At 40.4% G+C, this 57671-nt stretch carries 63 protein-coding genes (2 of these 63 running past the window's edge); 41 read left to right on the top strand and 22 right to left on the bottom strand.

The window, feature by feature from the left end:
• The 7 genes from B5354_RS20700 to B5354_RS08695 form a co-directional block, all read left to right on the top strand.
• Positions 1-100, top strand: the final stretch of a protein-coding gene (locus tag B5354_RS20700) for a hypothetical protein (RefSeq protein WP_245804743.1). It extends 179 nt beyond the left edge of the window; 100 of the gene's 279 nt are visible here — the last part of the coding sequence; its start codon lies beyond the left edge, outside the window; it ends in the stop codon at positions 98-100.
• A 184-nt stretch (positions 101-284) separates the two neighbouring features.
• Positions 285-1064 carry a hypothetical protein gene (locus B5354_RS08720; protein WP_079527886.1) on the top strand — a complete coding sequence of 260 codons (780 nt, stop codon included), beginning with the start codon at positions 285-287 and terminating at the stop codon, positions 1062-1064.
• A gap of 74 nt (positions 1065-1138) precedes the next feature.
• Positions 1139-1513 carry a DoxX family protein gene (locus B5354_RS08715; RefSeq protein WP_079527884.1) on the top strand — a complete coding sequence of 125 codons (375 nt, stop codon included), beginning with the start codon at positions 1139-1141 and terminating at the stop codon, positions 1511-1513.
• 148 nt (positions 1514-1661) lie between these two features.
• Positions 1662-2255: a YdeI/OmpD-associated family protein gene (locus tag B5354_RS08710; protein WP_079527882.1), complete on the top strand. Its 594-nt coding sequence runs from the start codon at positions 1662-1664 to the stop codon at positions 2253-2255.
• Between the two features lie 503 nt (positions 2256-2758).
• Entirely contained in the window at positions 2759-2944 is a 186-nt protein-coding gene (locus B5354_RS08705; protein ID WP_079527880.1) for an SDR family NAD(P)-dependent oxidoreductase, read from the top strand.
• Between the two features lie 458 nt (positions 2945-3402).
• Complete coding sequence (gene ddlA / locus B5354_RS08700; protein WP_079527879.1) at positions 3403-4500, top strand: D-alanine--D-alanine ligase; 1098 nt, start codon at positions 3403-3405, stop codon at positions 4498-4500.
• 72 nt (positions 4501-4572) lie between these two features.
• On the top strand, positions 4573-5046 hold the full coding sequence (locus B5354_RS08695) for a GNAT family N-acetyltransferase (RefSeq protein ID WP_079527877.1): 474 nt from the start codon (positions 4573-4575) through the stop codon (positions 5044-5046).
• A gap of 109 nt (positions 5047-5155) precedes the next feature.
• Here B5354_RS08695 and B5354_RS08690 read toward each other — a convergent pair whose 3' ends face one another.
• Positions 5156-5809: a pyridoxine/pyridoxamine 5'-phosphate oxidase gene (locus B5354_RS08690; protein ID WP_079527875.1), complete on the bottom strand. Its 654-nt coding sequence runs from the start codon at positions 5807-5809 to the stop codon at positions 5156-5158.
• A gap of 290 nt (positions 5810-6099) precedes the next feature.
• Between B5354_RS08690 and B5354_RS08685 the strand changes: the two genes are divergently transcribed.
• The 7 genes from B5354_RS08685 (at position 6100) to B5354_RS08660 (ending at position 10268) form a co-directional block, all read left to right on the top strand.
• Complete coding sequence (locus tag B5354_RS08685) at positions 6100-6642, top strand: hypothetical protein (RefSeq protein ID WP_079527873.1); 543 nt, start codon at positions 6100-6102, stop codon at positions 6640-6642.
• Positions 6643-6678: 36 nt separating this feature from the next.
• A complete protein-coding gene (locus tag B5354_RS08680; protein WP_079527871.1) occupies positions 6679-7092 on the top strand; it encodes a GNAT family N-acetyltransferase in 414 nt (137 codons plus the stop codon).
• 198 nt (positions 7093-7290) lie between these two features.
• Positions 7291-7461 carry a hypothetical protein gene (locus tag B5354_RS20470; RefSeq protein WP_176142443.1) on the top strand — a complete coding sequence of 57 codons (171 nt, stop codon included), beginning with the start codon at positions 7291-7293 and terminating at the stop codon, positions 7459-7461.
• A gap of 139 nt (positions 7462-7600) precedes the next feature.
• A complete protein-coding gene (locus tag B5354_RS08675) occupies positions 7601-7996 on the top strand; it encodes a VOC family protein (protein WP_079527869.1) in 396 nt (131 codons plus the stop codon).
• A gap of 20 nt (positions 7997-8016) precedes the next feature.
• On the top strand, positions 8017-8385 hold the full coding sequence (locus B5354_RS08670) for a DUF1801 domain-containing protein (protein WP_079527867.1): 369 nt from the start codon (positions 8017-8019) through the stop codon (positions 8383-8385).
• A gap of 68 nt (positions 8386-8453) precedes the next feature.
• On the top strand, positions 8454-9512 hold the full coding sequence (gene cobT / locus B5354_RS08665) for a nicotinate-nucleotide--dimethylbenzimidazole phosphoribosyltransferase (protein ID WP_079527865.1): 1059 nt from the start codon (positions 8454-8456) through the stop codon (positions 9510-9512).
• A gap of 186 nt (positions 9513-9698) precedes the next feature.
• Positions 9699-10268, top strand: coding sequence for a hypothetical protein (locus tag B5354_RS08660; protein WP_079527864.1), 570 nt, complete (start codon positions 9699-9701; stop codon positions 10266-10268).
• Positions 10269-10347: 79 nt separating this feature from the next.
• On the opposite strand, the gene B5354_RS08655 is transcribed toward B5354_RS08660, so the two are convergent.
• Positions 10348-10731 (bottom strand): hypothetical protein, encoded by a 384-nt coding sequence (locus tag B5354_RS08655; RefSeq protein WP_079527862.1) that lies wholly within the window; start codon positions 10729-10731, stop codon positions 10348-10350.
• Between the two features lie 660 nt (positions 10732-11391).
• Here B5354_RS08655 and B5354_RS08645 point away from each other — a divergent pair.
• Together B5354_RS08645 and B5354_RS08640 are read left to right on the top strand one after the other, a co-directional pair.
• The gene (locus B5354_RS08645) at positions 11392-11658 is read left to right on the top strand and encodes a biotin/lipoyl-containing protein (protein ID WP_079527858.1); all 267 of its coding nucleotides are present in this window, start codon (positions 11392-11394) and stop codon (positions 11656-11658) included.
• A 178-nt stretch (positions 11659-11836) separates the two neighbouring features.
• On the top strand, positions 11837-12679 hold the full coding sequence (locus B5354_RS08640) for an aldo/keto reductase (protein WP_079527856.1): 843 nt from the start codon (positions 11837-11839) through the stop codon (positions 12677-12679).
• A gap of 72 nt (positions 12680-12751) precedes the next feature.
• Here B5354_RS08640 and B5354_RS08635 read toward each other — a convergent pair whose 3' ends face one another.
• The 4 genes from B5354_RS08635 to B5354_RS08620 form a co-directional block, all read right to left on the bottom strand.
• Complete coding sequence (locus B5354_RS08635) at positions 12752-13975, bottom strand: NAD(P)/FAD-dependent oxidoreductase (protein WP_079527854.1); 1224 nt, start codon at positions 13973-13975, stop codon at positions 12752-12754.
• Positions 13968-14306, bottom strand: coding sequence for a (2Fe-2S)-binding protein (locus B5354_RS08630; protein WP_079527852.1), 339 nt, complete (start codon positions 14304-14306; stop codon positions 13968-13970). Before B5354_RS08630 ends, B5354_RS08635 begins: the two co-directional genes overlap by 8 nt.
• Entirely contained in the window at positions 14303-14557 is a 255-nt protein-coding gene (locus B5354_RS08625) for a (2Fe-2S)-binding protein (RefSeq protein ID WP_079529123.1), read from the bottom strand. The genes B5354_RS08630 and B5354_RS08625 overlap by 4 nt, the downstream gene beginning before the upstream one ends.
• Before the next feature lie 79 nt (positions 14558-14636).
• The gene (locus B5354_RS08620) at positions 14637-16358 is read right to left on the bottom strand and encodes a sigma-54 interaction domain-containing protein (RefSeq protein WP_079527850.1); all 1722 of its coding nucleotides are present in this window, start codon (positions 16356-16358) and stop codon (positions 14637-14639) included.
• Between the two features lie 161 nt (positions 16359-16519).
• Here B5354_RS08620 and B5354_RS08615 point away from each other — a divergent pair, with 161 nt between their 5' ends.
• From B5354_RS08615 to B5354_RS08590, 6 genes are all read left to right on the top strand, one after another.
• Entirely contained in the window at positions 16520-17701 is a 1182-nt protein-coding gene (locus B5354_RS08615) for an NAD(P)/FAD-dependent oxidoreductase (RefSeq protein ID WP_079527848.1), read from the top strand.
• Positions 17702-18724, top strand: coding sequence for a proline racemase family protein (locus tag B5354_RS08610; RefSeq protein WP_079527846.1), 1023 nt, complete (start codon positions 17702-17704; stop codon positions 18722-18724).
• Positions 18725-18742: 18 nt separating this feature from the next.
• On the top strand, positions 18743-19654 hold the full coding sequence (locus B5354_RS08605) for a proline racemase family protein (RefSeq protein WP_176142442.1): 912 nt from the start codon (positions 18743-18745) through the stop codon (positions 19652-19654).
• 70 nt (positions 19655-19724) lie between these two features.
• On the top strand, positions 19725-21152 hold the full coding sequence (nhaC, locus tag B5354_RS08600) for a Na+/H+ antiporter NhaC (protein ID WP_079527842.1): 1428 nt from the start codon (positions 19725-19727) through the stop codon (positions 21150-21152).
• A gap of 22 nt (positions 21153-21174) precedes the next feature.
• Positions 21175-22068: a 4-hydroxy-tetrahydrodipicolinate synthase gene (gene dapA / locus B5354_RS08595; RefSeq protein WP_079527840.1), complete on the top strand. Its 894-nt coding sequence runs from the start codon at positions 21175-21177 to the stop codon at positions 22066-22068.
• Positions 22069-22091: 23 nt separating this feature from the next.
• A complete protein-coding gene (locus B5354_RS08590) occupies positions 22092-23576 on the top strand; it encodes an aldehyde dehydrogenase family protein (protein ID WP_079527838.1) in 1485 nt (494 codons plus the stop codon).
• A gap of 221 nt (positions 23577-23797) precedes the next feature.
• On the opposite strand, the gene B5354_RS08585 is transcribed toward B5354_RS08590, so the two are convergent.
• Positions 23798-24052: a hypothetical protein gene (locus tag B5354_RS08585; protein ID WP_079527836.1), complete on the bottom strand. Its 255-nt coding sequence runs from the start codon at positions 24050-24052 to the stop codon at positions 23798-23800.
• A gap of 106 nt (positions 24053-24158) precedes the next feature.
• Here B5354_RS08585 and B5354_RS08580 point away from each other — a divergent pair, with 106 nt between their 5' ends.
• The 5 genes from B5354_RS08580 to B5354_RS08560 all read left to right on the top strand — a co-directional run bounded on the left by B5354_RS08580 (position 24159) and on the right by B5354_RS08560 (position 28375).
• Positions 24159-25463: a hypothetical protein gene (locus B5354_RS08580; RefSeq protein ID WP_079527834.1), complete on the top strand. Its 1305-nt coding sequence runs from the start codon at positions 24159-24161 to the stop codon at positions 25461-25463.
• A 148-nt stretch (positions 25464-25611) separates the two neighbouring features.
• Complete coding sequence (locus tag B5354_RS08575; protein ID WP_245804742.1) at positions 25612-26247, top strand: GNAT family N-acetyltransferase; 636 nt, start codon at positions 25612-25614, stop codon at positions 26245-26247.
• Positions 26247-27206 (top strand): alpha/beta hydrolase, encoded by a 960-nt coding sequence (locus B5354_RS08570; protein WP_079527832.1) that lies wholly within the window; start codon positions 26247-26249, stop codon positions 27204-27206. Before B5354_RS08575 ends, B5354_RS08570 begins: the two co-directional genes overlap by 1 nt.
• Positions 27207-27432: 226 nt before the next feature.
• Positions 27433-27810: a hotdog family protein gene (locus B5354_RS08565; RefSeq protein WP_079527830.1), complete on the top strand. Its 378-nt coding sequence runs from the start codon at positions 27433-27435 to the stop codon at positions 27808-27810.
• A gap of 112 nt (positions 27811-27922) precedes the next feature.
• The gene (locus tag B5354_RS08560; protein ID WP_079527828.1) at positions 27923-28375 is read left to right on the top strand and encodes a nucleoside deaminase; all 453 of its coding nucleotides are present in this window, start codon (positions 27923-27925) and stop codon (positions 28373-28375) included.
• 21 nt (positions 28376-28396) lie between these two features.
• Here the strand turns inward: B5354_RS08560 and B5354_RS08555 are convergent, their stop codons facing one another.
• Both B5354_RS08555 and gdhA read right to left on the bottom strand, forming a co-directional pair.
• The gene (locus B5354_RS08555) at positions 28397-29608 is read right to left on the bottom strand and encodes a cystathionine gamma-synthase family protein (protein WP_079527826.1); all 1212 of its coding nucleotides are present in this window, start codon (positions 29606-29608) and stop codon (positions 28397-28399) included.
• A 259-nt stretch (positions 29609-29867) separates the two neighbouring features.
• Positions 29868-31247 (bottom strand): NADP-specific glutamate dehydrogenase, encoded by a 1380-nt coding sequence (gene gdhA, locus B5354_RS08550; RefSeq protein WP_079527825.1) that lies wholly within the window; start codon positions 31245-31247, stop codon positions 29868-29870.
• Between the two features lie 166 nt (positions 31248-31413).
• Here gdhA and gltC point away from each other — a divergent pair, with 166 nt between their 5' ends.
• Positions 31414-32319: a glutamate biosynthesis transcriptional regulator GltC gene (gltC, locus tag B5354_RS08545; RefSeq protein WP_079527823.1), complete on the top strand. Its 906-nt coding sequence runs from the start codon at positions 31414-31416 to the stop codon at positions 32317-32319.
• Positions 32320-32432: 113 nt separating this feature from the next.
• Here gltC and B5354_RS08540 read toward each other — a convergent pair whose 3' ends face one another.
• From B5354_RS08540 to hmpA, 6 genes are all read right to left on the bottom strand, one after another.
• On the bottom strand, positions 32433-33386 hold the full coding sequence (locus B5354_RS08540; RefSeq protein WP_079527821.1) for a D-2-hydroxyacid dehydrogenase: 954 nt from the start codon (positions 33384-33386) through the stop codon (positions 32433-32435).
• Between the two features lie 318 nt (positions 33387-33704).
• Entirely contained in the window at positions 33705-33899 is a 195-nt protein-coding gene (locus tag B5354_RS08535) for a hypothetical protein (RefSeq protein ID WP_079527819.1), read from the bottom strand.
• A 379-nt stretch (positions 33900-34278) separates the two neighbouring features.
• Complete coding sequence (gene ppdK / locus B5354_RS08530; protein ID WP_079527817.1) at positions 34279-36945, bottom strand: pyruvate, phosphate dikinase; 2667 nt, start codon at positions 36943-36945, stop codon at positions 34279-34281.
• Positions 36938-37762 (bottom strand): pyruvate, water dikinase regulatory protein, encoded by an 825-nt coding sequence (locus B5354_RS08525; RefSeq protein WP_079527815.1) that lies wholly within the window; start codon positions 37760-37762, stop codon positions 36938-36940. The genes ppdK and B5354_RS08525 overlap by 8 nt, the downstream gene beginning before the upstream one ends.
• Positions 37763-38328: 566 nt before the next feature.
• A complete protein-coding gene (locus tag B5354_RS20465) occupies positions 38329-38484 on the bottom strand; it encodes a hypothetical protein (protein WP_176142441.1) in 156 nt (51 codons plus the stop codon).
• Positions 38485-38530: 46 nt separating this feature from the next.
• Positions 38531-39751: an NO-inducible flavohemoprotein gene (gene hmpA, locus B5354_RS08520; RefSeq protein WP_079527813.1), complete on the bottom strand. Its 1221-nt coding sequence runs from the start codon at positions 39749-39751 to the stop codon at positions 38531-38533.
• Between the two features lie 319 nt (positions 39752-40070).
• On the opposite strand from hmpA, the gene B5354_RS08515 reads away from it, so the two are divergent.
• The gene (locus B5354_RS08515; protein WP_079527811.1) at positions 40071-40727 is read left to right on the top strand and encodes a carboxymuconolactone decarboxylase family protein; all 657 of its coding nucleotides are present in this window, start codon (positions 40071-40073) and stop codon (positions 40725-40727) included.
• A gap of 110 nt (positions 40728-40837) precedes the next feature.
• Here the strand turns inward: B5354_RS08515 and B5354_RS08510 are convergent, their stop codons facing one another.
• Positions 40838-41602, bottom strand: coding sequence for a TerC family protein (locus tag B5354_RS08510; RefSeq protein ID WP_079527810.1), 765 nt, complete (start codon positions 41600-41602; stop codon positions 40838-40840).
• A 244-nt stretch (positions 41603-41846) separates the two neighbouring features.
• Between B5354_RS08510 and B5354_RS21060 the strand changes: the two genes are divergently transcribed.
• The gene (locus B5354_RS21060; RefSeq protein ID WP_079527808.1) at positions 41847-42119 is read left to right on the top strand and encodes a DUF4181 domain-containing protein; all 273 of its coding nucleotides are present in this window, start codon (positions 41847-41849) and stop codon (positions 42117-42119) included.
• 182 nt (positions 42120-42301) lie between these two features.
• Here B5354_RS21060 and B5354_RS08500 read toward each other — a convergent pair whose 3' ends face one another.
• From B5354_RS08500 to B5354_RS08485, 4 genes are all read right to left on the bottom strand, one after another.
• Entirely contained in the window at positions 42302-42889 is a 588-nt protein-coding gene (locus B5354_RS08500) for a TasA family protein (protein ID WP_079527806.1), read from the bottom strand.
• Between the two features lie 76 nt (positions 42890-42965).
• Entirely contained in the window at positions 42966-43544 is a 579-nt protein-coding gene (gene sipW, locus B5354_RS08495; protein WP_079527805.1) for a signal peptidase I SipW, read from the bottom strand.
• The gene (locus B5354_RS08490) at positions 43541-44011 is read right to left on the bottom strand and encodes a SipW-dependent-type signal peptide-containing protein (protein WP_139377090.1); all 471 of its coding nucleotides are present in this window, start codon (positions 44009-44011) and stop codon (positions 43541-43543) included. Before B5354_RS08490 ends, sipW begins: the two co-directional genes overlap by 4 nt.
• A gap of 518 nt (positions 44012-44529) precedes the next feature.
• Entirely contained in the window at positions 44530-45735 is a 1206-nt protein-coding gene (locus tag B5354_RS08485) for a macrolide family glycosyltransferase (RefSeq protein ID WP_176142479.1), read from the bottom strand.
• A 162-nt stretch (positions 45736-45897) separates the two neighbouring features.
• Between B5354_RS08485 and B5354_RS08480 the strand changes: the two genes are divergently transcribed.
• The 10 genes from B5354_RS08480 to B5354_RS08435 all read left to right on the top strand — a co-directional run bounded on the left by B5354_RS08480 (position 45898) and on the right by B5354_RS08435 (position 55270).
• Positions 45898-46296 (top strand): VOC family protein, encoded by a 399-nt coding sequence (locus B5354_RS08480; protein WP_079527799.1) that lies wholly within the window; start codon positions 45898-45900, stop codon positions 46294-46296.
• Positions 46297-46435: 139 nt separating this feature from the next.
• A complete protein-coding gene (gene cidR, locus B5354_RS08475) occupies positions 46436-47332 on the top strand; it encodes a cidABC operon transcriptional activator CidR (protein ID WP_079527798.1) in 897 nt (298 codons plus the stop codon).
• Positions 47333-47560: 228 nt separating this feature from the next.
• Entirely contained in the window at positions 47561-48094 is a 534-nt protein-coding gene (locus B5354_RS08470; protein ID WP_079527796.1) for an acyl-CoA thioesterase, read from the top strand.
• A complete protein-coding gene (locus B5354_RS08465; protein WP_079527794.1) occupies positions 48094-48462 on the top strand; it encodes a hypothetical protein in 369 nt (122 codons plus the stop codon). The genes B5354_RS08470 and B5354_RS08465 overlap by 1 nt, the downstream gene beginning before the upstream one ends.
• 262 nt (positions 48463-48724) lie before the next feature.
• Positions 48725-50782: a BglG family transcription antiterminator gene (locus tag B5354_RS08460; RefSeq protein WP_079527793.1), complete on the top strand. Its 2058-nt coding sequence runs from the start codon at positions 48725-48727 to the stop codon at positions 50780-50782.
• Positions 50783-50821: 39 nt separating this feature from the next.
• Positions 50822-51307, top strand: a complete 486-nt coding sequence (locus B5354_RS08455; RefSeq protein WP_079527791.1) for a PTS sugar transporter subunit IIA — start codon at positions 50822-50824, stop codon at positions 51305-51307.
• Positions 51308-51309: 2 nt separating this feature from the next.
• Positions 51310-51594: a PTS sugar transporter subunit IIB gene (locus B5354_RS08450; protein ID WP_079527789.1), complete on the top strand. Its 285-nt coding sequence runs from the start codon at positions 51310-51312 to the stop codon at positions 51592-51594.
• Between the two features lie 73 nt (positions 51595-51667).
• The gene (locus tag B5354_RS08445) at positions 51668-52927 is read left to right on the top strand and encodes a galactitol-specific PTS transporter subunit IIC (protein ID WP_079527788.1); all 1260 of its coding nucleotides are present in this window, start codon (positions 51668-51670) and stop codon (positions 52925-52927) included.
• A 43-nt stretch (positions 52928-52970) separates the two neighbouring features.
• Complete coding sequence (locus B5354_RS08440) at positions 52971-54002, top strand: zinc-binding dehydrogenase (RefSeq protein WP_079527786.1); 1032 nt, start codon at positions 52971-52973, stop codon at positions 54000-54002.
• 215 nt (positions 54003-54217) lie between these two features.
• Positions 54218-55270 carry a galactitol-1-phosphate 5-dehydrogenase gene (locus B5354_RS08435; protein WP_079527784.1) on the top strand — a complete coding sequence of 351 codons (1053 nt, stop codon included), beginning with the start codon at positions 54218-54220 and terminating at the stop codon, positions 55268-55270.
• A gap of 560 nt (positions 55271-55830) precedes the next feature.
• Here the strand turns inward: B5354_RS08435 and B5354_RS08425 are convergent.
• Positions 55831-56094, bottom strand: coding sequence for a hypothetical protein (locus tag B5354_RS08425; RefSeq protein WP_079527780.1), 264 nt, complete (start codon positions 56092-56094; stop codon positions 55831-55833).
• Between the two features lie 46 nt (positions 56095-56140).
• Entirely contained in the window at positions 56141-56995 is an 855-nt protein-coding gene (locus tag B5354_RS08420; RefSeq protein ID WP_079527778.1) for an STAS domain-containing protein, read from the bottom strand.
• Positions 56996-57269: 274 nt separating this feature from the next.
• Here B5354_RS08420 and B5354_RS08415 point away from each other — a divergent pair, with 274 nt between their 5' ends.
• Positions 57270-57671, top strand: the start of a protein-coding gene (locus B5354_RS08415; RefSeq protein WP_079527776.1) for an aldo/keto reductase. It continues 516 nt past the right edge of the window; only the first 402 of its 918 coding nucleotides appear in the window; it begins with the start codon at positions 57270-57272; its stop codon lies off the right edge, out of view.

Genomic DNA, 57671 nt, shown 5'->3' with positions numbered 1-57671 from the left:
GGGAGCCTACGTGATTCTGGCTTTCTTCCTGATTTGTTTTGCCATCGTGTCTTTTATTATGGCAACTAAAAAGAAGCTAGTTTCAAGACTGGAGCGATGATCTGAGAATATGAAATTAAATCCAGTCTTCTGTTAAAAAGCAATATAATTGAAGAAGTTAATCTTATTTTCACCTCTGAATTGATACATTACAAAAAAGACTACACTTTCCAGTCGCTCACAGAAAGGTGTAGTCTTTTAAAAAATGGTACATAAATTACTGCCGCAAGAAGAAGGGACGAGGTATGGATAGAGAGAGAAAAAAGTTTTTTCAAAGAAAATTTATAGCAACAATTGTATCAACAACCATTATTTCGTTCTTCTTTGCATTGTTTTACATATTGAAAGAGCCTAATCCTACATATAATCAAGGTAATAAATTGATAGCTTGGTTTTTTGTCTATTTTGTTTATATCGGGGCTATTATTCTGGTCTATGGAAACCTGGTTTCTGCTGGAATAGAGTACCTGCAAAGGAAGTGGTTTAGGAATCTGGATTGGCTGTATGTATTAATCCTCGGAGTGTTTGGCTTAGTGAATGGCGTCTTTTTTCAGGAGATGCTCCTTGCGTATTGTGGTATGGCAGCTGCTATTCTTTATGGGATCATTGACAAGTGGGCTCACCAGAGACTTCGGGGGAACAAGAGAGTGAGATTGATCCTTCTCATCCCTATTGGTTCCTTACTAATATCCTGGGGAGTTTTGCAAATAAGCTCTCCCTCATTGCCCCCTTTCACAAAGGAAGATGCGGTCGATTTTGCTACGAAGGGTGAAGGTACAGTAATTGATGATTTTCCTAAAGAAATTGGACAGAGGGTAAGCAATGTTGGAGGATATCAAGTCAAAAAAGAAACGAGCATCAAAGAAATTAAAGAGGAAGTGTATATCGTTAAGTTCACTGAACAGTGGAGCAATGGTCAAGAGAAAGGTTCTAGGACTCTTTCTTACAAAGTTAGCCGGGGAAGTTTAACATTAAAAGGAAGTACAGGAGGATCGCCGCCGTACTATGGAAATCCGCAGTACTGAAGTTTACTAGATTCTTTTGAAATATTTGGACCATTGAAGAGTAAAAAATTAGTAAATGGAGAGGACGTATATATATGAAATTATTTTTACGATCCCTATATTCGATCCTCTTATTTGGGGCGGGGGTCTTGCATTTCACCCATGAAAAAGGCTTCCGTAGAATTGTCCCGAAAACACTTCCCTTCAGACGAACTATCGTGCTAGTCTCAGGTGTTTCTGAAATGATTTTTTCCGTCTTGCTCTGGGTGAAAAAAGGACAAGAGATCACCGGAAAACTCTTAGCACTTTTTATGACAGCTGTTTTTCCAGCAAATGTTTTTATGGCTGTGAAAAGGATATCATTCCGGCCCGGAGAAGAAGCGAATCCTTGGATCCTATGGCTGCGTTTACCTCTGCAACTTCCACTGATTGTTGGAGCGTTATCGCTGGGGAGAAAAGGTAACGGATAACTATGCCAAAATTGAGTGCTTTTCTAGAACTAAGATGAGTGCTCATTTTTCATCTGAAGGTGGGCAGGATATTTGTAAGAAGAAGCCGAAATAATTAGAGAATGATCACTGTCGGATAATCGAAAAAAATAGAAAGGGGTGTTCCTTTATGACACATAGTAAAATGAATCCTAAGGTAGATGACTATTTAAAAAAGGCTGCCAAATGGCAGGAAGAATTTGAGAAGATGCGAAATATCGCTCTTGATTGTGATGATCTGACCGAAGAATTTAAGTGGGGTCATCCTTGTTACACCCTTGATGGAAAAAACATAGTTCTAATTCATGGATTTAAGGAATATTGTGCGTTTCTGTTTCACAAAGGTGCTTTGTTACGGGATTCCCAAGGGATTTTAATTCAACAAACGGAGAATGTACAGTCGGCGCGCCAGATTCGGTTCACCAATGTGCAAGAAGTCGTGGATAAGAAAACCATCCTGAAGGAATATATTAAGGAAGCGATTGAAGTTGAAAAGGCCGGGCTGGAAGTTCCTAAAAAGGATAATGAATTCACAATTCCTGAAGAACTTCAAGCTAAATTCGATGAGGTTCCTAACTTGAAAACGGCTTTCGAAGAATTGACGCCTGGCCGGCAAAGAGCGTACATTCTTTATTTTTCGAAAGCCAAAAAACCACAAACTCGAGAATCAAGAGTTGAAAAATATATGCCGCACATTCTCGATGGAAAAGGATTAAATGATTAGTACACAAGATGATTGAGAAAAAGATGGCAGGCTGTCCTCGTTCATTAAAAGGAGAATCCATAATCTATTGGGTTCTCCTTTATTTTTGATACAATCGCAAGTTCCCACCTTAGAGGAGAAATAATATTTCAGTTTTCACTTGGATCACTATGCTGTTCTTGAGATGATAGTCTATATACTTATAGATAAGCTGTTGTGAATACATACAATGCAAAAGAAGCCGTGGTATTTGAAAATAGGATGGGTTTGTATTTTATGTTTTGTTACGCCGCCCATTGGTTATATACATGTTTTTCTTCACCGGAAAGATTGGGAACGTGAAGAAATGATAGGTTACTTAGGGATTGCAACGATCACTGTTTCTTTTTGGCTGTTAAAATTTGTCCCTTATTGGATTTCGATGTCCTTCATTATTTGTGTACTGGTTTGCCTTTTGGCAAGGGACCTATTGAAAAAAATGTACCGTGCAGACTTTCAGCTGTGTAATAGAGGAGGGATAGATTATGCGGGATAAAATTGCCATAATCACTGGCGCAAATTCAGGAATGGGGCTAGCCACAACCGTTGCCATGGCTAAGAAAGGGTTCCAGGTTATTATGGTTTGCCGGAACCCTGAACGTGGAGAAAATGCTTTGCAAAAGGCCAAGACAGAGAGCGGTACCGACCACATAATGGTTGATTTTCTATAGATAAGAGTTTATGGGCATCAGGAAGCGGAGCGAAGTTGGGCGGAGTGTGAGCGCTTAAGGCTGGAAGAGGAGTTTTTGGGAGATGAAAGCGAGCGAAAATAATAAATTCTGAGCGATAAAGTGGGCTATTTGAGCTTTTCGTAAACAGTATAATGTGATATTTATCACCACTCCCATCTTTTAAGTCATTTGAAGTGATGTTAACACAATAAAATTTGCAGTAATATTAAATCTGATCTGTTTCTCGAATACCTGTCTAATTAAAGTTATAAGTTACAGACACACAGGGATTTTATGTGGCAAGTAAAAATCTAAGCACATGATTAGGGGATCAAAATAAGGAGAATGGCAACTGCATAATTTGAATAAGTACATTAAGAGCGGGAAGTCCTGTGGAGTAAGCTTGTATGTAGAAGTCTTTATTTGTGAGCATTTTAACGAAAAAGGAGTCAGATAAAATGGGGAAAATTAAAGTCGGCTTACTGTTTGGAGGGAAATCTTCAGAACATGAAGTGTCTCTTCAATCTGCTAAAAATATTATGGAAGCCATCGATCATGACAAATATGAAGTCACACTTATTGGCGTTGATAAACAAGGGAACTGGCACTTAACGAACAACACACAGTATTTGCTCAATGAAGAAAATCCTAAATTAATTAAACTAAATAAAACGAATAAGAATATTGCTGTCGTACCAGGCAGAGAAAATAATCAAATTCTAAATGTGAATAGTGCGGAGGCTTATGAACAATTAGATGTTATCTTTCCTATTTTACATGGTCCTTTAGGTGAGGATGGAAGTGTGCAAGGCATGATTCGTATGGCCAACATCCCTTGTGTGGGGCCTAATGTTCTTAGCTCAGCTATCTGTATGGATAAGGATATAGCAAAAAGGCTTTTAGCTGCCTCAGGATTCAACGTGGCCAAATGGATCTCTGTGAAAAAGTCCGAGAAAAAATACCCTGCATTTGAACAGGTAAAAGAGAAAATTGGTACGCCGTTTTTTATTAAACCTGCAAATCAAGGCTCTTCAGTTGGTGTAAGTAAAGTTCGAAACGAAACAGATTACGTAAATGGATTAAAGACGGCTATGTTATACGATCACAAGGTATTACTTGAAGAAAACGTGATAGGTAGAGAAATAGAATGTGGAGTATTAGGTAATGAAGACCCCGAAGCATCATTACCCGGAGAGATTCTTACGAATGGAGACTTTTATTCTTATGAAACAAAGTACATTGATGAGAGTGGAGCTATTTTAAAAATACCAGCTGATGTAAGCAAAGAACAAGAGGATATGATACGTGAAAACTCTGTGAAAGCATTTGAAACATTAGAATGCCAAGGCTTAGCAAGAGTTGACTACTTCCTTTTGGAAAATGGAGAGCTTGTGATTAATGAGGTCAACACGTTGCCTGGTTTTACAAAAATCAGTATGTATCCTAAGTTGTGGGAAATAAGTGGAATCCAGTATTCTGAACTGATTGAAAGGTTAATCGAATTGGGTATTGAGCGCCACAAAGCAGACCATCAATTAAAAAATTCTGTAGACTAAAGTTATTCTAATGTTATCAGTACTTGCAGACCATCCAAATTAACTCTCAACTTTAACCTTGGAGGAAATATTATGACGAATGATGAAAACATTGTGCTTATAAAAGCAGACCTGGATCAAATAGATTTAGTTGCCGAACTTTTTGACAAATATCGGGTCTTTTACGAACAACCATCAAACGTAGAGGAAGGAAAAAAGTTTATTCGTGAAAGAATGGCAAAGCAACAATCTGTAATTTTTTTGGCCATCGAACAACAAGAAAGCTCTGTAAAACCATTAGGATTTGTGCAGCTTTTTCCATCCTTTTCCTCAGTCAATCTAGCAAAAATATGGATTCTCAACGATCTGTACGTTGATCAATCTGCGAGGCGAATGGGAGTAGCTAAGAGCTTAATGCAAAGAGCAAAGGAACATGCCTTAGAAACAGGTGCAAAAGAATTAACACTTGAAACAGCCAGCAGCAACCACAAGGCACAAGATTTATATGAGTTAATTGGGTATGAGAAGGACGAGGAACATTTTTATTATAGTTTATTGATTGATTAAGTGAGGAGGTTACCTTGAATAAAGGTAACCTCCTCACTTACATATGCTGGCGCGTTTCTCTTAAACGCGTCTTTTGGGTCAGATTCTTGAGGGGGGATTTTTCTAACTTTCAAGGCCATAACAAACGATGATTCCAATGACCACCATTACGAAGATATTGCACCCTTTTGTGTTTGCGGCCTGGATCCCCCTGCCAAAATTCAACTTCGTCTGCTCGAACAGCAAACAGCTTCCAGTTTGGGCTTACCATATTGGGGTTTTGTGTTAACCATTCATTCGTTTCCAATAATGCTTCATCCAGATCTTCGCGTTGTATCATTTCTTTGCTTTGTTTCCCTAGTAAAGCTAGAGCTCGAGCCTCGCTTGACCTTTCCAAGAAATCTTTTGAATTTTCCTCTGGGGTCATTTCGGAAGCGGTCCCGCGTATCCGAACCTGTCTCCCCATTTCTGGCCAATAAAATGTTAAAGCAACTTTTTGGTTTGATGTCAACTGTTCACCTTTTCTACTAGTGGATGATGTTGAAAAATACCATTCATTACGAGAAACATCTTTTAGAATGAGTACCCTCGCATCAGGTGCCCCATTCTCATCAACAGAAGATAATGTCATCGCATGAGGTTCATGAACACCTTCTTTAATCGCGATATGCAGCCATTGCAAGAATAAATCTGTAGGGTTATCAGTTACATCTTCAGTAGGAAAATCAGGGAAAGGACCGGCCAAAGACTTTAAGTTTCTTAATAAATCCTTTGTTTGCTTCATGTTCTCGCCCCTTTTGTAATACTATCTCCTATTTTAATGTAAAGGAAGGCTTTTCTTAAATCCATTATAGAGATAAAGATTAATAGACTATTTTGGAAAAGGGGGTACTCCCTAGTTGGATGAAGGGTGATGCTGTGGAGTAAATGTGCAGATGGTGGGGTTTGAAAAATTCATTCGAGATTAAGGTTGAAAGCTTTTTTATAAAGGAATTTTGAGTAGGTAAGTCGAACCATTCTATAGAATGTTCTGCTACGTACAAAGCTGCTAATGAATCAGGAGGTGCAAGGTAGTTGAGAAAATCGACTGTTTATTTAGCTATTTTAATTCTTTTATTGCTGCTTGTAGCCGGTTGTGAAACGGAAGGTAATACTGAAAAAGAGAATTCTAAACATACTGATGTGGAATACGCAGGATCTACTATAAAAATAAAAGACGAGTATAGTGAGTGGAACTTATCTTCAAAATTTGATTATCAAACTAAATCCTATAGTGGTGAAAGCATAACTTACGAAGTTATCGGAAATAAACATGGCTTTGGCATAACTGGTAAATTCCCAATAGTGGCCGGTGAAAGTGAAAAGTATTTTTGGTTTTATTGGGGAGAAGAAAACATCAAGAATCAGCCAGTAAAAGTAATGGCCTATAAAAAAGGATCGGATGAATTGAACAAGGTGTTTTCAGGAAAATTCTACGAAGGTGCCCAAATTAAGGAGAAGGAAGTGAACATGCCATCGCATCTAAAGCTTCCATCCGCAGGGGTATGGAATTTATTAGTTTATATTAATGATGAACTATCTGGAAATGTTGTGGTAGATGTTCTTCCAATCAAATAAGTAAAAGTCGTCAGTTATTCTAAGAGGTTGGTGATTATGAAAGAAGTTAATTCTACAATTATTCATCCAACTATAAAAGTGCTCTTAACCTATGCGACATCTGAAGAGAGGGTTGAACAGGAATTAGAGAAATATATCCAATTAACTAAAAGAAAGCTATATGTACTTGAACTCAAAGGAGTAATAGTTGGATGTATTGGTATTGAGTTTGCTAGTACAGGCATTTGTGAAATTAAACATATTGCTGTGTCACCGGTTGAAAGGGGAAGAAAGCTGGGCAGTAAAATGGTTGATTACGTTTGTAACAAACACGCCTTACGTTCGATTTTTGCTGAGACGGATATCGACGCAGTGGATTTCTATCGGAATTATGGATTTGAAATAACAAGTTTAGCTGAAAAATATCCAGGTGTGGAACGGTTTATATGTGTCTGTTCAATCCCACAATAATGTCGATTGGTTATTATGTTTGTTCATAATGTAACTCATGATCGAAGTGATTATTTGATTATATGGAAGTCAATTTTGCACCCAATTTTAAGCGGGATTTTAGGGGCGGTCTTTTTAATTTTTGCTAAATGAAACCGATATAGAATTCAATCGTATATTCTACCAGCAGCAATTAGTAAAGTTGTAAGGGGTATTTTTATGAAGGATAAAAAGTTTTTTTACATACTAGGCGGCGTTTCATACGTTTCCTGGATACTTTATTTTTTATTGTACTTATCGGAATATACGACACAGGAAACTATTGAAGCTATCACGTTTATCTCCGTAGTCATGGTTTTTTATTTTGCCATTACGATTATTTACCGTTAAGGGCGAGGCTTTGTAATTGTGCTCGTTGTACTGGATTAGGAAGTGATTTTTCTGCTATCAACAAATTTTGAATAGCGAGTAATGTTCTATATAATGCATAGTACAATGGACCATAAAACTTTCAAGGGAGGAAAAAGTAATGAAAAAAATTGTGCCTCATCTCAGAATAGAGAGTTGTAAGGAAGAAATTGAGTACTATCAAAAAGTTTTCGGTGGAGAAATTAAGAATACACAGCTATCTGACGGCATTGAAATGTTTAAAGGCCATGAGGGGAAATATATTCACGCAGAGTTACATATCAACGAGCATTGCATCTTATACATGGCTGATGTATTTGGTAAAAAGACCGTTCAAGGCAGTGACCTCCTTCTTGGCCCTGACCTCGATAGCGAAGAAGAGATCACCAGAATTTACGACGAGCTTGCGAAGGACGGAGAAGTTCAAATGGAACTGCAAGATACATTCTGGGGAGCTAAACACGCGATTGTTAAGGACAGAAACGGAATATCCTGGGAATTGAACTTTACAAAATAATATAGTGAAGGAGACAAAAGATGGCTGATAAAGAAAGAACAACTGAGGAAGTTGATCAGTTGATTGAAGAATTGCCAAATGATATACAAACTATTGTACTTACTTTGAGAAAGATCATCCTTAATTCTTCCCCTTGGCTTATAGAAGAGTACAAATGGTCTATGCCTAACTACTCGTATAATGGTTTAGTTTGTTATCTGCAACCTGCCAAGAAACATGTTAATCTTGGCTTTCATAGAGGTAATGAACTTCAAGATAAGGACATGAACAAGTTATTACAAGGTACGGGGAAAACAATGCGCCATATAAAAGTAAAGAAGGCTGAAGATATTCAGCCAGAAGCTTTTACTTCATTAATTCAAGGTGCAATAGCCTTGAACGAGAATTAGCTTAATTTAAGGAGTGGTTTCTACAACTCCTTTTTTACTGAAGGATTCAGATTTTGGAGGGGATTAAATTGACAGCAACTAAATTATCGGCTTTTTCCATCCCTGAATTGGATAAGGATGTCGGTAGACGAGTGAAAAGCCATGTAGACTCGCTCACCGTACCGCTTGGCAGCTTAGGCCGGCTTGAGGAGTTGGTCGTTGAGTTAGCTGAGATGACCGGAAGTACAGTTCCAGAAGTTTCTAGACCTGGTGTAATCGTATTTGCAGCCGACCATGGTGTGACAGCTGAAGGGGTATCCGCTTATCCAAAAGAGGTAACCGAACAAATGGTCCGAAACTTCTTGAACAATGGAGCGGCCATAAATGTTCTCAGCCGGTCCATCGATGCTTATTTTGACATTGTCGATATTGGAATTGATTCGGAATTTAAAGAGGAAGGATTAACTGTTCAAAAGGTACGATATGGGACTGGGAATTTTGCAAAAGAAAATGCGATGACACGGAATGAAGCCATCGAAACGCTGGAAATAGGTTATGATCAAGGGAAAAAGATGATTGAACAAGGGGCGAAGTGCCTGATTCTCGGTGATATGGGTATTGGAAATACGTCTGCTAGTTCAGCTATTATTTCAGTGGTGAGCGGTGAACAAATTGATACTCTTGTTGGAAGGGGAACAGGTCTTACAAAAGAAAGCCTCATACATAAAAAGAACATCATAGAGAAGGCGATTGAAGACAGAAAACCTGATCGACATGACCCGATTGATCTATTATCGAAAGTTGGTGGTTTAGAAATTGCCGGTATCGCGGGAGCCATGCTTGCTGCAGCCAGTTACCGTGTTCCGATACTGGTGGACGGCTTTATCTCAACTACGTCGGCGGTTATTGCAAAATTGATTTCGCCAAGAGTAATAGATTATATGTTTGTCGGTCACCAGTCTATTGAACCTGGTCATAGAAAAGCGATTGAATTACTCGGAAAGCAACCACTGATTAATATGAGGATGGGAGTTGGTGAAGGAACGGGAGCAGCAGTTGCTTTCCCAATCTTAAAGTCAGCTACTTTATTGTTGAAGGAAATGGCTACATTTGATTCGGCAGGTGTTTCTTCAAAAGACAAAAAGTAAATAGGCTGGGAGGTAACACGTGAATTGGCTGGTTAACATTACATCTTCTGAAAAAGGAATCCATTTTGAGCAAAATGGATTCCTCTTAATATAGATTCATCAAAGTCTATCTAGAATTTTCTTTCCACAATTCAGCTGGAATGCTGGAGTAGAATAATATAAAATATGAACAGGGAGGTGATTTTGTTGGAAAATGAAACATTGGTGAGTCGTATCTTTGAAAAATTAGAAACACTGGAAAAAGGACAGCAGGACTTCAAAGCGGAAATGAACGATTTTAGACTAGAAATGAATGATTCTAGACAGGAAATGAATGAGTTTAGGCAAGACACAAAGATAGAATTGAATGATTTTAGACAGGAAATGAGTGACTTTAGACAAGAAACCAAAACAGAATTAAAGGATTCCAGACAAGAAATGAATGATTTTAAGCGAGACACAAAGATAGAATTGAATGGTTTTAGGCAGGAAATGAGTGACTTTAGACAAAAAACCAAAACAGAATTAAAGGATTCCAGACAAGAAATGAATGAGTTTAGGCAAGACACAAAGTTAGAATTGAATGGTTTTAGTCAAAAAATAAATGATTTTAGACAAGAAACACAGGCTGGATTCAAAAAGTTAAACGAGAAAATAGATTTACTCACGAAACAAACAAGTAATGCTGTAATTGAAAATCATTCTAATGAATTGAAGTTTTTATCCAGCAAAGTTCAGCAATTAGAAAAAGACATATATAAGTTAAAACAATCATAAAATGCTCTTTAACCAAAGGCTTAGAGAAACCCTCATCCCCTAAGGCTTCCTTATATTCTCTGTTCGCCTAAAGTTTCTATTACTTTTGCTGCAACTGAACAGTAAATGGCTTAACATCATATAATTTAGCTACTTCCTCAAAGGTTTGTTTTATAATCTTTTCACTTTTTTTACCTTTATGTTCAACTTTGGAGATTAGCACAATATAGTTTACCTTTTTTCCATAGTCCTGACTCATGATTACCCCAGTCGAATCATAACCTTTAGAATTTAATCTATTAGAAACTGCTTCTGTAAATTCGGCTTGTTTCCTAAGATCAGAGTGAGTTTTATCTACACTTTCAATTTCTGTAGAGTTTTCTGCATTAACTTGATTATGCCCCGTCTCATCATTACTCATAAAGATGAACATAACTCCAAGAATCAAACTAACTGCTAAAACTCCAAGAAGGATTTTTTTCATCCTAAAACCTCATTTCATACGGATAGTTAGTATATAATATGTCCAAGAGTTGTTATCGAGAAGTAAATGAGAACATAGTAGTTAATTATGGTATGGTTCTCCTACACAATCTTGCCTTTTTAAACGAAAAAGAGCGCTAATCCTTATTATAGAAAAGCGCCCGGATAATGAATGAATAGGAATACTTAAATAGGACTGCTCCCCCTTAATCCAACCTTTATTAATCGAAATCTTCTTGTTCGCTTTTTATAATATTTCCATTATTTGCATCTGGTCGTTGTTCTTCTGTAAAAGGAACATTTTTATTGTTGAGCAACATCTGATACCCTCTTGCAAAAGACTTCCCTTTAGATTCTTTGATACACCCCTCATTATGAAATCCACTAAGTAAGGAAAAGTTAAACCGGTTTTTCGATCAATTAAATGAGTGGAAAATTCTTCATTGGAGATCGCTTGATCCTCAATCACCTGAAAATATAAGTTCTTTCCAACTTTGAATAATTTCATTTCACTTGTAATAAAATTCATAATTTTGGATATAGGATGTAAACAAATTTTTAAAAAGGAGAGGGATTTGTCAGGATTGGAAAACATAAATATGTAAATATGGACGATGTAGTCTAGTGCAGTGAAGATCTTAGTAAAAGGAAGGTGAGCCCCATGACGATTCATGAAGTGATGCCCATCAAGTGGGATAGCAGGGAGATTGTAACCAGCCCTATTATCGGGAAAGTTGAAGACGTCTGTGTCAAATTTGGGGAGAGAATTTATGAAGGGCAGCCTTTATTAGTCATAAAAAAGGAACAGGGTGGTTTAGAGCAAATTGCAGCTGGAATCACTGGTGTAATCGATGCGTTGAACGTTCAGAAAGGAGATATGGTGATCCATGGGCATGGGTTGATTTTTATTAGAGACGACTTGGATTAATCAAACACGCAAGTTTGAGGAATAGAATAGATCTCAAAATGGGAGCTGTCCCGCAAGTCTTATTTTACGACTTGTAGGCCAGCTCTTGTTTGATTTGCGTATCTTCATGTGACGAATAATTGTTTTTCAACCCAGGTAGGTGATAATCTTTACATATAATAGAAAGGAGTGATGGGTCATGGGTAGATCTATCCCAGAGATTACCCTTAATGATGGTGTAACTTTGCCAGTTATAGGGTTGGGTACATACAAGCTTAATGGAAATGCAGGTGCCCAGGCGATCAATAGTGCAATTGATACAGGGTATCGACTGATTGATACGGCTTATAATTATGAAAATGAAGGCACTGTAGGTGAAGCCGTACGGCGCAGTTCGATTCCAAGGGAAGAATTAAGAATTACCTCTAAACTACCAGGTCGTTATCAGGAATACGATAAAGCTGTCACTGCCATTCAGGAATCCTTGTATCGCGCGAATTTGGATTATTATGATTTATACTTGATCCATTGGCCAAACCCAAAACAAGGTCTTTATGTAGAAGCCTGGCAAGCATTAATTGACGCTAAAAAATGGGGGCTGATTCGTTCGATTGGTGTTTGTAACTTTTTGCCCGAGCATATGGAGCGACTAGAAAAGGAAACCGGTGTTAAGCCGAGCATCAATCAAATCGAATTACACCCGTTTTTCAATCAGGAACAACAGAGAATATGGCACGAAGAAAATAATGTTAAAACAGAATCCTGGAGTCCGTTAGCTCGAGCTAATGACGTGTTACAAAATGAAACGATCAGCAAGATTGCTGACCATCATAATAAGACGATTTCACAAGTTATATTGCGTTGGCATTATCAACTGGGCTCTATTTCAATTCCTAAATCTTCATCTCCTGAACGTCAAATTGAAAATCTATCAATTTTTGATTTTTCACTAGACGAGTCTGAAATGGGTATGATTGCAGAATTGACTCGCCCGGATGGCAGAATTAAAGATCTTGACCCTGCAACTTATGAAGAGTTTTAACAATTTACATGAAATAACCAGTATCGAATTTATTTCGATACTGGTTATTCATTTTAAAAGTAAATGGAATTATCAGAGAAATACCGTTTCGGTAGAAGCCTTATATTCTTTCCATTGGTCCTGTAAAATCCTTTTCCCCTTCGCCACGTCAGAATGAAATTGAATATAAGCGTTTTCCCTCATACGTTCAATAGACTGAATGGACTTCTTGATCTCGGATTCCAAGCCATTAACTCCTGAATCCTTCGCTATCGATAACCCTGCTGTAACTCCTTGAGCAGCAGCCACCTTTGCACCTTCGATCCCGGTAATATTACCTGCAACATACAATCCTTTAAGTGCAGTTTCCATACGTGTATTGTGTAAGGGAACATATCCGCCTAATTCTTCAATCAAATAGAATGGGCAGCCTGCAACTGCAGCTAACTCTGTGAGAGGATATAGCCCACCTGCAATGCATACGAAATCACAGGCTATATGTTCTTCGCTTCCTTTTATAACTTCTCCGTTCGTATCAATTGTGGCAAGAGTTACTCCCTCTACTTGGTTATTTCCATATATTTCAATGACTGCTTTTCTTAGCTGGATCGGAATATCCCACATCTTTACTCCCTTCTTAGGGTAGAAGGTGATCCCTAATTTTTTCATAAAGTCATTTTTCATGAATTTACTTCCTGTACGAACTAGTGGGGAAGGGGCCATATGGGATACGTGAAGAAGGGACTCCATGACCTTTCTAGGTTGTGCAGCTTCTTCAGTTAGTTGGTTGTTCCATGGTAATGTTAGACAGGCTAAGTCAACATCAGCCAGCTTTAATTCCATGGCGATGGCAGCGGATAGAACATTTACTCCTATTATGACACCTTTTTCTCCAGGCTTTACTCGGTGAACATTTGTCATAACTTGTGCAGCACCAACGGACATTACGCCAGGTAAAGTCCACCCTGGGACAGGGATGGGCGATTCGGCAGCACCAGTGGCCAATAGTAAGTGGTTTGTGTTAAATGTATTATCCTCCGTATAGATAACCCAACCGTCCTTAGCCTTTTCAATGTTATGAACTGGTGTATTCATAAGAAATTGTACATCTTTATTTAGTGCCTCTTCATATAACTTGGCTGACTCATTGATTCCATTCCACCAAGTTCCGTCGGGTTCTTCATAAAGCTGGCCAAGCAGTCTTCCGCCTGGCTTTAGGTATTCATCTATGATCAATACGTTTAACCCTTTGTTCGCACAGGTAATGGCTGCTGACAAGCCAGCAGGACCAGAGCCGATAATGATTACATCATTCATGTTCAGCACTCCAATCTTTGACTGGAGTAGGAAGCTTTTCGTTGCTTTCAATTACCATTCCATCTTGAAGCGGGGTGAGACATGCTCGCTCAGCTTGCTTTCCATTTACTGTTACTCTACATTCGAAACAGTGCCCGATATTACAATAAATTCCACGGCAGGAGCCGCTTTCTTCATGATATCGAAGGGTACGAACTCCATTGGCTAACAGTGCAGCTGCAAGGGGTTCATTTTTTAGGCCTTTATATGATTGATGATTAAAAGTAAAAGAAACATAGTTATCTTCTTTTGCTTTCCCGAGTATAGGGTGGTCTAAGATTCGTCGGTTCATTTTTCATGCCCCCCTAAATCTCCAAAACGAATTGGACGGATAGGTGGTTGATACTTTAGTGTGGTTTGGGTACGCTTGTTGCTTTCCATTGTGGAAGCCATCTTGTCTACCATATTCCGGCACGTTCTTCCACCGCAGTAACCCATGCCGGCTCGAGTTCTAAGCTTGAGTTCTCTAGCGGAGCAATCGTATTTGTCAGCTGTCTCCAAAAGCTCTTTGTAAGTAACTTCTTCACATCTGCAAACTATCATCTTGTCTTCTGTCAACTGTATCACTCCTGATCAATTTTTGTACCTTTTGTAGATGCAAGAATGATGCCAGTTATGTCTGTCATGTGTTTATCTCCAGTTTATTTAATCGATTGTATAAGGTTGCTCTCGTAATTTTAAGGTTTTGGGCGCATGATAATTTATTGCCGTTTACCTTTTTCAGTTCTTTAAGGATGATCTCTCTCTCAACTTCCTGAAGCCTCTCGCTTAACGAACGGTGATCCTCTCCTGAGAGCGTCTTCGAATGAGGGGCTATTGCCTTTGGTTTGGTTGTTTCAAATGGCAGGTCATCCAGTTTGATTTCGCCGTCTTCTGAGAAAACAACGAGTCGTTCAATTACATTTTTAAGCTCTCTAATGTTTCCGTACCATTCATGTCGGAGAAGTGCTTGCATAACAGTCTGAGAAATTCCATGAATGGGTCTGTTGTACTTAATGGAAATTTCGTGAAGAAAGTAGTGTGCTAATTCAATGATGTCTTCCGGCCGCTTCCTTAATGGTGGGATTTCTATGCTTACTACATTTAATCGATAATACAGGTCTTCTCTGAACCGTCCCTCATGAATAAGTTCCTTTAAATCTCTGTTGGTTGCAGCTACTACCCTAAAGTCTACTTCTATTTCTTTCGTTCCTCCTACAGGGTAAAACTTCTTTTCTTGAAGCAATCTCAATATTTTCACTTGCATCTCAAGAGGCATTTCGCCAATCTCATCTAAAAATAATGTTCCGCCTTTGGCAAGTTGTGCTTTCCCTTTTTTCCCTTTTTGATCCGCCCCTGAAAAGGCTCCTTTTTCATATCCAAAGATTTCACTCTCAAAAAGTGACGAAGGGATGGCACCGCAGTTGATAGCGACAAATGGAGCACTTTCTCTTTCGCGTATATTGTGTACAGCCTTTGCGAAAAGTTCTTTCCCAACACCACTTTCCCCGTGAATGAGAATATTCGTATTCGTAGAAGCGGCTTTTTTAATTTTGCTAATCGTTTTCTTTAATGCGGGACTGCTTCCTCTTATTTTCATGAAAGGATCATCTGTGGAGGTTAACTTGCTTACTTCTTTTTCTAGACGAAATAGTTTTTCTGTCGCGTGGTACAGTTCTTTGTTTAATTTGATTTGGTTCGTAATGTCCGTTTCTGATACCACAGCTCCAATAATTTTGTCATGAAAGTAAACCGGGTTTGAGTTAATTAAAACAACCTGGTTCTCTCTGGCTTTATGCTGTCTATGATGTACGGAAGTCCCGTCTCTAAGTGTTTTTAAAATTTCTAATAGGTTTGTATGGAAAAATTCAGTAATGGGTTTCCCGATAATTTCTTTTTGCTTAAAAGAGAAAATTTGTTCAGCACCTTTTGTCCAAGCTATGACCTTTTCATTATTGTCAATAACTGTGCAAGATTCCTCCGTTGTATCTAGGATCGTAGAAATGTAGGCCTGTAAGTGCTGATAGGCTGTAAATAACTTTATACATAATTCACTTGAATCGATGTATCCTAGAATATTTTTCTTATTGTCCCTGACGATCAGTATGTCATGGTCTTTAAAGCTGTCTATCAAATTAGGAATTTCTTCATTAATGGGAATTTCGCTACATGTCTGATGAAAGAACCCGTTGTTCTGTTCTGAGAATCTGATAAGAAGGACGTTTTTTGCGGTTATTAGAAAAACTTTTCTAGGATGATGGGACTTTACTTGGGAGTACAGCTCACTTTGGGACAGGTCTTTTTCATAAAAAAGTAGACCGTCTGTATTAATTAGTGGTTTCATATTGGAAAAAATTGAAAGCATTAAAAAGCACCTCCTGTAGTGTAAAAAAATATTGACACTTTAAAAATAGTTTTACACATGAAATTTATGAATTCAACAGTATTCCGAATATTACTCCAAATTACTGTTGGCATGGAAGTTGCATTATTTATAGTGAATTCTTCTTGAAGGGAGGAGGTTTAATGAAACAGACAAAGCACCGAGATGTTGTCATTATTGGTGGAGGCATTATGGGAGCTGCTATTTCCTACTATTGTTCAAAAGCAGGATACGAAGTAACGGTACTTGAAAAAAGAGAGCTTGCCAGTGGGACGTCATCCAAATGCGATGGAAACATTTTAGCGATTGATAAAGATCCAGGTTTTGATAGTCAAATGTCATTAAAAAGCCAACAATTAGTACATGAACTAAGTAAAGAACTTGAGATCTTATTTGAGTATCGCAACCCGGGCAGTATTCTTGTCTGCGAAAATGATCAGGAATTGGAAGCAGCGCAAAAGTGGGTCCAACAGCAGCAAAGTGCTGGCCTTGATTTCAGTATGCTTGACCGCGAGGATTTACGAAATGAATCAAAATATTTTGCAGATGACTTATATGGTGGACTGGAATGTAAAACGGATTCGACGGTTAATCCCTATATGCTGACCTATTCCATGTTTTACAGTGCTCAAAAAAATGGAGCAACCATTCATACACATACTGAAGTCAATAATGTGTACAAAAATCCATCAGACGAATTTGTAATTGAAACGACCAATGGAGTGTTTACAGCCAATAAAGTTGTCAATGCATGCGGGGTGTGGGCTCCCTATATAGGTGAAATGCTGGATGTTAATATTCCGATTAAACCTAGAAAAGGGCAACTGATCGTAGCTTCAAGGCAACGGCCAGTTGGATTGAGAAAGGTCATGGAATTTGGTTATCTCATTTCAAAGTTTGGCGGGGAGCGTGTGGTAGATCCAGTCATGGAGAAATATGGAGTTGCCTTAGTATTCGAGCCCACAGAAAGTCAAAATTTTTTAATAGGAAGCAGCAGAGAGTTTAGTGGGTTTGATACCAAAGTAAGCCATGAAGTCACAAAAAATATCGCTAAAAGAGCCGTAAGATTTTATCCAGAAATGTCTGATATGACTGTGATCAGGACATACGCTGGTTTACGCCCATGGACAGAAGATCATCTTCCTATCATATCCCATGTTGCTGAAGTACCGGGATTCTATATAGCAGCTGGTCATGAAGGAGATGGAATCAGTTTAGCCGCGATAACCGGAAAAATAGTGGAAGAAATGATCTCTGAAAAGGACTTATCTATCCCGGTCGAACCATTACGCCATGACCGCTTTAAGGAGAGGGTGAAGAGCTGAATGAATTTCCAGCGGCTATTTACAACCATTGATACACATACTGGCGGGAATCCGACAAGAACTGTATTAAGTGGTCTGCCCGTATTGAAAGGCAATACAATGTCCGAAAAGATGCTGTATATGAAAGAGCATTATGACTGGATAAGGAAATTTTTGATGAACGAGCCAAGGGGACATGACGTGATGTCAGGGGCTCTACTAGTTAATCCTTGTCATCCTGAGGCGGATGTGGGTGTCATTTACATTGAGACAGGCGGCTATTTGCCGATGTGCGGTCATGATACGATCGGCTTCTGCACGGCTCTCGTTGAAGCGGGGTTAATCGAAATAACCGAACCTTATACAATGATTAATTTAGATACTCCAGCTGGTTTGGTCAAAGTAAAGATTAAAGTGGACCATGGGAAAGCGAAAGAAGTAACGTTCGCAAATGTACCTTCCTTTCTACTGAAAACCATTGAAATTGATGTGGATAATATTGGTAATGTAGAATGCGATATTGCCTATGGCGGCAATTTTTACGGAATTATTGATGCCCGAAAGTTAGGGCTTGATTTGAGTACAGAGAATGCGTCAACCATCGTGGAACAGGGCATTGCGATTCGAAATGCTATTAATGCTGCAGAAGAGGTGGGCCACCCTGAACATCCATTTATTAAAGGTCTAACACATATTGAATTTTTTACAGATCCGGACCATCCCGATGCAGACCTCAAGAATACAGTCGTTGTTCCCCCAGGTGGAATTGACCGTTCCCCTTGCGGTACAGGCACTTCGGCTAAACTTGCTGTTATGTTTAGCAAAAATCAAATAGAAAAAGATGAATGGTTCGTATATGAAAGCATCGTCGGTACGCTTTTTAAAGCGAGGATACTAGAAATTACAGCTATCAAAAATTATGAAGCTGTTATTCCGGAAGTGACGGGTTCAGCTTGGATAATGGGAATGCATCGCTTCTTCTATAACGAAAAGGACCCATTAAAAGAGGGATTTTTACTCATTCCACCGATGGAAGGTCATTAAGGACAGGGGATGGATGAAGTGAATATTGAAAAGATGTTTACAACCATTGATATACATGTCACAGGAGAAGCATTCAGAATGATTGTCCACTCCTCATTAGCTTTAAATAAAGATAGTGTTGAATTAATTACTTTGTCAAAGTCGACGTTCACTCCTGAGAAGGAATTGCTGTTGAATGAGCCACGCGGCCATCGAGGAATAAACGGATGCATGGTAACCCCTTCTAAAATAGCCGATTTTGGTTTGTTATTTGTTAATCAAGAAAATGATTCTTCATTCAGATATAGTGGATTAGTTGCATCTGTAACAGCCTTGCTAGAAACAGGGAATTTGACAGTCAAAGAAAATAACCTATATACCATTGAAACCATCCATGGTCTCCAAACCGTTTATGCGACATATGAGAATCAAGAGGTTGGTACCGTTTGCTTACAAAGTGATGAATGCCAAGTTATCAAAAAGACTGAAGACTATAGGGTCGTAGAGGTAGATCGTTTGCGACGTTACTTCCTATTTGATTTACCTAATTCGATCGCCAGCATTCAAATGGAGAATTTAGCCTCCATTATGAAGTGGGGAAGGCAAACTACCGAAGAAATGAGTCATAGAAATTGCTTATTTGACGGCATTATTTTGATGGAACCTGTTACTGAAGATGAAGTCAAATCTGTGACATTTGAAAAGGACGGAAATCTATTGCGGTCTCCTGGAATGGACAGTACGTTTGCCATTTTTACAGTTTTACGTAATGGGGCAAGCCATGTAACTAAATTTACCAATCAAAGTATTTTTGACAGTAAGCTAACGGCACAAGCGATAAATGGAACCAATGAAAAATATTCCATAGAAACGCAAGGATTCGTAACAGGCGAGCATCAATTTATCTACGACCAGGATGATCCATTAAAAAATGGTTTCCTATTAAAATGATGCATTGATAACTATACGTTGACAAAAATGAAACCGCTTTTTTAAAGATACTAAAAAAGGAGAGTGAACTATGAGCACAAGTAAAAGGTTACCAACATTATCAGAAGTACTTTTTGTGTTAGTGACGTTTACTTTAATTATGTTTTTATTTGTCGTTCAATTTGGGATTCCCATTCAATTAGCATTGCTAACAACGTGGTTCATGATCATGTTGGTAGGGTGGCGAATTGGATACACCTATAAGGAAATGCAGGATGGACTGTTAAAAGGAATCTACGATGGATTAGAAGCTGTACTGGTACTTATATCTGTAGGTGCATTGATTGGAACGTGGATAGCTGGAGGAATTGTTCCAAGTATTATTTACTACGGACTTTCTATTATTCATCCAAGTATATTTCTATTAGCTGCCTTTATCATTTGTACCATTACTTCGATTGCTACAGGAACATCATTTGGATCAGCAGGGACAGCAGGTATCGCCATGATGGGGATTGGCGCAAGCTTTGGACTTCCGATTGCTTTAGTGGCTGGAGCCGTGATTTCGGGGTGTTACGTTGGTGACAAACTCTCTCCTTTATCAGATACAACTGTTATGACGGCCTCTTTATCTAAAGTGAATTTAATTGATCATATCAAGTCGATGTTATTTGTAAGTGGACCAGCGTTTCTTATAGCTGGAACGTTATTTTTGATCACTGGGTTCCTTTTAATTGATGGAAGTGGGGATCTAACCCAAGCGGAATCAACAATGGGGGCATTGAAGGGGTACTTTAACATTGGGTGGTATATGTTGATACCAGCCCTTTGTGTCATCATCTTACTGGCTATGAAAATGCCATCTATACCCGTTATTCTGTTTGGAGCCTTATTAGGTTCCATATGGGCTTTCCTATTCCAAAATGCAGGTCCACTAGAAGCTTTCAATATTTTGTACACAGGAGGTGAGATTTCTTCAGGAGTAGAATTTATCGATAATCTGCTGAATCGTGGGGGGATTACCTTCATGATGGATGTGATTGTATTAATTCTATTTGCTCTAGGAGTCGGTGGCCTAATGGAGAGGACAGGTATACTACGAGTCATTTGCCTAACTATGTTGTCCTGGGCAGACAATGCAGGGAAGACGACGCTCACAACACTGATGTCAGGTTTTTTTGGAAACTTTTTTGGAGGAGCAGCTTATGTATCGATTATTACCGCCAGTAAAATCACGGAGGAAAATTATGACCGTTTGAACATTGATCGACGAGTACTTTCTAGAAATACCGAGGCTGGGGGTACGGTTACCACGCCAATGGTTCCATGGTCTGACGGAGGCGTATTTATGGCTGCAACCCTTGGTGTATCGACACTAACTTATTTGCCATTTTTATGGTTTAACTTTTTGGTCATTGTTATCTCCCTCCTTTATGGATTTACTAATAAATTTATTTGGTACACGTCAAAGGGCGATTCTGATAATAGGACTGATACAAAAGAGAAAATTGTCAATTAACTAATCAAGGAGGAATTTTATAGTGAAACAACTAAAAGGAGCATTTCCAGTTCTTATCACACCGATGGATCAAGATGGAGAGATTAATTTTAATGGGTTAAAACAAAACATTGAGCATTTTATCGAACATGACGTAGCCGGGATTGTAGTGAATGGTAGTACAGGTGAGTTTGTTAGTTTAACTCAAGAAGAAAGGTTTAAAGTCACGCAGACAGCAATTGCACAAGTCAACGGACGCATTCCGCTGATTGTAGGGACGGCTGCTGAAACAACAGCAGATGCTGTTGTTTATACCAGACAAGCTGAAGATGCAGGAGCCGATGCCGCACTGCTGATCAATTCTTATTATGCTCATCCAAAAGATGAAGAGATCTACGAGCATTTCAAAACAGTTGCTGAATCTGTAAGTCTACCCATCATGATTTATAATAACCCTTTCACTTCAGGAGTGGACATTGGTCAGGAGACGATCTTGAAGGTTGCTCGTGATGTTGAAAATATTACACATATTAAAGAATCCAGTGGGGAAATTCGTAAAGTTCGTGATATTACTAGACAAGGAAAAGGCTTCTTACAAACTTTTTGTGGAGCAGACGATCTCGTATTGGAATCTCTTTTAGTAGGAGCGACTGGCTGGATTTCGGTAGCAGGAAATGTCGCACCACAATTGGCAACAGATTTATTTAATTGTGTACAAGAAGGCCATTACGAGAAAGCATGGGATCTGTATGATAGAATTCTTCCGCTCTGTAACTTCCTTGAAGGATCAGGAAAATATGTTCAAATTGTAAAGCGGGCTATGGATCTGCAAGGGTTGGCGGGTGGACCTTCTCGTAAGCCAAGACTTCCACTAACAGAAGAAGAGGATGCAACTTTACAAGAAATCCTGGATATTATGTTTGCTTTGGAGAAATAAAAAATAACTAGGGAGGAATTTGAATGATAACTTCACAAATGACATTAAAGACAAAAGTAAAAGCGTTCTTGGAAGGAAATAAGGAATTATATATTAATGGTGAATTTGTTCCTTCCATTAGCGGAAAAACATTTGATGTCTATAATCCAGCTACGGAGGAAGTATTCGCTGAAGTGAGTGAGGCTCAAGCAGAGGACATTGATATAGCCGTGAAATCGGCCAGTCAGGCATTTGAAGAAGGAGAATGGCCGAATTTAAGTACGGCTGAGCGGTCTCATCTTATTTATAAACTAGCTGATTTAATTGAACAAAATAGGGAAGAACTTGCCCAATTGGAGGCTTTGGATAATGGTAAGCCTTATGCTGTTGCCCTGGAGGATGATATCGATGGAACCGCAGAACACTTTCGATATTATGCAGGGTGGGCTACTAAAATTCTTGGCCAAACCGTACCTATTTCTCCTGATTATTTAAACTATACAAGACATGAACCTGTTGGCGTTGTGGGGCAGATTATTCCTTGGAACTTTCCATTGTCGATGGCTTCCTGGAAGCTAGGTGCAGCCTTAGCTACTGGATGTACAGTTGTATTGAAGCCAGCCGAACAAACACCTCTGTCCTTACTCTACGCAGCTAGCCTGTTTAAGGAAGCGGGGTTTCCTGATGGAGTTGTTAATTTTGTCCCGGGTTATGGAGAAACAGCAGGGGCAGCTATTGTAAATCATCGTGATATTGATAAATTAGCTTTTACAGGTTCAACAGCGGTAGGTAAATCTATTATGCATAAAGCAGCGGAATCTATCAAACATGTAACCCTTGAACTTGGAGGCAAATCTCCTAATATTATTTTAGAAGATGCCGATATTGAAAAAGCCATTGAGGGGGCTTTTGACGGGATTATGTATAACCATGGGCAAAATTGTAGTGCAGGGTCACGTGTGTTTGTTCATCGTAAGCATTATGATCGTGTCGTTGATGAGTTAGCTAAACGTGCTCAAGAGGTAAAACTTGGTAATGGATTAGATCCAGAAACAGATATGGGACCGCTTGTATCGAGGGAACAATTTGATCGTGTTTTAAACTATATCAAAATAGGCAAAGAAGAGGGAGCTAGACTCGTTGCTGGCGGGGGAAGCGAATTTGATAAAGGGTATTTTGTTCAGCCGACCGTTTTCAAAGATGTAGAAGACGATATGACCATTGCTAGAGAAGAAATTTTCGGGCCAGTGGTCGCAGTTTTTCCATTTGATACGACAGAGGAAGCAGTGAAACGGGCAAATGACAGTTTGTATGGGTTGGCCGCAGCTGTGTGGACGGAAAATATTAAGAAAGGTCATCAAGTAGCCCATAATCTTAAAGCAGGAACTGTATGGATCAATGATTACAACTTGGAAAACCCAGCTGCCGCTTTTGGTGGTTATAAGCAGTCTGGGATTGGCCGGGAAATGGGAAATTATGCTTTAGATAATTATACGGAAGTGAAAAGTGTATGGGTGAATCTACAATAGAATAGGATGAAAGTGTCTTTAAAAGGGCTAATAAGAACTTTTATTCTTGATGGCAATCAATTGAACTAGTTGTGAATAATGAGATTAGAATAACGCCTGCTGTGCCCTTTTGTCTTGAGATATGTTTTTATGTAATAAAAAGAAGTACAGAGTTATGTATTTTGCATAACTCTGTACTTCTTTGATAATATTTTCCAATATCAAGGTAATAGACAAAGGAATTAATCAACTGGAATTAATTTAACTTTTCCATGAGTTTCTATAATATTTCCTTTTTCTGTAAAAAACACATAATCCCAACTACCATTTTCATTTCCCAATATCGTATTAACTATTGCATAACCATCCGAACCATACACGAAGAAGTTGGTTCCACGACCAACATTGGTTACTTGATACCTTCCTTCTGGAATATCGGACCCTAATCTATCAAAAGCCTCATCTTGTAAAAGCCAACTTTCGACGCAAGGAATCATTGATCCCCATGGAGAAACTATGAATAGATGCCACATTTTGTCTAGTGAAGCATTTTTTTGCTAGAGACTTTTTAGTAATTTTTCCAATTTCAAAAGGAGGATTTATATGGTCCCAAAGAGTCGATTTTTACAAAAGCCAGTTTATAAGGTGCTGGCTTGTTTAAGTTTCGTTTCCTTAGTATTTCTCGTATTTTTACCTGTGAAGTCTTCCGCTAAAGAGAAGGCTGACTGCTATGATTCTAGTGTTCCGTTGACGCTTGAGGAGCAGCGTATTACGGAAGGGGGTCCTTATGCAAAAGATATCCTTCAAGCTAGTCAATTTGACCAATTCGTAGAGAAGTTTGAGAAGCAGCTTTGTTCCGCTCCAAATGCAAAGAATGCAGAAAATATTGTTAACAAGTATGGGTCCCAAATATGGAAAACGGCTGTTGCTCGAGCCCAGGGGGAGCGACCGAAGATGGGGAAGTTGGATCAATATGATGATCGTCCATTGTACTGGGCACGCCTGTCGATGACGAGGGCATTAAGGCAATGGAGTCCAGACTTTGAGATTTCAGATGAACACCGGCAAGCACTGATACATCAGCTTGAATATACGTCGAGAGGGATTACTTCTGTGCAGTTCCCTAAAGGCGAAGGAGTACAGCGGATCCTCGTTAGTGGTTTTGATCCATACGGATTTGGGACAGAATATGGGGCTCGCCATAGCAATCCGTCTGGCGCTATTGCTTTACAGCTCGATGGTCTTCGTGTTCAAACGGAGGAAGGTCCAGCTGTTGTTCAAGCTGTGAATTTCCCCGTGCGCTGGGAGGACTTTGAACGAGGAATTGTTGAGGATGCATTCGGACCTTACTTGCCGCAACTGGATATGATGATGACGATCAGTCAGGGTGGTCCTGGGGATATGGAAATCGAGGGGTACCATGGCAGATGGCATGTAGGAACAGATAATAATGGGAAGTGGAGAGAAGGCGTAATCCCGACCGTATCCGATTGGCCAATGCCTAAAGAGCTTCCGGAATTTATTGAAACAACGCTTCCTGCCGAGGCGATGGTCGAAGCGGACACAGGACCGCTGCCTGTTAAGCGTGATGACCATGTGTGTGAATGGCTCGCGCCTGACTATAAATCTGAACCATACGTGTGCAGTGACGATGGTCCTGCCCCGAATTCACAGGCACGCGCTGGCGGCGGAGGTAGCTATCTATCGAATGAAGTCGGTTACCGTTCCAATCGTCTCCGGCTTGGGTTCGGTGCAGATGAGCTTCCAGGCGGACATCTACACGTAGCTTCGCTTGATTACCCTGAAGATCCAATGGCATATATTGATGAAGCATTGAAGCAGCAGCGGAGGGCTATTGTTGACCAAGGAGTCGAGCTTGTGAAGGTAGCGGCGAAAGCAATAGAATAATGTGAGGAATAAATCAGAGCAATGCCATAAGTGGTGATGCTCTGATTTTTTTGATACAGGTTAAAGGTTGGCTTTATCTCCTAAATCAGTTATATTTGATAGTGATAATCATTATCATTAACATATTGAGTTAAGGGAGAGGAAAGTCATGCTCAACATGAAAAGTGAAACGGAATTTTCTGTTATAGATGGAAAGAAAGTAGAAAAATTTGCATTTCGCCCAGTTGACTATGAAAAGGACGTGGAGATGCTTTATGATTGGATGCATCAGAAACACATTGCACCGTTTTGGAAACTGAATCTGCCAATGGCCGAGTTCAAAGAATGGATACATAAATCAATTGAAGCGGAACATAAGGATGTTTACATTGGCACGTTCAACGGCACCCCTGTGTGCTATCTGATTGCTTATTCCATTAAGGAGGATCCAATTCAGAACTATTACAGCTATCAAGAAGGCGATTTAGGCATGCACCTTCTGGTCGGCCCACGTTCATTTTTAAATAAGGAAGGCGGACTTTCGATTATCAGGGCGATGGTTGTTTTCTTGTTTGATCAATATGGGGCAAACAGAATTATCGGGGAACCAGATGTTCGCAATCGAATCGTTATACCTATTTTGAAAAAGTTAGGCGGAAGAGTGATAGATCGGATTGATTTACCGCAAAAGAAAGCCTCCTTAATCGTTGGGGAGCGACTATCCGTTGAGGAAAAGTTGAAAGAAGATGGTATACGAGTTGAGATGAAGAACAAGACTGCTGCACCTGGGAGTGAACTGGTCTGATGGGAGTAAAAGAGGCGGTCAATCCGCAAGTAACTCAGTTGCTGAAGACCATCAGTGAAAAAATGACTGAACTCAAGCATCCCCCCCTGGATGTACTGACACCAGAGCAATCAAGGCAGTTCTATCAAATTGCCAGAAGTTACTTCACACCAATTCCAGTCGATGGTGTAGCGGTTGAACACACTTCCATCGTTTCTGCAAAGGGACATGAATTACCCGTCCAGATCTACACACCTCCCGGGGAAGGTCCTTTTCCGGTTCTCGTTTACTTTCATGGAGGAGGTTGGGTGTTCGGGGACTTGGACAGTTCGGATAATGTATGTCGCTATTTTTCAAGTAAGGCTGAGATCGTCGTTGTTTCGGTTGGATATCGCTTAGCTCCTGAACATAAATATCCAGCTGCCTTTCATGATGCAGTGGAGTCCGTGAAATGGGCGTTTACTCATGTGAAAAAGTTGAATGGCGACGCAAGGCGGATTGCGGTGGGAGGTGAAAGCTCTGGTGGAAACCTTGCAGCCGCAGCGGCCATCTTTTTCAAAGGTGATGAACAAATTCAGCTGTCCCATCAATTTCTGATTACCCCAGTAATGGATTACAACTTTGATACGCTGTCTTATCAGGCGAACTACAAGTTCAATCTGACAAACGAGAAGATGAGATGGTTTTGGGGTCACTACTTGAACAATTCTTCTGAAGGCTCCGATGTATTCGTTTCCCCTCTAAAGGTGACTTGTGCGGAATGGTTACCCGAAACGTTACTGGTCACCGCTGAATTTGACCCTCTTAGAGAGGAAGGATTTGCTTTCGGAGAGCGTTTGAAGAAAGCTAAGGTGAATGTAGAGCTATTGCATTACGATGATTTAGTTCACAGTTTCATTAATATGATCGGGACTGTAGACGGGGCGAAACAAGCAATGGATGAAATGACTGTAAAACTTCGAGAGTTGCTGCATAATTGATTAAGTGATGATTGGGAAATAGCAGGCCAGCTGCAGCGTTTTGAATGAAGTACAGTCGGAACAGCCCATGGAAAATTTCTGTGGGTTATTCTTATTCCTCTTTTTCACGGGAAGAAACTGGTGTAATACATACTATGAAGGCAGTAAAAGTAGGGAGTAGTTGTTATGATTTTCAAATTTATATATGGTAATAGTATAGTAGTTGATTTTCAAGGAGGAATGCGAGTTGGGTTTAAAAGTTGGAGATGTCATTAAGTTTGAACGGTCTTTTACAAAAGAAGATGTTGAATTGTTTACAAAAATATCCCAGGATCGAGGGAACCATCATATTAAGCCTGATGAACAGGGGAGACTTGTCATTCAAGGGCTGTTGACAGCTACATTACCAACAAAAATAGGCGGAGATAACAATGTGCTGGCTCGTACTATGAATTTTGAATTTTTGCGGCCAGTTTTTACAGAAGACGCCATACGATGTGAAGTAACAATCGAAAAGCTTGAAAAGCGAAATGATCAAAAAACATCTATAATGGCAAGTTTCCTGTGCACCAATCAGAATGAGAAACAAGTATTAAGAGGGGACTTTGCAGGTGTAATAGTATAAGCATTCCTTAACATATGGTTCATCACTATATATTGCGAAGAGCATTCTTCCTACCTTAGAATTAATATTACCACTCATTTCTTTACATACGACGATAGCTGGAGGTTTTAAAATGGATCAATTCATGGAAAGGGCAGTGGAATTAGCCGCGGGAAATGTCCGGGAGGGCGGACAACCGTTTGGGGCAGTACTTGTGAAGGATAATAAAATAGTAACAGAAGGCGTGAATGAGTTGCATGAAACGTATGACGTTAGCGGTCATGCGGAATTACTGGCGATCCGGCGTGCGCAAAAGCAATTGCAGACGAACGATCTGTCAGAATATACAATGTACGCAAGCGGGGAGCCTTGCCCTATGTGTCTGGCGGCGATGTATTTTGCCGGGATCGGAAAAGTTTATTACGGTGCTTCAGTAGAGAATGCGATGGAAGCAGGATTGGGTAAAGCAAAATCTATCTATGATGACTTACAAAAAACGAAAACTGAACGCACACTGTCGATGATACAGATGCCGCTGGATGAAGGGCAAGAAAATCCAATGGAAATTTGGAAGCAGAGGGAGTAAATTCCCTCTGCTTGATTAATTTTACCTCATTTTCTCTGGCAAGTTGATATAACTTAATGCTTGCTCTAAGTCATGAATTAGATCATTCGCATCCTCAATTCCGACCGAGTAACGGACAAGTCCTTCCGGTATCCCGAGGGCTGCGCGTTCTTCAGGTGTATTTTCTATATGACTTGTTGTCCGAGCAGGGCCTACAGTGGTTTCAACCGCACCAAGGTTTGCCGCCTTATTGGCATAGGTTAAACGTGGTAAAAATTGACGAACGGCATCTAACTCACCTTTGACAGCAAAGCTTAGCATCCCGCCAAATCCTCGCATTTGTTTTTTGGCAATTTCATGATTAGGATGTGTTTCTAAGCCAGGGTAGAACACGGCCTCAATTTTATCATGTTGCTGTAAGAAACGGGCAATTTTATCGGCGCTTTCACACTGTTGGGCAATTCGTAAATGAAGTGTTTTCATACCTCGTAGAAGTAAATAGGCTGCCATCGGATCAAGACTTGCCCCGTTGATTTCCCGATAGTGATAAATTTTCTCCACTAAATCTTCGTCATTACTGCAGACCACTCCTCCAAGGGCATCTGCGTGGCCGCCTAAGAACTTGGTAGCACTATGAAGGACAAGATCGACTCCAAATTCAAGCGGATTTTGTAAGATAGGTGTCGCGAAGGTATTGTCTACAAACACAAGTGCACCCACTTCTTGGGCGGCCTTTACCATTCGTTCGATATCAGTAATCTTAACTGTCGGATTCGTAGGTGTCTCCAGATAAAGAATTTTACAGCCTTTCTTTATCTCGGCCTCCATTGTTTCATGGTTTCCCGTCTCACATAACGTGACATCCATATTGAGTTTCGGTAAAAATTCAGAAAAGATTTTGTTTGTACCGCCGTACGTGTCTTTGATGGAAACGATCCGGTCCCCGGGAACTAATATTGCTGCCAATGCATTGCTGATCGCTGCCATTCCTGTTGAAAAACTTGTAACTGCTTTTGCATTTTCCAGATCTTTTACTTTATCCTCAAATGCTTGAACTGTCGGATTGGTATTTCTGCCATAAATATGGCCTTCTTCTTTGCCGATCGCGACTTGAAACCAATGGTCCATATCGTCGTAACCAAAAGATACACTATGAACAACAGGAACTTGTGTGGCACCATGAACCAGGTATTTCTTTTCACCAGCCCATACAGATCGAGTGCCCACATTTGCTAACTGTTCTTTCCTTGTCATCCATACCACTCCTTTGTAATAGTAAATGACCCAACATATGGATACACCTTAAGTGTACCTGATTATACTGAATCATCAATACGACAAAGTGTATGAATGTTTCGTATAGAAACTAGACACAATATGTTGTCTGCATTTTTGGTGAAAATTAAAATGACGCAGGCTCAATCGATGAACCCACGTCACTGGAAGAAAGAGCACATACTTTTCGGAATCAAGTCGTGCCATTTTCCGCTGCTTATTCAATTTTGTACATTATTTATACTCCTTGCATGACCATAGCATCAGCTACTCTGATAAACCCGGCAATATTGGCACCGATCACAAGGTTTCCTGGATGGCCAAAGTCTTCTGCTGCTTTCACACTGTTTTCATGAATGTTAACCATGATTTCGTACAAGCGAGCATCCACTTCTTCAAAAGACCAAGAGAGGCGCGCGCTATTTTGAGCCATTTCAAGGGCTGAAACAGCTACCCCGCCGGCGTTTGCTGCTTTTGCCGGTGCGAACAACACGTCATTGTTACGAAACACTTCAATCGCATCAAGAGTAGAAGGCATATTTGCCCCTTCACCGACAGCAGCCACCCCGTTTGAAACAAGTACAGCTGCTGCTTTAGCGTCAAGTTCATTTTGTGTGGCACAAGGCAGAGCAATGTCGCAAGGGATAGACCAAATGTTATGACAGTTATCAAAGTAATAGGCGTTTGGATGCTCATCCATATATTGTTTGATTCTTTCATTGCGATCGATTTTCAGTCGTTTCACAGTTTCCAGGTTAAGACCATTTTCATCGTAGATGTATCCGTCTGAGTCACTGCATGCGACTACTTTAGCTCCAAGCTGTATGGCTTTTTCCATGGCAAAGATCGAAACATTACCAGACCCGGAGACCACTACCGTTTTTCTGGCAAAACTTAACGCTTTCGTTTTAAGCATTTCTTCTACAAAATACACCGTTCCGTATCCTGTCGCTTCAGTACGTGCTAAACTTCCGCCGTAGCCTGGCCCCTTCCCGGTTAATACACCTGCTTCATAGGCACCGCGAAGCTTTTTGTATTGACCAAACATATAGCCGATTTCACGCGGTCCGACTCCGATATCTCCAGCAGGAACATCAATGTCCGGACCGATATGTTTAGATAGTTCTGTCATAAAGCTTTGGACAAAACGCATGATCTCCTGATCTGATTTTCCTTTAGGATCGAAGTCAGATCCGCCTTTTCCTCCGCCGATGGGCTGCCCGGTCAGGGAGTTTTTGAAAATTTGTTCAAACCCGAGGAATTTTACAATACTGGAATTAACAGACGGATGAAAACGAATTCCCCCTTTATAAGGACCGATGGCGCTATTGAATTGAACGCGGAATCCGCGGTTCACTTGTACTTTTCCGTGATCATCTGTCCATGGTACTTGAAAGCTGATTACTCTTTCCGGTTCAACTAATCTTTCAAGGATGCCGTGTTCCATATATTCAGTTTTCTTAGCTAGAACCGGCACTAATGAGTGGAGCGCTTCTTCTGCTGCTTGATGAAATTCCGGTTCATGCGGGCTGCGCTGCTTAATCTTTTCCAGAACTTTTTCTACATATTTTTCCGCCACTTGAGTTTCAGTGGTTTTAATTTTTTCTTGAATAGCCATAAAGGGAGGACTCCTTTCGATTAAGCCTGTTTTAAGAATATATAGATAAATTAAATAATTGTTACAGTTACCAAAATATTTTACAGTTTATAACTAATCTAATCAATATAATAAAAAGATGGGATTGATGCTATAATTAGATTAATTAGCAAAAGGAGGATTTGGATTGGAATTAAAACAAATCAAATATTTTATGGAAGTAGCGGAACGTGAGCATGTGACCGAAGCTGCTCTCCATTTAGATATTGCGCAATCTGCAGTCAGCAGACAGATTTTCAATTTGGAGTCTGAGCTAGAAGTAGATCTTTTTATTCGTGAGGGGAGGAGTGTACGCCTGACTCAGGTCGGGAGAATATTTTATGAACATATGAAAAATGCCACAATGGTCATCGAAAATGCCCGAAGAGAGGTTATGGAATACTTGGAGCCAGCAAAAGGTACGGTACATATTGGCTTTCCAAGCAGTATGGCCGCTTTCACCATGCCAATGGCGATATCCGCATTCAGGAGGAGTTACCCGGATGTTAAATTCAATTTAAGTCAAGGCTCCTATCACCAGCTTATCGACAAGGTTGTGAAGGGGGAGGTGAATATGGCTTTACTGGCCCCTGTTCCTAGTAAAAATGAGAAAATTCAAGGCGATATTCTTTTTTCAGAAAACATCGTGGCGTTATTGCCGGCCGATCATCCACTCGCTGGCGAATCAGCTATTGATATCAGTGATCTGAAGGAAGATGCTTTTGTTATGTTTCCTGAAGGCTTCATATTACGTGACATTACCTTTGAAGCTTGTATAAAACATGGCTTTAAGCCAAATGTTTCTTTCGAGGGGGAAGATATTGATGCGATTAAGGGGTTAGTGTCTGCTGGACTCGGAATAACTCTTATTCCTGAAATAACATTGGTCGACAGTTTACCTAGAGATACAGTAAAACTTGAATTGCATGAACCGAAAATGACCCGGACGGTTGGGGTAATCAGTTCAAGCGAACGTCAGTTACTTCCTACTGAACAAAGATTCTATCAATTCCTCAAGCAATTTTTCACAAGGTTGGAGGGCTTTAGAAATTAATGCATTCTATCACGTGAATTGTTCGTGGAGAAGGCGATCCGCCCCCACCACGGGTAGGACACGGCATCGTTTGCATTCCTAGAGGTGGGAGTCTTCTCGCCTGAAACTTCGAGTTAATATCCGCGTTGCCGATCCACCACTCCATGTAACGATTGTCCCTTTACATATCGTTTTACATTCTCTGCGAAAAAACGGCTGACTCCTTCTGTGGTACTTGGTCCCGATAGATGGGGAGTCACATACACATTTGGCATCGAGAAGAAGGGATGGTCTGCTGGTAACGGTTCTTGTTCAAAAACATCAAGGACGGCAGCCTGGAGATGTCCTGAGTCCATAACGGTTTGTAAATCCTTTTCATTGATCAATTCACCACGGCCGACGTTGACAAGACAGGCATTTGGTTTCATGGCTGAAAGAACGTCACGGTTAACGATATGGTGAGTTGAACTAGTCAGTGGAAGTGTTAAGACTAAATAATCAAGCCCTTTTACAAAATCTCCCCACTGATCTGGTGTAAAATGTTGGTCCACTAGATGAGCTTGTTTTCCACTGAAACTTAATCCGTGTACATTCATATCAAAGGTTCGAGCTTTGCGTACTATTTCAGTTCCGATCGACCCGATCCCGGCCAGCCCAATTGTTTTCTTCGTCAAAGATTCAGAGGTGAAAGGATCCCAGTGGCGGTCAATTTGAGCTTGTACTATGCGAGGCACATCTTTTAACAGATGCAAGAGAAACGTAAAGACATATTCGGAAATATAAGCGCCAAACTGATCGACAATTCGGGTAAGTGTGATGTTCTCAGGTATGGATGAATCAGCAATTAAATCATCAACCCCGGCTCCGATCGACTGAAACCAGCGGACAGAAGAGGCGGCTGGTTGATTTAGTAATTGGGTAGGAAAATTCCAGCCCAGAATAACCTCTGTGCCAGATAAATGGCTCTCTGCCTCCTCCAAGGTTGAGGCTGTCTGGACGGAGGTGAATCCGTGATCGCGGATACAGGCAGCATATTCTTCGGCCTGTTCGGGATGAAACACAAGAATGGCGGGCTGGTATGTATTCATTGAATCTCTCCTTTTTCTGTTCTAACTACTCATTATAAAGGGTAAAGATTCTCTTTTGAACTATGAAGAAGCTAACACCTGATAGTTGCGAATTCTAGTTGTTTATTTAAGAATCATGCTTAGTTATTTAAGAATTCTCCTATGGTATTTAGAAGTCGTGCTTAGTTATTTAAGAATCATTGCGGAAACACCATGGGAAGGAAGCTGCCGAGTAAGCGGCTGCTCAGCTTCGTGGCGGCCACCTTCACATGAACCCCTTATTCCAAGCAGTAGCTCCCTTATTGGATGAGGTCATCTAAAAAATGGTAGATTAGAATCCTAGGATTTAACAAAAGGGCGGTAAAGTTCTTGAGGATCTTTACATTGTGAGTGATACAACGCATCTACATTGCGAAGGGCCTGGACAAACTTTCCATTTAGAACCCAATACTCTTCTTCCGGAAGGAGATTTTCCCGCTCTTCTTGACTTAGCGATAAACCGGTATCAGCTAATGTATAATCTACTGTCTTCATTTTATCCACGTCTCCTTTGTAAATTGTAATTGATAGTTTCATTGTTTCCGGAATAGGTGCAAAGAATACATTGTTTAAGGATATATATTATAAGTATTACTTCTGACGGCAATACATGACCTTCGGAGAAAAATTCTATTAAATAAATGGGAAGTTTTTGATGAGTAAATAGACAAGGAATCCCGTATCACTATTTCAAGTGGTACGGGATTCCTTCTTTTAGGATTTGTTTTAAAGTTGAAAGAGGGGAGTGAATTTCTCTTCTTAACGGTTTGCTTATAGTACTCTATTTTATCTTTTCATCTAGTAAACGATCAGTCTGTGGAGATTCACGATAATGATTCCTCTTTCTCCTATCTACTAGCAAAACTCACAGCCTTTATATAAGTTCCTTAACGGCTTGCTTTTGTTCTTGTTTAATAGCAGCTTGAGCGGCTGCAAGACGTGCAAGCGGGATTCGGTATGGAGAACAGCTTACGTAATCCAAACCTGTTTCATGGCAGAACTGGATCGAATCTTTTTCTCCGCCGTGTTCTCCACAAATGCCTGTCTTTAATCCCGGTTTTGTGTTTCTTCCGAGTTTTACACCTGTTTCGACTAGTTTTCCAACCCCATCCTGGTCAAGAGAGGCGAACGGATTTTCCGGCAGCACTTTGTTTTCTATATAGGTCTGCAGGAATTTACCTTCTGCGTCATCACGACTATATCCGAATGTCGTTTGTGTTAAATCATTGGTACCAAAGGAGAAAAAGTCTGCCTCTTGTGCAATTTGGTCTGCGGTCAAGGCTGCTCGCGGAACTTCGATCATCGTGCCCACTAGATAATCGTATTGCTGTCCGGTTTCTTCTTGAATTCGCTCACCTGTATTCATAACCAGCTGACGCATTTCTTTTAACTCGTTAACGTGGCCGACTAAAGGAATCATGATTTCCGGATTGACGTGTATCCCTTTTTCCGCCACTTTGGAAATGGCATAAAAGATGGCTCTTGCCTGCATGGCGTAAATCTCAGGATAAATCATTCCTAATCGGCAGCCACGGTGGCCGAGCATTGGATTCGATTCATCTAACAGACGGACTTTTCTTAACAGTTCTTCCTTGTTTTTTAATTCTTTAGAGTCTGGCTCTGTGATTTGCAGCTTCGTGATGTCAACAAGCAGTTCTTCTTTATCCGGTAAAAACTCGTGAAGAGGGGGATCCAGCAAGCGAATCGTGATCGGGTGGCCCTGCATCGTCTCAAAGATTCCTTCAAAGTCCTCCTGCTGCATCGGTAATAGCTTGGCCAGAGCTTCTTCCCGCTCTGAATAAGTTTCAGCCAGGATCATTTCCTGAACAATGGGGATGCGGCGGGCGTCCATAAACATATGTTCTGTCCGGCACAATCCGATTCCGCCTGCCCCGAATTCAAGGGCTTTTGCAGCATCGGCTGGATTGTCGGCATTTGCCCTGACCCCAAGTTTCCGTTCTTCATCTGCCCATGTTAGCAATTGTTGAAAGTCTGCAGACAGCTGAGGTTCAATCATCGGAATTTCACCTAACATGATATCACCGGTTGATCCATCAATGGTAATCTGATCACCTTGATTGACGATCGTATCTCCTACTGAAAACTGCTTTCCTTTTAAATCAATCGATAGGGCTTCACAGCCACATATACAGGCTTTACCCATCCCTCTTGCTACAACGGCCGCATGGCTCGTCATTCCTCCGCGGCTGGTGATCGTGGCTTGGGAGGCGACTATCCCATGAATATCATCAGGAGTTGTTTCGGGACGAACAAGAATTACCTTCTTGCCATCATTCGCTAACTGTTCTGCTTCATCTGCATCGAACACCACTTGACCTGTTGCGGCTCCAGGGGAAGCAGGAAGTCCCTTGGCTAACTGTTTCCGATCATAGTCATCGTCAATTCGGTGATGAAGCAGCTGACTAAGCTGATCAGGGTCAACACGCAGCAGCGCTTCTGACTTACTAATAATGTTTTCTTCTGCTAATTCAACGGCAATGGTAATCGCTGCCTGCGCCGTTCGTTTCCCTGTTCGCGTTTGAAGAATAAACAGCTGGCCGCGTTCGACCGTGAACTCAATGTCCTGCATGTCTTGATAGTGAGCTTCAAGCAGATTACACGTTTCCACAAACTGCTGGTAGACGTCTGGCATATCATCCTGAAGGGTCGCGATAGGCTGTGGTGTACGAATTCCAGCCACTACATCCTCACCTTGCGCGTTGATCAAGTATTCACCATAAAGTTTTGCTTCACCTGTAGATGGGTTACGGGTAAAAGCAACCCCTGTCCCGGAGTCGTTGCCCATATTTCCGAATACCATGCTTTGGATATTCACAGCAGTTCCAAGATGACCAGGAATTTTTTGCAGGCGACGGTACACAACAGCGCGCTGATTATTCCAGGAATCAAAAACAGCTCGAATGGAAAGGAATAGTTGTTCCTTTGGATTCTCTGGAAAATCCCTTTTTGCATGTTTTCTAACAAGATCCTTATATCCTTGAATAACTTCCTGCCAATCTTCTGCTAACATCTCAGGGTCCGAGGCATAGCCTTTTTCTTCTCTATATTCATCTAATAATTGTTCAAAATAAAAGTTATCGACATCAAGGACAACATCACTGAACATTTGAATGAAACGGCGATAAGAGTCATAGGCAAAACGAGCATTGTCTGTAAGGTTTGCAACACCTTTTACCGTTTCGTCATTCATGCCCAAATTTAAAACAGTATCCATCATTCCCGGCATGGAATGTACGGCACCGGAACGAACGGAAACGAGCAGGGGATCAGATAGGTCCCCGAGTTTTTTCCCTGTTTGTTCTTCAAGAGTTTGGAGTGATTCCAGTACTTGAATTTCGATCTCGGCAGGAATCAATTCCCCTGCATCGTAGTAGGAATTGCAAGCCTCTGTTGAAATGGTAAACCCGTAAGGAACGGGTAAGCCTATTCGGGTCATTTCGGCTAAGTTAGCGCCCTTGCCGCCTAGAAGCTCCTTTTTGTCGCTTCCTCCTTGATCAAACATATAGACAAATTTACTCATAATTCATAACTCCCCTCTTTTTTAACATCGCTAAAATTAAATCGGCTGTTTCCTCTACGGCTTTATTGGAGACATTAATGATCGGACAGCCTATTCGTTTCATAATTTTCTCGGAATAATCCAGTTCTTCAAGGATCCGTTCGAAGTTTGCATAGTTTGCTTGGGTTGTTAATCCTAAATGTTTTAATCGTTCCTCACGAATTTCATTTAACTTATCTGGTGTGATCACTAAACCAATACAGTTATTTTTGGGAATATCATAAAGTTCATCTGGTGGCGGAATTTCTGGTACTAGCGGCACATTAGCCACCTTGAACTTTTTATGGGCCAAATACATGGAGAGGGGAGTCTTGGATGTTCTTGATACTCCAATTAAGACGATGTCCGCCCGCTTAATCCCTCGTATATCTTGGCCGTCATCGTACTTGACCGCAAACTCAATGGCTTCTACTCTACGAAAATAGTTATCATCCAACTTTCTCATTAACCCAGGCTGCCGCTCGGGAGTCGCCTCAAACTTTTGCATAAATGCCTGCATGAGTGGATTCATTAAGTCCACAGCAATAATCCCTTCCTCACGTGTTCTCTGATCAAGATATTGCTTTAAATCAGGGATGACGATCGTGTAGGCAATGATGGCATGGCTATATTTTGCGACAGCAATGACATTGTTTAGATCCTGAATATCCTCCACATAGGAAATGTGATGGATCTGAACATCTCTCTTATTAAATTGGCTTGAAACGGCCTTTACCATCAACTCGGCCGTTTCTCCAACGGAATCCGAAACGACATAGACAATTTCTTTATTATTCACATCCGACCTTCCCATTCTTTTAGAGTTTTGTATTATTCCATTTGTTAAGCCGTTCTTGGTAGTTAATTGTGGTTTGCTAGTCTGCTAGTTTAAGCACCTTGTATGTACCTATTTAAAGTAAACGAAGGATACTTAATCAAGGCAATTTGCCTGGTTAAAGTATTATGTCATACTAATATCTGGATGTTCATCGTAATGTGTCATACTGTTTAGTTGAATAGTATATTATCATTAATTTTGATCCGTTACAATCTTTTTTGTGGAATATGCTGAAGTTTTTGTCGGGGGTGGGTAATGGTAGTGATTCTGAGAGGCAACAAGATTCGACCCTAACGGCATGAGGATTCCGACTTAACGCACTGAGATTCTACCCTAAAGTCGGATGGTTCGGCCGTAAATCGGTAAGATTCGACCCTAAAGCTCAGTGATTCGGCCCTAACGCAGTAAGATTCTACCCAAACGCCTGAGGACCGGCCATAACACAGGAAGATTCTATCCTAACGCCAAAAACTCGAACCAGGAGGGTAATCTCCCGGTTCGGGTTTGACGCTCACAACGTCCGACAATTATTTTTCTTCTAACATCTTTTTAAGTTCTTTTTGTTCTCTGCGCATCGATTCAACTTCTTGTTCGAGGTGCTCCAATTTTGTTGTGATCGGTTTGAGCGCATCCTGCAGCATTTTTTCTAAGCGTAGTGCCCTAGGGTCTTCTTTTGTTTCCATTTGAATATTCTCCTCTCCTAATGGCCATTTATGTTTGGTAAAACATTTATTTTTCTTCAAGCGTGCTCATTGGGCTGAATAATTCAAAAGTACGGTATTCTTCTGGAACTCCCCAATCTTTAAGCGCCTTATTTATCGCTTTTAAAAAGGGAAGAGGGCCGCAAAAGTAAAAGTCTTTCTCGTTATCGGAAAGCACGGTTTGTAGCCAGTCCAAATCAATGAGTCCCTCTTTATCAAAACGATTTTCAGCGCGGTCGTGCTCCGTTGGTTCGGAGTAGCAGACGAATGAGGTGACATTCGGATATTCCGCCGCTAGTGCTTCGACGTGATCCTTCATCGCATGTACCTCACTATTGGCATTTGCATGAATAAACGTGATTTCACGGTCTGGATCTGTTTCTACCAACGTATTAAACATACTCATCATTGGTGTTATTCCGACACCTCCGCTCAATAAGACAATGGGCTTCTTCTCGGATGAAATCGTAAAATCGCCTGCAGGTGCGGCGATCTTTAATGAGTCACCTTCGGAAACCTGGTTATGAAGATAGTTGGAAACAATCCCGGCAGGTGCACCGTTTTCAGGATCCTCGCGTTTGACACTGATGCGGTAATATTCCTCATTAGGAGCGTCTGACAAGCTATAGTGTCTCATATGGGAATATTTTTCACCTTCGATATCGGCTTGTAAAGTAAGGTACTGCCCGGCCTGATAAGGGGGAATCGTGGTCCCATCTTCAGGTTTTAAGTAAAATGATGTAATGACTTCGCTTTCTTTCACTTTTTTATCTACATAAAAAGACCGATTTCCGATCCATCCACCTGGCTGTTCTTCCGTTTCTTGATAAAGCTTGTCTTCTATATCAATGAAAATGTCGGCAATGGCTTGATAGGCTTCTTCCCAAGCCCTTATGACCTCGTCTGTCGCCGCATCTCCAAGCACATCCTTCACAGCTTGAAGTAACGTTTCTCCGACAATCGGGTACTGATCAGGGTGAACCCCTAACGCCCGGTGCTTTTCGGTCACTCTCTCCACCATAGATTGAATTTCTTCAAGATTGTCAATGTTAGCTCCAGCTAAATACACGCCGTACGCCAGCGCACCTTGCTGGATGCCGCGTTTTTGGTTTGTTTGGTTAAACATGTTGTACAAGTCAGGAACACGCGAGAATAACAACTCATAAAATCGTTCTCCAATCTCCTGACTGTGCTCCTGCAATACGGGAGCGGTCGATTTGACAACTTCGATTGTTTTTGTGTCTAGCATAAAAAATCTCCTTCCATGTAAGTAGGATGACCTTTTTATTATTACCCTCACTTAAAAGGCTAAATCATATTTCATTCAAAAAGAAGTATTATTAATACATCTTTAAAAAACGTTCACAATTTCACAGGAAAAATCAGCAAAGAAGAAAGAGTGCAAAGGAAATGATAAAGTTTTTATGGCTTACTGCTTCATGCATCATAAATTTGGCTGACATCAGAAGACAGCCTCAACTTAAGGTCTTTAATTTGTCACTTGAAATGGTTGGTAGTATTCTTGAACGAGAAGTAAATCTTTTCAGAAAATTATTGGAGGGGAAATCATGAGTCAAGATGTCTTGTATCAACAATCAAATTTCAAACGACTTGGAGAGTTCGAACAACTTGCACCTGATGCCTTTCGCGCCTTTGGGGATTTTGACAAAAAGGCTTTAGCTGCGGGAAAGCTCTCGGCAAAGGTAAAAGAGTTAATCGCTGTGGCTGTTGCCCACACGACCGGCTGTCCGTACTGCATTGACCTTCATGTGAAAAATGTGAAAAAACAAGAGGCTTCCAAAGAGGAAGTTGCTGAAGCGATTATGATAGCCACAACCTTGAAGGCCGGCTCTGCGATGGCCCACGGGGTAAACGCACTAAATGCCTATGACGGAAATGGACAAGAGGAACTTTACCGTAAAGAATACTTTAAAAGGCTGAAAGAATTCTCTGAATTGAACGGTGATGCTTTTAAAGCATTTGTTGATTTTGATAAGCAAGCGATGAAGCCTGGTTTAATCGGAGCAATGGAGAAGGAATTGATTGCTCTCGCGGTTGCTCATACGACAGGATGTCCTTACTGTATAGGAATCCATACAAATGGAGCGAAAAAGCAGGGGGCAGGTAAAGAGGAAATTGCCGAAGCGATCATGGTTGCGACTGCCCTAAAAGCAGGTTCGGCGCTTGCTCACGGTGTGAACGCCTTAAATGCTTTTGATGAATAAAGAAAATCTTATCCCACTTGATACTTTATCAAGTGGGATAAGTGTGTTTGTGTCTAAAATTGTGGTTTGTTCGGAACGTCATTGACTGAAACCATAAAATGTCCCCGTCTTTAAGCCTCTTTCTCCGAGGAGCCTTTTCCTGAAAAAAACCATCCAATTACAGCGATACCAATGAGTACACCCCAGAAAATAATGGTCCAGACCGTACTATGGGGGAATGAATGAGGTAATATCCCAACGTTTTCATGGGAAAGTGTAATCACTGCCAATTTGACGCCGACCCATGCAACGATAAGGAAAGCTACGGTTTCTAAACCAGGACGTTTGTCGAGAAGTTTCACAAACCAGTCGGCTGCGAATTTTATTAAAACTAATCCTGCTACAGTACCGGCAACGATAATCGCAAATTGTCCGCCATCTAAGCCGCCAAATTGAGGCAGGTTTGTTTCCGGCAATGTGACAGCAAGAGCAACAGCCGCAAGGACCGAGTCAATCGCAAAGGCAATATCAGCCAGGCCAATTTGTGCTACTGTCGGCCAAAAACCGGCTTTTTTCTTGTCAGTGCGATCTTCTTTTTGCTCATCATTCGAACGTAAGTACTCCTTATATACATGCTTGGCCCCAATGTAAATTAGATACACCGCACCGATTGCCTGAACCTGCCAAACATTTGCCAGAAATGAGATGAGAAAAATCGAAGCAAAGCGAAAAACAAACGCCCCTAAAATACCATAATTGATGGCCCGCTTCTTTTGCTCATCAGGTAAATGCTTGGCGATTACCGCAATAACGAGTGCATTATCAGCAGATAAAATTCCTTCCAGACCGATTAATATTAATAATGTCCATGCGTACTCTATCCAAATAGATTCCATCTCTCTCTCCTTAACGTGATATTTAGAAGAATCTCCGAAAATTATCTATACCACTTACTTTGCCCTAGTTCATTAAATTTATTTCCAAATGATTATACTCAGCGCTGTCAAACAATGATATTGAAAAAGTTCATTATACTCCTCCAATAATTGGGATAATTTTTAAAATAAGGGGGGGGAACAGGATAAAAGAAAGAGCTTTTTTACATAGTGATAATTACCAAAATGTGCTAAGCGATTCAAGATTAAACATAAGGGATTATTAGATGAGGGCAGGAAAAAAATATACATAGCAATAGAATCTATAATCTACCTGCTTATTATTTTATCTATCTTTTTGCAGGCTAATTTTCAGAGTGTAAGCCCTAATCCAATGATCTTATTATTTGGCGGCATCTTTTTGTTAAGGGGAATTGAAGAATGGAAGGGAGACAAGCAGTCAAAAGCTTATTTTCACGAGTGGTTATTGGGTACATTACTTTCTATTCTCGCTATCATCAGTCTTATAATAAATTAAATCTGTTGCTAGATATTGGAGGGTTGTTACACAGTAAGTTAAAAAAGGGCAATTCTGAAAAAATCAGATTGCCCTTTTTTATGTTGATAATTTACCAAAAGTATGTAAAAACGATCATGATGTTTGCTGACTCGTTACTCTATTGAGTTAGCTTATAAGGAACCTAAATCATTTCAGGAAATTTATTCGTCGGTTTGCTGCTTGGCATTAAATATCCATTTAAGGTTGATAGAATCTCCCTGGTATTGATTTTGTGGTTCTCCACTGTCAACGAATTCAAATTTTACAGCAAATAAGTTTGAGTCACCAGCTTCTAATCCAGCTCCATGTCCATCAACTTCTGGATCAATTACATTGGCTTTTACCAGGTTAAGAGATTCCCGGGAAAGCTCGGCTAATGTGGTTTCATAGACAACGGTATAATCTTTCGTGTCATTAATAAGGAAACTCAATTCAATCTGTTCGCCAAAATCACCTGTATTATCTCCTTTAACGTCTGTAACACTATATTTGGTATTCAAGAGAATCTCGCTCATATCAAGGTTACCTATGTTGCTTAAGCTGAACTCTCGAATCACCGTGTCGCCCGGCTTCATGCTATCCAAATCAATAATATTTGCTTCACTTGTTGAAAGATCCAGAGTTCCAGCTGCGAATGTATTGTTGGTTACTTCTTGATCACTGAAGTACGCATACGTTCCGCCTCCTACTAATGATAACCCAAGTGCTGCGGATGCAAGACCCAAACCTAGCTTCTTTTTAATACCCATTACTTTCACATACCCCTTTTCTACCTATTCTTGGAATAGGTAATGTTTTAATATTTTGAACCTCATTATGAGGATTTCAAGCGTCAGTTGTAGATGTGTTTTCTTTATTCTTTGGCTCATCGATTTCTTTAAAAGCTTTCCAAATCATGATGACCGAATAGACAATGAGTAGAATTCCCGGCAGGACTACTAGAAGTGCGCTGCCAGCTTTCGATTGAGCAAAGTGAATCAAATAGCCTGCAAAGGGAATGGTAAATCCGGTATAAACAGCTTCAACATTTTCAGGAAGAACAGGTTTTGAATCCTGATGATCGTTGTTGTCCCCCTTTGTAATAAATACGGGCTGGCTATCTGTACCCTTAACATCGTAGATTCGGTGAGTGACGGTTGTGGCTTTGTCAATTTTAAAAGTAATCACGTCACCTTTTTGTAATTGAGATGGATTTTTAACGGGTTTAACGGCAATGATCGATCCAGTTTGAAAAGTCGGCTCCATCGAACCTGATAAAACTGTCTTTAATTGATAACCAAACAGGCCAGGTTCACTGCCAGAAACCTTTGAAGAGATCACAAGAAACGTCATAGTAATTAATAGGATAAATAAAAGCGTGGTTACTGCGCCGCTTAGCCATTTTTTAAGTGCCCGGAATGTCATTTTTTCGCCTCGCTTTTGCGCATTTGTTTTTTATCTTCATCGTTTATCTCGTTTAATTTTTCCTCGTCCGTTTCATCCTGGTTCTTATTTTCAGACTGACGATCACTGACTGGTTCATGATCAGTAGATTCTTCTGTGTCATCGTCTTTTGTTGTTTCTTTTTCCGCTTGGGATTTCTGCTCCTCCGGGGCTGCCGTGGTATCCTCTTTTGACTCTGTTTGTTCATGATTCTTTGACTCGTCTTCTTTGTCAGTGGAATTCTGTTTTTTATCTTTATCAGTGGGTTTTTGCTTGTTATCTAAATCAGTTGTTTCTTTCTGAGCTTCCTCAACTGGTACCGCTTTCTCCTCTTCAACTTCCCATACAGCGGCTGTAATTGTACCTGATGCCTTTTCCTTATCATTGAAATAAGCATTTGTTGGAGTGGTTACATTCATCAGACAGACCAGTGTAATCAAAAGGATCATGCCTATTTGCGCCCACAGAATAGAAGGCCAGTGCTTATGTATAAAAGTTTCTGCCTGCTTATTTTTAATCGTGATACCTCCTTTTTTGTGAACAAAGAGAATGAAATAATCTGTAATTCCTTCCAAGTAACACTATTCGCAATTTTTCTTCAAATTCCTTGCTTATATCTCAAAAAATTACAAAATAAGTAAAAGGATTCACTGGATAAAGAGAAGAAAGTAATGGGTATGAGAGGAGTGTCTATATAAAGCGGGTCGAAAGATTCATGATTATTGGGGTGTTGTGAGAGAAAAGAATTATTTAGCTCTTGATTCATTTCCGTTTTTCTCCTTAATCTTAGGAAAAATAGGGGGCAATCGCTTTATAAGTAAAATGTGTTAGAAAACTTTACTAAACAAAAGACCTCAAAAATACATCGATGAATGTTTCATCGGTAGTTCTGAGGTCCTCCTATGTAAAAAATATATGGCCGTTCTTCGTGTTGAGTAACCAATCAAGTGTCAAACACAAAACTATCTTAGTGTGTTTCGTATTCGTTCTCAAAGCCCGACGATAGATAGTTTTTTACTATTTTTATAGCTTTTGGAACGCCGCCGCTTGCTTTGAAACTTTCATCAATCTTATGGATGCCCTCCATATACTTTTCTTTTTCTAAGACTTCTTCCACGGCAAAAAGAAGCTTAGCAGCGGTAAGAGAGTCTTTGGATAAGCAGTAGCCCGCCCCTAATTCCGTCAGTCGTGAAGCGACCAACGGCTGATCTTTATCATGAGGAATAACTACCATCGGAACATGGTAGTGGATGGCTTCATTCACACTGTTCATTCCTCCATGAGTGATGAAAACATCTGCTTTCTCCAATACCTCGAGCTGGGGCACATAACGTCTAAGCCATATGTGAGCTGGTGCAGCTTTAAGTTTTGCTGAATCAGCTTTTCCTATAGAGATGACAACGATTCCGTTAAAATTCATAAAAGCTTCTATGCACATATTGATAAACTCTTCCTGGTTATCCAGAACCGTGCCCATCGAGATATAGAGCAGCTTTTCGTCTTTTAGCTCCTCGATTGGAAAACCCTGACTCCCTTTTCGTTCAGGAAAGCTCGGTCCGATGAACAAATTCTCTTCCCCGAATTGTTCACTATTCGGTTGGAAATACTGACTCGTATAGACGATTTGCAGGTCCCCTGTATTCGTCATGAACTGAAGAAGGCTGTTCGGCTGGACGCCGTACCTATCCTTCAACGCCTGCAGCATGCTCGTGGTTTCCTCATCGAGCTGAAAAGGAACCTCAGAATCAGGATGTAAAGGCAATTGCTTCATTACCGTCTCCGGCATTAAAAATGAAGCAGAGGAGGAGACACCGGGAATTTCCAAGTAATCTTTTACCAATTCGCCAGCCCCGAATCGATCGAAGAAGACGAAATCAAAATGGTGATCTCTGGCTAGCTTTTCCGTGATTTGTAGTGTATCTAATGAAGTTTGAATATGGACCTTTAAGAAATTATTTAATCCCTTCGCACTATTTATCTCCGGTGGGTATATTTGCAGCCAGTCAGTTTGAAGGTGGACAGCTGCACCTACACCTTCCAATCGCTCTTTGAATTGTTCAGTCGTGATATAATGCACTTCGTCCCCATGATTTGTAAATCCTTCCACCATTCCCAGCGTTGGATTAACATGCCCTTCGGCCGGGAAATTTATCATTAAGATCTTCATATGAATCCCTCCCAGTTGTATAGGATATCATCGAAGGAGAAATTTTCCTTGAGGAAAAAGTCGAGTGAGCGAAGGAGGAAATTAGGACAGTCCAAATATTCTTTTTTAAAAAAATTCAGCAGTCACATATGATAAACTTGAGAAAACATGAGAAAGGATTGAGCGATAATGGAAAAAGTTACACCATTCTTAATGTTTCAAGATGGTAAGGCAGAAGAAGCAATGAATTATTACATATCCCTTATTGAGGATTCGGACATTACAAGCATCACTAGATATGGAGCAAATGAATCGGGGGATGAAGGAACAGTCATGCAGGCGACATTTTCTTTAAAGGGGCAAGAATTCATGTGCATTGACAGTAATGTGACACATCAGTTCACGTTCACTCCTTCTTTCTCAATCTTTCTAACCTGTGATTCTGACGAAGAGATTGAGAGTCTTTATAAGAAACTCTTAGAAGATGGAGAAGCACTAATGCCTATTGATGATTATGGTTTTAGTAAGAAGTTTGGCTGGGTAAATGACCGTTTTGGCGTGTCGTGGCAGCTAAACCTCCCTTCATAAAAAGTTGTTAAGCCAATGGGCGCAATTCTGAGAGACTGAATTGCGTTTTTTCTTATTTATAGAACTATAACGCGGAGGGAAATATAAAGAAAGTGGTAAGACGAAGTAATTTTAGCGAACAGGATAGGTGAAAGAACGTATGGATATTCGACACCTGAAGTATTTTATAGAAGTTTCACGTTTTAGCAGCTTTACCCGAGCCGCTGATCATTTGTTCTTAACGCAGCCTACAATCAGTAAAATGATAAAAAATTTAGAGGAAGAGCTTGGGGTTGAGCTGTTTGATCGGTCCAGGAAAAAACTTGTCCTAACAGATGCTGGACGAGTGATACTCGATCAGGCTCAAACGATTGATCGTGCTTTTAATAACTTGCAGACCGAGTTAGATGATTTATTAGGCCTGCAAAAGGGGCATATTCGAATTGGTTTGCCTCCGATTATGGATGCTGATCATTTTATTCGCATACTTGGAGAATTTCATCAGCTTTATCCGAACATTACGTTTCAGTTATTGGAAAATGGGACGAAGAAAATTGAAGAGGATATAACAAATGATCAGCTAGATGTAGGGATTACGGTGCTGCCAACCGAGGAAGAGAACTTCCGCTATTTTTCTTTTATGAAAGAGGGGTTGAAAGTGATTGTTCCTCCGTCCCATCGTCTTGCAGCAAGGAAACAAGTGAAACTTGAGGAATTAAAAGATGAACCATTGATTCTTTTTAACAAGGACTTTGCTCTAAATGACCGAATTAAAGAAGCTTGTAAAGAAGCGGGATTCTTACCGCATGTCGTTTCCGAGAGTACCCAGTGGGACTTTATTGGAAAAATGATTGCGGCTGATCTAGGAATATCGATCTTGCCGCATAGCGTATCGATGCTTCTTAAGGAAGATGTACATAGAATTAAGGTAGTGAAGCCGATGATAGAGTGGGATCTTGCTTTAATTTGGAAGAAAAATCATTATCAATCTTATGCCACGAAAGAGTGGCTGAAGTTTACACAAGAGCGTTTAACGTTTGGGAGTTTTCCTGATTAGTTGCAGGTGTTAAAAGGTGAGTCTGAAGTTCTTCAGGCTCATTTTTTTATAAAATTTTATTATATAATTATGCGAATTGTATTCCTATATGGCATAGGTGGATGCGCTTCCATAGATACCATCTATTGTTTATATGATGAATAACCATTTCACTTATCTTCCTCACAGGCCTACACTAGGTGTTGTCAATGCATTGAACACCATAACAGGCAGGAAAGGGAATGCCATATGATCCAAACAAGGAATCCGAAAGAAAGTCTAATTGTGAATACTGATCAAGTGATGATCAATGATTTGAATAATTATAATACACTCTTTGGCGGCGTGTTGATGAAAAAACTTGATAATAATGCTACTCTGTCTGCTCGCCGTCATGCCAGGGTTAAGGAATGTGTGACAGCTTCAACTGATTCCATTGACTTCCTTCACCCCATTCATCAAACTGATTCCGTTTGTGTAGAGTCATTCGTATCCTACACAGGAAGCAAGTCGATGGAAATCTTTTGCAAAGTAATTGCCGAAGATATGATTTCAGGGGAACGCCGAATGGCAGCGACTGCTTTTCTTACGTTTGTAGCGCTGGATGACAACAAAAACCCGGTTAAAGTTCCAGATATAGTACCTGAAACAAATGAAGAGAAATTTCTTTATGAATCTGGAAAAGAGCGCGCAGAAACACGAAGGATCCGCAGGAAACACAGTCAAGAATTAACCGAGATCATTGGGTTAGAGAAACCGTGGGAAAAGGGAGTGGAAGCATAATGGCACTAGCTGTAGCCGGTCTAAATGATATCTGTAAGGCGAAAGATGACTTAGAGGCAATAAAGCAGCAACATGGCGAACTCTATGAACAAGTGCTTCATGTTGTCAGTTTAACTAGACAATTGCAATTGAATTATGGATATATGAGCTCGTTATTAATGGATGAGGAGCTTCCAGAATATAAGCCGCAGTTTGTGAGAGAATCGGTCCTTCGGCTTTACCATTGTGAAGTACAATCTCTGAAGGAATTCTCAGATATTCATGTTGTCAAAGACTTGATGAAAAAGCACCGAAAAATAGGGGACTCACGAATATTTCTGTTGATTCTTGGGGCGAAACCGGAGCGTCTTCATGGTTCAATGGTGTAGATAATTAATCATGGTAAAATCAACAAAAGTGGTTATTCAAAACTATATGTGCTTTCTTGTACAACGCAAAGCCTGTGTAATAGTAGATTCCTATTTACACAGGCTTTGCGTTTTTATTAAAAGAAGATTCTTACTGTTCAATTTCTGTGTTTTTCCATGTAAATCACGATATTGTACATTAAATGTACATGTACTTTAGATGAAAGCGTATACATTCGTAGTTTTCTGAATGCTACAATAAATTTGGAAAGGGGGGCTAAGGTTGTCACTTGATGATAGAAGTAAGCGGATTATGGATGAATTGGTCAGCAACCCAAGCATTACTAGCCTGGCCATGGAGAAGAAATATAACTTAACTCGACGCCAGCTTGGGTACAGCTTTAACAAAATCAATGAGTGGCTTATGGCCAAGAACCTTCCAGTAATCGAGAGAACGAGAAAAGGTCACTTTATCATCGATCAGTCCGTTTTTACGAAACTATACTGTGAGGAAGAAAGTACTCCCCTAGAGACAACTGCTCTCTCAGAGAGTCAACGTGCAGATCTTATTATCATGATGCTCCTCAGCAGTGAAGAGGAACTTTCTCTTAACCATTTTTCGATTGAACTGAATGTTAGTAAAAATACGGTTCTTAGTGATTTGAAGCAAGTACAGAAAGATTTAGAAGAGTATGGATTGATGATTCGCTATTCTAGAACGTCAGGTTATTTGCTCGAAGGAAAAGAGTTTCAAATACGTAGGTTGCTTATTACAATTACGTATCAACTCCTGCAGGTCCATGGGGGTCACAAGAAGATAAGGCAATTAGCCAATATTGATACGGAAGAAATAAATGAGTTCAATCAACGAATTGAGAACGTTGAGAACAAGTTAAGTTTGAAGTTCACCGATGAAAAATTAGCCACAATGCCATACATTCTTATCTTAATTCTAAGAAGAATCCAGCAAGGTAATGAGATTGATTCATTTTCTATCCAGTATGAGGAGTTATCTGATACGAAGGAATACCTGGCAACCGAGGAGGTTTTTCATGATACGGAGCAAATTCCAGTCGAAGAACGCTTGTTCATTACTCTCCATCTGTTGACGACCAATGTTTATTGGTCGGACTATTTAACGAATGACGATGCTATTCCAAAATTAGTCCCAGCCATCGATGACATGCTGCGCTTATTTGAGAAAAGCGCCTGTATCTATTTGCAAGACCGGCAGCAGCTGATGAATAAGTTGTTTCAGCATATCAAGCCTGCTTATTATCGAATTAAGTACCAGCTTACTGAAACCATGGCTGTTCAAGATTCCCTTAATCAAGAATTCAAGGAGTTACACCATCTCGTCAAACGATCAGCGGGGCCGCTTAAGGACTTAATCGGAGTGGATATTCCTGAAAGTGAAACGATTTATATCACGATGCTTATTGGCGGATGGATGACCAGGCAGGGAGATAGTATTGAGGAAAAAATAAAAGCGGTGGTTGTCTGTCCCCAAGGTGTTTCGGTATCAAGATTAATGTTTAACGAATTAAGGGAGTTATTCCCAGGGTTTATTTTTCTTGATTCCTTATCTGTACGAGAATTTATCGATTACAACTTGGATTACGACATTGTCTTTTCACCGACGTCACTGGAGACAGATAAAAAACTGTTTATTTCCAATGCTTTTCTAACAGATGAGGAGAAATATCGTCTCCGGAAACAGGTCATGCTGGAACTGCACGGATACATCCCAAAAGATATGAACGTAAACCAATTAATAGATATTATTAGCAACCATGCAGTGATCGAAAATGAAAAGAACCTCGCTGATGATTTGCAAAACTACATTGATCGAGATGAGGATTCCTCGGTTACACAGTCTGTTAAAAATAGAGAGAAGAGTATCAAAGACTTAATTCCTCAAAGTAGGATTACAGTAAGGAATGCTGTTGATTCATGGGAGGAGGCACTTCGAGTATGTGCCCAGCCATTAGTAGATAAAGAAAAGATCGAACCGGAATATGTGGAAGCGATGAGTCGTCGGACAGAAGAGGATCCTTATATTGTAATCGGACCAAATATCGCGATCCCACACGCAGCTCCAGAGGAGGGCGTAAATGATGTTGGAATGAGCCTTCTCAGGCTTAAAGAGGGTGTGGATTTTACAGGGGATTATCGGATTAATCTCATAATTGTTATTGCTGCAGTTGATAAACAACAGCATATCCATGCTCTGATGCAGCTGATGAAACTCGCCGGTTCGGAAGAAGATCGAAATCGCATAATAAGCTCTGATACAGTCGAAGAGATTTATAGAATAATTGAATCTTATTCCATGGATTGAACCAACAGTCATTACAAATGAAGATCGTGGGGTTAGAAAATGAATGAAATCTTTTTTAATGAATCCGTCATCCTACTAGATCTAGAAGGCACATTGAAAGAAGATGTTTTAACTACAATGGCCCGCAATTTAGTAGACAGAAATCTTGTGAAAGAAAGCTTTATACAAGCTGTTATCGAAAGAGAAGGTGAATTTCCAACAGGGTTGCCCACAGCAGGGGTATCCGTTGCGATTCCACACACTGACGTGGAACATGTGCACAGAAAAACAATTAGTATAGGCGTTCTAAAACATCCTGTTGATTTCGGTGTAATGGGGGATGATAGCGAAACGATACCTGTAAAACTAGTGTTTATGCTGGCCATGGATGAAGCCCATTCGCAGTTATCACTCCTGCAGACACTGATGCAAATCTTTCAGAATGAAGACACCTTGAAATATTTAGTAAGCGAAAGAGATAAAACAAAGATAAAACATTTATTAGAAGAAAAATTAGACTTTATTGCAATTAAAGGAGATGAGTAAACATGGAAAAGAAACAAGTATTGGTAGCATGTGGAGCAGGGATCGCAACATCAACGGTGGTTAATGGAGCTATTGAAGAAATGGTAAAAGAAAATAACCTTAAAGTTGATCTAGTTCAAATCAAGATTGCAGAGGTTGGAGGCTATGTAGATACAGCAGATTTACTAGTCACGACTGCGATGACGAAAAAGGACTATCCGTTTCCAGTGATTAACGCCCAATCTTTCCTCACAGGAATCGGAACCGAGAATACAAAAAAACAGATTTTAGAAGAACTGAAAAAATAGGCGGCTACAACAAAACTGGAAGACTTTAATTGACGAAAGAGGTTCTCTTTAAACAAGTGGGGAGGAAACGAACATGCAAAGTTTTGTTGATGTAATACAAGGCTTTTTAGACTTAGGTGCAACCGTTATTTTGCCGGTAGCCATTTTCTTGTTAGGGTTACTGTTTGGTCAGAAACCCGGTAAAGCCTTTCGTTCCGGTTTAACAATCGGGGTGGCTTTCGTTGGTATTTTCTTAGTTGTAGATTTGCTTGTTAATAATCTTGGTCCTGCAGCCCAAGGGATGGTTGATCGATTAGGAGTGGAGTTAAATGTGATTGATGTAGGTTGGCCGGCAACGTCATCGATTGCTTGGGCATCTGTTGTAGCGGCCTTTATTATTCCATTAGGTTTAGTTGTCAACGTTGTCATGCTTGTTACGAAGACAACGAAAACGATGAATGTGGACATTTGGAACTATTGGCACTATACATTCATGGCAGCGCTGGTTTACGCAATTTCCGGAAGTATAATTCAAGGACTAATTGCAGCAGTATTATTCCAGATTGTCTGTTTGAAAGTAGCCGATTGGACAGCACCTATGGTAAGTGATTTTTATGAATTACCTGGAGTTTCCATTGCTACAGGCAGTACCATTTCCTACGCTCCGGGAATTTTCCTAGTTCGACTGCTGCAAAAAACTCCCATTATAAAAAAATGGGATGCAGATCCTGATACGATACAAAAACGGTTTGGTATTTTTGGGGAATCGATTTTCATTGGACTCTTTCTTGGTGCAGCCATCGGTTTATTGGCAGGATACAGTGCTGGCGAAGTCATTGAAATCGGTATGGCAATGGCGGCAGTTATGGTATTGATGCCGCGAATGGTTAAGATTCTGATGGAAGGGTTAATGCCTGTATCCGAATCTGCTCGCGAATGGTTATCAAAACGTTTCGGTGAAAGAGAAATTTATATTGGACTTGATGCAGCCGTGTTACTTGGTCACCCTGCCGTCATCTCTACAGCCCTTATCCTCGTGCCTATTACAGTGGTATTAGCCGTTATTCTGCCAGGCAATGCTTTGCTGCCATTCGGTGACCTGGCCACTATTCCATTTATTGTTGCTTTTATCGTTGGTGGTGCAAGAGGAAATATTGTTCATTCAGTCATTGTAGGTACAGTTATGATTGCGTTGTCTCTTTATATGGCAACAGATGTTGCACCTATTTTTACAGAAATGGCGATCAATACAGATTTCAATATGCCGGAAGGGTCAACCAAAATCTCGAGTATTGACCAAGGTGGTAACTTAGTGAACTGGATTATCTATAAGTTATTTAGTCTATTTAATTAAGCCGTTGATATAAGCAGGAATAGATCGTATTGGAGGAGTTCAAATGAAAGCACTAGTCAAAAAGGAACTCGGATATGGTGGGCTGGAAATTCAAGATAAAGAGGAGCCGCAAGTCGGTCGTGACCAAGTGAAAATTGAAGTGGTTTATGCAGGGATCTGCGGATCTGATATTCATACCTATGAAGGACATTACAAGGTGAAAGTGCCTGTTACGTTAGGGCATGAGTTTTCCGGTAAAGTTGTGGAAGTCGGAGAAGGGGTTAACGAATTTAAGGTTGGTGACCGGGTGACATCAGAAACGACCTTCTATATTTGCGGAGAATGTGAGTACTGTCAATCTGGTGACTTTAACTTATGTAATTATCGTAAAGGGCTTGGTACTCAGCAAGATGGCGGCTTTGCCAAGTACTTAATTGCCCGCAAAGACAGTGTTCATCACCTCCCTGAAAAGGTTGATTACCAATCGGCATCCATGACTGAGCCTTTAGCTTGTACGTATCATGCTGTGGCAAAAACGGTGATTAATGATGGAGACGTAGTCGTTGTCATGGGCCCAGGCCCCATCGGATTGTTCACAGCACAAGTTGCAAAGAGCCACGGTGCTCAAGTTTTAATCGCAGGATTAACAAGCGATCGCGTTCGCCTGGAAAAGGCCAGAGAATTAGGAATTGATTACGCAGTAAATACGCAGGAACAAGATATTAAAGAACTGGTTAACAGGTTGACTGATGGGTACGGAGCAGATGTTGTATTTGAATGCTCGGGTGCCTCTCCTGCAGCTAAACAAGGGCTGGATTTGCTGCGTAAAAAAGGTCAATATGGCCAAGTTGGTATTTTTCCTCAATCAGAAGTTCCATTTGACCTTGAAAAAATCATTCAAAAGGAAATCCGAGTAGTAGGGAGCAGAAGTCAAAAGCCGGCTGATTGGGAGCCTTCCCTTGAATTAATGAATAACGGAAGTGTGAATGCCAAAGCGATGGTGACACATGAATTTGATATTACCCAGTGGGAAGAAGCTTATCAAGCTATTAAAAATGGAGAGGCGATTAAAGTATTGTTAACTCCTGTTGAGTAACAAGATTAATTGAAATGAGGGGATAAAATGGTAGATGCTCTTTTAGACTTTATGTTAGGCCCAATGAGAGTAATAGGTGATGTTTATTTCGAATACCAGATCATTTTTAACTCGCTCGTTGTAGGTTGCGCCTTATATAGCATCATTTTCAGAGGAAAAGGGACTCAACAATCATCGGCAAACTAGTAAAGGATTGATAGAAAGGGGGAAGAATGATGAAGTCCCTGAATCTTTATGATGAACGTGATATTCGCTTTGAAGAATCGCCAGAACCAGTCATTGAGCAAGCAGATGATGTGATTGTCAGAGTGAAAGCTGTGGGGATCTGTGGTTCCGATCTATCTAGATATAAAAAGTTAGGCCCTTATGTAGAAGGAATGACATTTGGTCATGAGTTTGCTGGGGAAATTGCAGCAGTTGGGGCTGGTGTTGAAGATATTAAGGTCGGTGACCGCGTGGCTGGATGTCCTACTTACTATTGTGGTAAATGTTTGAGCTGCCAAAAAGGCGAGTTATCCCGCTGTGAAAAATTAACCGTTATCGGTGCGCGTCATCCCGGTGCATATGCAGAATATGTAAAGCTGCCAGCAGCACATATCGTACCGCTTCCAGATCATGTAGACTACGATACAGCAGCGTTGATTGAGCCATCTTCTGTTGTAGCTCACGGCTTCTATCGCACAACTATCCAGCCAGGGGCAGAAGTTGCCATTATGGGCTGCGGAAGTATTGGTTTGCTTTCCATACAATGGGCAAAGATTTTTGGGGCGAAAAAAGTGTATGCAGTTGATATTGATGAAACAAAGCTTGAAGTAGCTAAACAAGTAGGAGCGGACGTCTTAATTAATTCACTGGAAAAACCGGCCCATGAGCAGATTCTTGACTATACGAACGGGCAGGGTGTTGACTTGGCCGTAGAATCGGCAGGCTCCCCGATTACCTCCGCTCAAGTATTTGCCCTCCCAAAAAAGGGCGGGGAAGTTGTCTTCATGGGGATCCCTTATGCGGATATCCATATTGAACGATTCTATTTTGAAAGAATAGTACGTAATGAACTAAGGGTACTCGGCTCATGGAATGCGATTTCTGCTCCATTTCCAGGTAGAGAATGGAGATCTTCAGTTCATTATATGAGTACAGGTCAAATTAATGTTAAGCCGATGATTTCGCATCAGTTGGATTTGAAGGAAGGCCCTGAAACGTTTGAGCATTTGGTTAATAGAAGAGGCTCATATGTGAAGGTGTTGTTTTACCCGGAGAGAGGATAGATAAGTAAAAAGAAGTACAACGTTATGGCTCCACATAACGCTGTACTTCTTTTTGCTTTTTGTTTCTATTCGTTAACAGACTTCTTTTGATGGGTGAGACAGTAAACTTTCCCCTTGAATTGCTTGTTTTCCAAACAAAAATCGCTGACTTTTTTAGAAACTTCCTTTTCGCAGACGACACAAATCTGACGATTATTATGTGTTGGTTGTTGTAGTTTTTTTATATGACGTTGTCTTACTGTAGTATCTGTAATATTTGCTGCTTGTAATGCCTTATAGATGTCTCTTATTTCTTCCAATGTTAATAAAGCTTGATACATTTACTTACCAGAAAAGTAGCTTATGAAATCCATGAACCTAAATAAATTTTAAAAAAGTTTTATAGTTTTTATGTATAAACGGAGATAGAAGGGGATAGACTAATATTATCATTCTCCCTAATCTCCATATATAAGTTTTAACCCACTGTTTTCAGTGGGTTATTTTTTTGGACAGCTTATGATTGGCAGGAAAGAAGAAAGATAGGATCACATGAGTTATACATTAATTAATTCGAGGCGTTATTTGTTTCTTTTGCAGGAAGACATCAGGGAATGACACCTGTTTTTAGCTTTCAATGTATTCGAGAAATCTCGTAACTCCTGGTAAAACGCCTCAATTTCTTTAAGGGTGTCCAGCCGTTGTGGTGGGTTCTTGTCGATGTGTTCCATTATAGATTCAAGCTTTTTTAGAAATTTATCTACTTCGATAGAGACTCCCCCATTTTTACCTCCAATACTAGTATAGTTTTCAGTAAATGGAAAGGAATCTGTTTGAAAATTCACAAAAGCCCTCATCTTATCTAAAATTGATGAGATGAGGGCTTTTAATCTATTTTTCTAATAAGTAGAATCCTATGTATTCAAGAGCTGATTCGAGATTAGGAACAGTCTTGATGTTGGTAGACAGCAGCTGCTTATTGCTGTCTTCGTGTCTGGCAATTTCGGGTGAGATTCCAGTAAGGATGGTTTCGATCCCCATGACTTGAAGGGCTTTAACGAGATCTGCGATAACACAGGGAAAAAAGTCGTCCAGGATAACGAGACCTGAGACATCAATAATGAAATGATCAATTTGATGTTCAGCACTATAACGTAACACGACACGCATGATTTTTTCAGATCTGTATTGATCGATAACCCCTTGAATGGTGAGGGTTGAAATTCCCTTTGTAATCGGGATAATCGGTACATTTAAGAAGGCCATATTATATTTTGTCTGGTCTAATTCTATGATGTGGGACAAGATGTCTGCCATCGATTCAAGGTACTCCACATCTTTTTCGCTGAATTCTTTTTCCGCTTTGTCTATCACACACAACGTTCCGAAAACTTTACCATTTAGATCCCTCAATGTCACACCCAAGAATCCTTTAACATGCAATTGGTCTGTAACCTCTAATCGCCGGGTCACCTCATCCTTTGTCAAGTCCAGCTTGTTCAAAGCATTCTTCTCGTTTTCGATAATGAGCCGGCAATAGGTTCCGTCATATTCCACAGAGTAACCTTCCGGGATAATCTCTTCATCTTCATTATAAGAACTGAATACAGTCATTTCTGTTTCGCCTTTTTTGGTGACATAAGCTGTATTCACATCTAGTTGCTTCGTAATGGCTTCAAACATCTCCCTCGATACGGTCCTTAATGACTCGAAGTTAGAGGAATCCAAATTATAATTACTTACCATGAACATTCTCCCTTTAGTGGTTATATTTCTATGTAAGTGTATCTATCAGCATTGTAAAAGCATACGGCGGGGGTGTTCTACTCTCGTGTGGATCGCTCAGAACATGGCCTTGCAGGGTGTCGGGTTTAAACCTATTATACTCTTTACTTCACCAATTTGAAACTTTAAGTTGGAAAAGCAAGGGTGCAGAGTCCTGCCATCATCAAGCGGATCACAGGAGAACACGTTACAACCTATGGTAGGATAGAATCACCAACGAAAAGGGGGGCTAATTTTGAAAAAAATCAAATTAGGCAACAGCGAATTAGAAGTTGGAGAAATTTCACTAGGGTGCATGCGTATTCATGAACTTGGAAAGCGAGAGGCCGCTAATGTTATTGAAAATGCGATGGAAGTTGGCGTAGATTTGTTCGACCATGCCGATATTTATGGCAGCGGTAAATCAGAAGAAGTTTTCTCAGAAGCGATCAGCATGAATGACGATGTGCGGGAAAAAATGAAGCTGCAGACGAAATGCGGAATTCGAAAGGGATTCTTTGATTTTTCCAGAGAACATATTCTGGAATCAGTTGAAGGCAGCCTGCGAAGGTTGAAAACCGACTATATTGATAGCCTGCTGCTTCACCGTCCGGATGCTTTAATGGAACCTGAAGAGGTAGCCGAAGCATTTTCTATC

The sequence above is a fragment of the Halobacillus hunanensis genome (genome assembly GCF_900166655.1).
Taxonomy (GTDB): domain Bacteria; phylum Bacillota; class Bacilli; order Bacillales; family Halobacillaceae; genus Halobacillus_A; species Halobacillus_A hunanensis.
The sequence above is the reverse complement of the archived record's forward strand: the minus strand, read 5'-3'. Positions and strand labels throughout refer to the sequence as shown.

Excerpts from the sequence above, each read along its gene's own strand:
- B5354_RS08720 (WP_079527886.1), top strand. The coding sequence starts at position 285 with ATGGATAGAGAGAGAAAAAAGTTTTTTCAAAGAAAATTTATAGCAACA.
- B5354_RS08715 (WP_079527884.1), top strand. The coding sequence starts at position 1,139 with ATGAAATTATTTTTACGATCCCTATATTCGATCCTCTTATTTGGGGCG.
- B5354_RS08710 (WP_079527882.1), top strand. The coding sequence starts at position 1,662 with ATGACACATAGTAAAATGAATCCTAAGGTAGATGACTATTTAAAAAAG.
- B5354_RS08705 (WP_079527880.1), top strand. The coding sequence starts at position 2,759 with ATGCGGGATAAAATTGCCATAATCACTGGCGCAAATTCAGGAATGGGG.
- ddlA (WP_079527879.1), top strand. The coding sequence starts at position 3,403 with ATGGGGAAAATTAAAGTCGGCTTACTGTTTGGAGGGAAATCTTCAGAA.
- B5354_RS08695 (WP_079527877.1), top strand. The coding sequence starts at position 4,573 with ATGACGAATGATGAAAACATTGTGCTTATAAAAGCAGACCTGGATCAA.
- B5354_RS08690 (WP_079527875.1), bottom strand. The coding sequence starts at position 5,809 with ATGAAGCAAACAAAGGATTTATTAAGAAACTTAAAGTCTTTGGCCGGT.
- B5354_RS08680 (WP_079527871.1), top strand. The coding sequence starts at position 6,679 with ATGAAAGAAGTTAATTCTACAATTATTCATCCAACTATAAAAGTGCTC.
- B5354_RS20470 (WP_176142443.1), top strand. The coding sequence starts at position 7,291 with ATGAAGGATAAAAAGTTTTTTTACATACTAGGCGGCGTTTCATACGTT.
- B5354_RS08675 (WP_079527869.1), top strand. The coding sequence starts at position 7,601 with ATGAAAAAAATTGTGCCTCATCTCAGAATAGAGAGTTGTAAGGAAGAA.
- B5354_RS08670 (WP_079527867.1), top strand. The coding sequence starts at position 8,017 with ATGGCTGATAAAGAAAGAACAACTGAGGAAGTTGATCAGTTGATTGAA.
- B5354_RS08655 (WP_079527862.1), bottom strand. The coding sequence starts at position 10,731 with ATGAAAAAAATCCTTCTTGGAGTTTTAGCAGTTAGTTTGATTCTTGGA.
- B5354_RS08645 (WP_079527858.1), top strand. The coding sequence starts at position 11,392 with ATGACGATTCATGAAGTGATGCCCATCAAGTGGGATAGCAGGGAGATT.
- B5354_RS08640 (WP_079527856.1), top strand. The coding sequence starts at position 11,837 with ATGGGTAGATCTATCCCAGAGATTACCCTTAATGATGGTGTAACTTTG.
- B5354_RS08635 (WP_079527854.1), bottom strand. The coding sequence starts at position 13,975 with ATGAATGATGTAATCATTATCGGCTCTGGTCCTGCTGGCTTGTCAGCA.
- B5354_RS08630 (WP_079527852.1), bottom strand. The coding sequence starts at position 14,306 with ATGAACCGACGAATCTTAGACCACCCTATACTCGGGAAAGCAAAAGAA.
- B5354_RS08625 (WP_079529123.1), bottom strand. The coding sequence starts at position 14,557 with ATGATAGTTTGCAGATGTGAAGAAGTTACTTACAAAGAGCTTTTGGAG.
- B5354_RS08620 (WP_079527850.1), bottom strand. The coding sequence starts at position 16,358 with ATGCTTTCAATTTTTTCCAATATGAAACCACTAATTAATACAGACGGT.
- B5354_RS08615 (WP_079527848.1), top strand. The coding sequence starts at position 16,520 with ATGAAACAGACAAAGCACCGAGATGTTGTCATTATTGGTGGAGGCATT.
- B5354_RS08610 (WP_079527846.1), top strand. The coding sequence starts at position 17,702 with ATGAATTTCCAGCGGCTATTTACAACCATTGATACACATACTGGCGGG.
- nhaC (WP_079527842.1), top strand. The coding sequence starts at position 19,725 with ATGAGCACAAGTAAAAGGTTACCAACATTATCAGAAGTACTTTTTGTG.
- B5354_RS08590 (WP_079527838.1), top strand. The coding sequence starts at position 22,092 with ATGATAACTTCACAAATGACATTAAAGACAAAAGTAAAAGCGTTCTTG.
- B5354_RS08585 (WP_079527836.1), bottom strand. The coding sequence starts at position 24,052 with ATGATTCCTTGCGTCGAAAGTTGGCTTTTACAAGATGAGGCTTTTGAT.
- B5354_RS08580 (WP_079527834.1), top strand. The coding sequence starts at position 24,159 with ATGGTCCCAAAGAGTCGATTTTTACAAAAGCCAGTTTATAAGGTGCTG.
- B5354_RS08575 (WP_245804742.1), top strand. The coding sequence starts at position 25,612 with ATGCTCAACATGAAAAGTGAAACGGAATTTTCTGTTATAGATGGAAAG.
- B5354_RS08570 (WP_079527832.1), top strand. The coding sequence starts at position 26,247 with ATGGGAGTAAAAGAGGCGGTCAATCCGCAAGTAACTCAGTTGCTGAAG.
- B5354_RS08560 (WP_079527828.1), top strand. The coding sequence starts at position 27,923 with ATGGATCAATTCATGGAAAGGGCAGTGGAATTAGCCGCGGGAAATGTC.
- B5354_RS08555 (WP_079527826.1), bottom strand. The coding sequence starts at position 29,608 with ATGACAAGGAAAGAACAGTTAGCAAATGTGGGCACTCGATCTGTATGG.
- gdhA (WP_079527825.1), bottom strand. The coding sequence starts at position 31,247 with ATGGCTATTCAAGAAAAAATTAAAACCACTGAAACTCAAGTGGCGGAA.
- B5354_RS08540 (WP_079527821.1), bottom strand. The coding sequence starts at position 33,386 with ATGAATACATACCAGCCCGCCATTCTTGTGTTTCATCCCGAACAGGCC.
- B5354_RS08535 (WP_079527819.1), bottom strand. The coding sequence starts at position 33,899 with ATGAAGACAGTAGATTATACATTAGCTGATACCGGTTTATCGCTAAGT.
- ppdK (WP_079527817.1), bottom strand. The coding sequence starts at position 36,945 with ATGAGTAAATTTGTCTATATGTTTGATCAAGGAGGAAGCGACAAAAAG.
- B5354_RS20465 (WP_176142441.1), bottom strand. The coding sequence starts at position 38,484 with ATGGAAACAAAAGAAGACCCTAGGGCACTACGCTTAGAAAAAATGCTG.
- hmpA (WP_079527813.1), bottom strand. The coding sequence starts at position 39,751 with ATGCTAGACACAAAAACAATCGAAGTTGTCAAATCGACCGCTCCCGTA.
- B5354_RS08515 (WP_079527811.1), top strand. The coding sequence starts at position 40,071 with ATGAGTCAAGATGTCTTGTATCAACAATCAAATTTCAAACGACTTGGA.
- B5354_RS08510 (WP_079527810.1), bottom strand. The coding sequence starts at position 41,602 with ATGGAATCTATTTGGATAGAGTACGCATGGACATTATTAATATTAATC.
- B5354_RS08500 (WP_079527806.1), bottom strand. The coding sequence starts at position 42,889 with ATGGGTATTAAAAAGAAGCTAGGTTTGGGTCTTGCATCCGCAGCACTT.
- sipW (WP_079527805.1), bottom strand. The coding sequence starts at position 43,544 with ATGACATTCCGGGCACTTAAAAAATGGCTAAGCGGCGCAGTAACCACG.
- B5354_RS08490 (WP_139377090.1), bottom strand. The coding sequence starts at position 44,011 with ATGATCCTTTTGATTACACTGGTCTGTCTGATGAATGTAACCACTCCA.
- B5354_RS08480 (WP_079527799.1), top strand. The coding sequence starts at position 45,898 with ATGGAAAAAGTTACACCATTCTTAATGTTTCAAGATGGTAAGGCAGAA.
- cidR (WP_079527798.1), top strand. The coding sequence starts at position 46,436 with ATGGATATTCGACACCTGAAGTATTTTATAGAAGTTTCACGTTTTAGC.
- B5354_RS08470 (WP_079527796.1), top strand. The coding sequence starts at position 47,561 with ATGATCCAAACAAGGAATCCGAAAGAAAGTCTAATTGTGAATACTGAT.
- B5354_RS08465 (WP_079527794.1), top strand. The coding sequence starts at position 48,094 with ATGGCACTAGCTGTAGCCGGTCTAAATGATATCTGTAAGGCGAAAGAT.
- B5354_RS08455 (WP_079527791.1), top strand. The coding sequence starts at position 50,822 with ATGAATGAAATCTTTTTTAATGAATCCGTCATCCTACTAGATCTAGAA.
- B5354_RS08450 (WP_079527789.1), top strand. The coding sequence starts at position 51,310 with ATGGAAAAGAAACAAGTATTGGTAGCATGTGGAGCAGGGATCGCAACA.
- B5354_RS08445 (WP_079527788.1), top strand. The coding sequence starts at position 51,668 with ATGCAAAGTTTTGTTGATGTAATACAAGGCTTTTTAGACTTAGGTGCA.
- B5354_RS08440 (WP_079527786.1), top strand. The coding sequence starts at position 52,971 with ATGAAAGCACTAGTCAAAAAGGAACTCGGATATGGTGGGCTGGAAATT.
- B5354_RS08435 (WP_079527784.1), top strand. The coding sequence starts at position 54,218 with ATGAAGTCCCTGAATCTTTATGATGAACGTGATATTCGCTTTGAAGAA.
- B5354_RS08420 (WP_079527778.1), bottom strand. The coding sequence starts at position 56,995 with ATGGTAAGTAATTATAATTTGGATTCCTCTAACTTCGAGTCATTAAGG.